Annotated in this window: 41 protein-coding genes (1 of these 41 only partly in view); 29 read left to right on the top strand and 12 right to left on the bottom strand. The window is 64.4% G+C overall.

Annotation, left to right across the window (positions count from 1 at the left end; genetic code table 11):
* The 11 genes from AAF358_18880 to AAF358_18830 form a co-directional block, all read left to right on the top strand.
* On the top strand, positions 1 to 2196 hold a 2196-nt coding region (locus tag AAF358_18880), incomplete at its 5' end, for an error-prone DNA polymerase (GenBank protein MEM7707624.1).
* A 59-nt stretch (positions 2197 to 2255) separates the two neighbouring features.
* Positions 2256 to 3185: an alpha/beta hydrolase gene (locus AAF358_18875; protein ID MEM7707623.1), complete on the top strand. Its 930-nt coding sequence runs from the start codon at positions 2256 to 2258 to the stop codon at positions 3183 to 3185.
* A gap of 61 nt (positions 3186 to 3246) precedes the next feature.
* On the top strand, positions 3247 to 4938 hold the full coding sequence (locus tag AAF358_18870; protein ID MEM7707622.1) for a Na+/H+ antiporter NhaC family protein: 1692 nt from the start codon (positions 3247 to 3249) through the stop codon (positions 4936 to 4938).
* Positions 4935 to 8357, top strand: coding sequence for a transcription-repair coupling factor (gene mfd, locus AAF358_18865; GenBank protein MEM7707621.1), 3423 nt, complete (start codon positions 4935 to 4937; stop codon positions 8355 to 8357). Before AAF358_18870 ends, mfd begins: the two co-directional genes overlap by 4 nt.
* Positions 8354 to 9385, top strand: coding sequence for a CsiV family protein (locus AAF358_18860; protein ID MEM7707620.1), 1032 nt, complete (start codon positions 8354 to 8356; stop codon positions 9383 to 9385). Before mfd ends, AAF358_18860 begins: the two co-directional genes overlap by 4 nt.
* Positions 9382 to 10905: an aldehyde dehydrogenase family protein gene (locus tag AAF358_18855; GenBank protein ID MEM7707619.1), complete on the top strand. Its 1524-nt coding sequence runs from the start codon at positions 9382 to 9384 to the stop codon at positions 10903 to 10905. The genes AAF358_18860 and AAF358_18855 overlap by 4 nt, the downstream gene beginning before the upstream one ends.
* A gap of 51 nt (positions 10906 to 10956) precedes the next feature.
* A complete protein-coding gene (locus AAF358_18850) occupies positions 10957 to 11976 on the top strand; it encodes a quinone-dependent dihydroorotate dehydrogenase (GenBank protein ID MEM7707618.1) in 1020 nt (339 codons plus the stop codon).
* Positions 11948 to 12991, top strand: coding sequence for a UDP-N-acetylmuramate dehydrogenase (murB, locus tag AAF358_18845; GenBank protein ID MEM7707617.1), 1044 nt, complete (start codon positions 11948 to 11950; stop codon positions 12989 to 12991). The genes AAF358_18850 and murB overlap by 29 nt, the downstream gene beginning before the upstream one ends.
* Positions 12992 to 13103: 112 nt before the next feature.
* Positions 13104 to 15470 (top strand): TolC family protein, encoded by a 2367-nt coding sequence (locus AAF358_18840; GenBank protein MEM7707616.1) that lies wholly within the window; start codon positions 13104 to 13106, stop codon positions 15468 to 15470.
* Entirely contained in the window at positions 15467 to 16555 is a 1089-nt protein-coding gene (locus AAF358_18835; GenBank protein MEM7707615.1) for an efflux RND transporter periplasmic adaptor subunit, read from the top strand. Before AAF358_18840 ends, AAF358_18835 begins: the two co-directional genes overlap by 4 nt.
* Before the next feature lie 5 nt (positions 16556 to 16560).
* Entirely contained in the window at positions 16561 to 19653 is a 3093-nt protein-coding gene (locus AAF358_18830; protein MEM7707614.1) for an efflux RND transporter permease subunit, read from the top strand.
* A 13-nt stretch (positions 19654 to 19666) separates the two neighbouring features.
* Here AAF358_18830 and dnaB read toward each other — a convergent pair whose 3' ends face one another.
* From dnaB to AAF358_18800, 6 genes are all read right to left on the bottom strand, one after another.
* Positions 19667 to 21025: a replicative DNA helicase gene (gene dnaB / locus AAF358_18825; GenBank protein ID MEM7707613.1), complete on the bottom strand. Its 1359-nt coding sequence runs from the start codon at positions 21023 to 21025 to the stop codon at positions 19667 to 19669.
* A 104-nt stretch (positions 21026 to 21129) separates the two neighbouring features.
* Positions 21130 to 21582 carry a 50S ribosomal protein L9 gene (rplI, locus tag AAF358_18820; GenBank protein ID MEM7707612.1) on the bottom strand — a complete coding sequence of 151 codons (453 nt, stop codon included), beginning with the start codon at positions 21580 to 21582 and terminating at the stop codon, positions 21130 to 21132.
* Positions 21583 to 21631: 49 nt separating this feature from the next.
* Positions 21632 to 22546, bottom strand: coding sequence for a hypothetical protein (locus tag AAF358_18815; GenBank protein ID MEM7707611.1), 915 nt, complete (start codon positions 22544 to 22546; stop codon positions 21632 to 21634).
* 86 nt (positions 22547 to 22632) lie between these two features.
* The gene (gene rpsR, locus AAF358_18810; GenBank protein ID MEM7707610.1) at positions 22633 to 22857 is read right to left on the bottom strand and encodes a 30S ribosomal protein S18; all 225 of its coding nucleotides are present in this window, start codon (positions 22855 to 22857) and stop codon (positions 22633 to 22635) included.
* Between the two features lie 2 nt (positions 22858 to 22859).
* Complete coding sequence (rpsF, locus tag AAF358_18805) at positions 22860 to 23378, bottom strand: 30S ribosomal protein S6 (GenBank protein MEM7707609.1); 519 nt, start codon at positions 23376 to 23378, stop codon at positions 22860 to 22862.
* A gap of 170 nt (positions 23379 to 23548) precedes the next feature.
* Positions 23549 to 23920 (bottom strand): iron-sulfur cluster assembly accessory protein, encoded by a 372-nt coding sequence (locus AAF358_18800; protein ID MEM7707608.1) that lies wholly within the window; start codon positions 23918 to 23920, stop codon positions 23549 to 23551.
* 125 nt (positions 23921 to 24045) lie between these two features.
* On the opposite strand from AAF358_18800, the gene asnS reads away from it, so the two are divergent.
* The gene (gene asnS, locus AAF358_18795) at positions 24046 to 25449 is read left to right on the top strand and encodes an asparagine--tRNA ligase (GenBank protein MEM7707607.1); all 1404 of its coding nucleotides are present in this window, start codon (positions 24046 to 24048) and stop codon (positions 25447 to 25449) included.
* Between the two features lie 15 nt (positions 25450 to 25464).
* Here asnS and AAF358_18790 read toward each other — a convergent pair whose 3' ends face one another.
* Positions 25465 to 27465: a sulfotransferase gene (locus AAF358_18790; protein ID MEM7707606.1), complete on the bottom strand. Its 2001-nt coding sequence runs from the start codon at positions 27463 to 27465 to the stop codon at positions 25465 to 25467.
* Positions 27466 to 27614: 149 nt separating this feature from the next.
* On the opposite strand from AAF358_18790, the gene AAF358_18785 reads away from it, so the two are divergent.
* A complete protein-coding gene (locus AAF358_18785; GenBank protein ID MEM7707605.1) occupies positions 27615 to 28991 on the top strand; it encodes an NAD(P)/FAD-dependent oxidoreductase in 1377 nt (458 codons plus the stop codon).
* Positions 28992 to 29000: 9 nt separating this feature from the next.
* Here the strand turns inward: AAF358_18785 and AAF358_18780 are convergent, their stop codons facing one another.
* The 4 genes from AAF358_18780 to gor form a co-directional block, all read right to left on the bottom strand.
* Complete coding sequence (locus AAF358_18780) at positions 29001 to 30887, bottom strand: SUMF1/EgtB/PvdO family nonheme iron enzyme (protein ID MEM7707604.1); 1887 nt, start codon at positions 30885 to 30887, stop codon at positions 29001 to 29003.
* A gap of 197 nt (positions 30888 to 31084) precedes the next feature.
* Positions 31085 to 33028, bottom strand: a complete 1944-nt coding sequence (locus tag AAF358_18775) for a formylglycine-generating enzyme family protein (GenBank protein ID MEM7707603.1) — start codon at positions 33026 to 33028, stop codon at positions 31085 to 31087.
* 174 nt (positions 33029 to 33202) lie between these two features.
* Positions 33203 to 37336, bottom strand: coding sequence for a S8 family serine peptidase (locus tag AAF358_18770; protein MEM7707602.1), 4134 nt, complete (start codon positions 37334 to 37336; stop codon positions 33203 to 33205).
* A gap of 68 nt (positions 37337 to 37404) precedes the next feature.
* On the bottom strand, positions 37405 to 38757 hold the full coding sequence (gene gor / locus AAF358_18765) for a glutathione-disulfide reductase (protein ID MEM7707601.1): 1353 nt from the start codon (positions 38755 to 38757) through the stop codon (positions 37405 to 37407).
* A 113-nt stretch (positions 38758 to 38870) separates the two neighbouring features.
* Here gor and ccmA point away from each other — a divergent pair, with 113 nt between their 5' ends.
* From ccmA to AAF358_18685, 16 genes are all read left to right on the top strand, one after another.
* Positions 38871 to 39497: a heme ABC exporter ATP-binding protein CcmA gene (gene ccmA / locus AAF358_18760; GenBank protein ID MEM7707600.1), complete on the top strand. Its 627-nt coding sequence runs from the start codon at positions 38871 to 38873 to the stop codon at positions 39495 to 39497.
* On the top strand, positions 39494 to 40168 hold the full coding sequence (gene ccmB / locus AAF358_18755; protein ID MEM7707599.1) for a heme exporter protein CcmB: 675 nt from the start codon (positions 39494 to 39496) through the stop codon (positions 40166 to 40168). The genes ccmA and ccmB overlap by 4 nt, the downstream gene beginning before the upstream one ends.
* The gene (locus AAF358_18750; protein MEM7707598.1) at positions 40165 to 40929 is read left to right on the top strand and encodes a heme ABC transporter permease; all 765 of its coding nucleotides are present in this window, start codon (positions 40165 to 40167) and stop codon (positions 40927 to 40929) included. Before ccmB ends, AAF358_18750 begins: the two co-directional genes overlap by 4 nt.
* 10 nt (positions 40930 to 40939) lie before the next feature.
* On the top strand, positions 40940 to 41116 hold the full coding sequence (gene ccmD / locus AAF358_18745) for a heme exporter protein CcmD (GenBank protein ID MEM7707597.1): 177 nt from the start codon (positions 40940 to 40942) through the stop codon (positions 41114 to 41116).
* The gene (ccmE, locus tag AAF358_18740; protein MEM7707596.1) at positions 41113 to 41577 is read left to right on the top strand and encodes a cytochrome c maturation protein CcmE; all 465 of its coding nucleotides are present in this window, start codon (positions 41113 to 41115) and stop codon (positions 41575 to 41577) included. The genes ccmD and ccmE overlap by 4 nt, the downstream gene beginning before the upstream one ends.
* Entirely contained in the window at positions 41567 to 43579 is a 2013-nt protein-coding gene (locus AAF358_18735) for a heme lyase CcmF/NrfE family subunit (protein MEM7707595.1), read from the top strand. The genes ccmE and AAF358_18735 overlap by 11 nt, the downstream gene beginning before the upstream one ends.
* Positions 43576 to 44106: a DsbE family thiol:disulfide interchange protein gene (locus tag AAF358_18730; GenBank protein MEM7707594.1), complete on the top strand. Its 531-nt coding sequence runs from the start codon at positions 43576 to 43578 to the stop codon at positions 44104 to 44106. The genes AAF358_18735 and AAF358_18730 overlap by 4 nt, the downstream gene beginning before the upstream one ends.
* Positions 44107 to 44108: 2 nt before the next feature.
* Complete coding sequence (locus tag AAF358_18725; protein ID MEM7707593.1) at positions 44109 to 44609, top strand: cytochrome c-type biogenesis protein; 501 nt, start codon at positions 44109 to 44111, stop codon at positions 44607 to 44609.
* The gene (gene ccmI, locus AAF358_18720) at positions 44606 to 45865 is read left to right on the top strand and encodes a c-type cytochrome biogenesis protein CcmI (GenBank protein ID MEM7707592.1); all 1260 of its coding nucleotides are present in this window, start codon (positions 44606 to 44608) and stop codon (positions 45863 to 45865) included. Before AAF358_18725 ends, ccmI begins: the two co-directional genes overlap by 4 nt.
* A gap of 79 nt (positions 45866 to 45944) precedes the next feature.
* Positions 45945 to 47093, top strand: a complete 1149-nt coding sequence (locus AAF358_18715; GenBank protein MEM7707591.1) for an NAD(P)/FAD-dependent oxidoreductase — start codon at positions 45945 to 45947, stop codon at positions 47091 to 47093.
* Positions 47090 to 48994, top strand: a complete 1905-nt coding sequence (locus AAF358_18710; GenBank protein ID MEM7707590.1) for an ATP-binding cassette domain-containing protein — start codon at positions 47090 to 47092, stop codon at positions 48992 to 48994. The genes AAF358_18715 and AAF358_18710 overlap by 4 nt, the downstream gene beginning before the upstream one ends.
* A 91-nt stretch (positions 48995 to 49085) precedes the next feature.
* A complete protein-coding gene (locus AAF358_18705; GenBank protein ID MEM7707589.1) occupies positions 49086 to 49634 on the top strand; it encodes a DUF427 domain-containing protein in 549 nt (182 codons plus the stop codon).
* A gap of 78 nt (positions 49635 to 49712) precedes the next feature.
* On the top strand, positions 49713 to 50000 hold the full coding sequence (locus AAF358_18700; protein MEM7707588.1) for a hypothetical protein: 288 nt from the start codon (positions 49713 to 49715) through the stop codon (positions 49998 to 50000).
* A complete protein-coding gene (gene mtnA / locus AAF358_18695; protein ID MEM7707587.1) occupies positions 49997 to 51118 on the top strand; it encodes an S-methyl-5-thioribose-1-phosphate isomerase in 1122 nt (373 codons plus the stop codon). The genes AAF358_18700 and mtnA overlap by 4 nt, the downstream gene beginning before the upstream one ends.
* Positions 51115 to 51606 (top strand): hypothetical protein, encoded by a 492-nt coding sequence (locus AAF358_18690; protein MEM7707586.1) that lies wholly within the window; start codon positions 51115 to 51117, stop codon positions 51604 to 51606. Before mtnA ends, AAF358_18690 begins: the two co-directional genes overlap by 4 nt.
* The gene (locus tag AAF358_18685; GenBank protein MEM7707585.1) at positions 51603 to 52535 is read left to right on the top strand and encodes a hydroxymethylglutaryl-CoA lyase; all 933 of its coding nucleotides are present in this window, start codon (positions 51603 to 51605) and stop codon (positions 52533 to 52535) included. The genes AAF358_18690 and AAF358_18685 overlap by 4 nt, the downstream gene beginning before the upstream one ends.
* A 19-nt stretch (positions 52536 to 52554) precedes the next feature.
* Here the strand turns inward: AAF358_18685 and AAF358_18680 are convergent, their stop codons facing one another.
* Positions 52555 to 53924, bottom strand: the 3' portion of a protein-coding gene (locus tag AAF358_18680; protein ID MEM7707584.1) for an EAL domain-containing protein. Its footprint extends 1210 nt past the window's final position; the window shows 1370 of its 2580 coding nt (coding positions 1211-2580); its start codon lies off the right edge, out of view; its stop codon occupies positions 52555 to 52557.

The following is a 53924-nucleotide window of genomic DNA, read 5'->3' as shown; positions in this document are numbered from 1 at the left end:
GCGCTGATCGCTGAGCTCCAATACGAAGCATTCTTTCTGACCGTGGAGGACGTGGTGGCGTTTGCGCGCCGCCAGCAGATCCTCTGTCAGGGCCGCGGCTCCGCAGCTAACTCCGCGGTCTGCTACTGCCTGGGCATCACCGAAGTGGACCCGGCCCGCATGAGCATGCTGTTCGAGCGCTTTATCTCCAAGGAGCGCAACGAGCCGCCCGACATCGACGTGGACTTTGAGCACCAGCGCCGCGAGGAGGTGTTGCAGTACGTCTATCGGAAGTACGGCCGGCGCCGGGCCGCGCTGGCCGCCACGGTGATCAGCTATCGGCCGCGCAGCGCGATCCGCGACGTGGGCAAAGCGTTGGGCTTCGACCTGGAGCAGGTGGACCGGCTGGCGCGCAGCATCACCGCCTGGGACAGCCTGGAGGCGCTCACGGAGCGGCTGTCCGAATCGGGTTTTGACGCCCGCACGCCGGCCATTCAGCGGCTGCTGGTACTGACGGGGGAAATCCTGGGCTTTCCTCGCCACCTATCGCAGCACGTGGGCGGTTTTGTCATCTCCCAGCAGCCGCTGGCGGAGCTGGTGCCGGTGGAGAACGCCGCCATGGCGGACCGCACCATCATCCAGTGGGACAAAGACGACCTGGAGGCGCTGGGGCTGCTGAAGGTGGATTGCCTGGCGCTGGGCATGCTCAGCGCCATCCGCCGCTGCCTGGATCTCATCAGCCGCTGGCGCGGCCGCCGGCTGCGTATCGAGGACATCCCGGCCGAGGATCCGGAGGTCTACCGAATGATCCAGAAGGCGGACACGATCGGCGTCTTCCAGATTGAATCCCGGGCCCAGATGAGCATGCTGCCGCGGCTCAAGCCGGCCTGTTACTACGACCTGGTGATCGAGGTTGCGATCGTCCGGCCTGGCCCGATCCAGGGCAAGATGGTGCATCCGTACCTGCGCCGCCGTCAGGGCAAGGAGCTGGTCACCTACCCCTCCGAGGCATTGAAGGAGGTATTCGAGCGGACGCTGGGCGTGCCGATTTTTCAGGAGCAGGTGATGCAGCTGGCTATCGTGGCGGCCGGCTTCAGCGCTGGCGAAGCCGATCAGCTGCGCCGCTCCATGGCGGCCTGGAAACGCCACGGGGGGCTGGAGCACTTCGAGCGGCGCATCATTGAAGGCATGCGTGAGCGCGGCTACGACGAGGAGTTTGCCCAGCGCGTGTTCGAGCAGATCAAAGGGTTTGGCTCTTACGGTTTTCCCGAGTCGCACGCGGCCAGCTTCGCGCTGCTGGTGTACGTATCGTGCTGGCTGAAGTGTTTTGAGCCGGCCGCCTTCTGCTGCGCTCTGCTCAACAGCCAGCCGATGGGCTTTTACTCTCCCTCCCAGCTGGTCCAGGACGTGCGCCGGCACAACGTGACCGTCCTGCCGGCGGACGTCTCCTTCAGCGACTGGGACAGCACGCTGGAGCCCGAGCCCGGTCAGCGCCGCTCGCCCGAAGGAAGCCCGGCGCTGCGCCTGGGGCTGCGCCAGTGCAAAGGTTTTCCCGAGGTCGCCGCCCTGCGGCTCCTCGAGGCGCGCCGACAGCGCTCCTTCAGCAGCGTTCAGGATCTGGTGCTGAGAGCCGGGCTCGACCGCAAGCAGCAGCGCTGCCTGGCCGAAGCGGGTGCCCTGACCTCCCTGTCGGGTAACCGCCATCAGGCCGCCTGGGACGTGGCCGGCGTGGAGCATTTCCCCAAGCTGCTGGAAAGCAGCAGTATTGATGAGGCGCCGGTCAGCCTGCGAGAGCCCAGCGAGGCGGAAAATCTGCTGGCCGACTATGCCACCCAGGGTTTCACGCTGGGCCGTCATCCGCTGGCGCTGCTGCGGCCGATGCTGGAGCAGGAGCGGGCCTTGACCGTTGAACGCGTGCAGGCCAAGCCTCACGGCAGCCGCGTGCGCTGCGCCGGCCTGGTGACCCTGCGCCAGCGGCCGGGTACCGCCAGCGGGGTGACCTTCCTGACCCTGGAGGACGACACCGGCATGCTCAACGTGATCGTCTGGAAAGACCTGGCGGTCACCCAGCGCCGGGTGCTGCTGGCGAGCACGCTGATGGCGGTGGACGGCGTGCTGGAGTGTCAGGAAGGCGTCTGGCACCTGATCGCTGAGCGGCTGCACTGCTTTGATCACCTGCTGGGCGACCTCAAAATCCGCGCCCGCAACTTCTGCTGACGCTGCGCCGAACCGCCTGTCGTCGCCCCTACCGCGCGGCAAGGAGTAAAATGGCCCACATGACAACACCCGACCTCGCCGATGGTGTCGCCCAGGACAGTACTCGGAGCCAGCCGCACGCTCCGGACTCCTCCCTGGCCCGCTGGTATCTGACCACCGAATGGTTCAGCTACCGCGGCCACCGCGTCGTGGCGCAGCACCATCGCGCGGCTCACGGCGAGGCGACGTTGGTGATTCACGGTTTTCCCACCGCATCCTGGGACTGGCACGCGATCTGGCCAACGCTGCAAACCCTCGGACCGCTGGTGGCGCCAGATATGATCGGATTTGGCTATTCCGCCAAGCCGCGAGACTACCGCTACAGCATCCGCGACCAGGCTCAGCTCTGTCTGTCCCTGTGTCGCGAGCTCGGGATCAACCGCGTCCATCTGCTGGCTCACGACTACGGCGACAGCGTGGCGCAAGAGCTGCTGAGCCTCGCTCCGCCGGAGCTGGAGATTCTGTCGGCCTATCTGCTGAACGGCGGCATCATCCCAGACCAGCACCGGCCGCGACCGGTCCAACGCCTGCTGATCGGCCCGCTGGGCCCACTGGTGGCGCGGCTGATGAGCCGAAAACGCTTCTACCGCTCTTTCGCTGAAGTGTTTGGACCCGACACCCAGCCGAGCGAGGCGGAGCTGGCTGCCTGCTGGCAGCTGATCGAACAGCACGGCGGTCGGCGCGTGATGGCCGCCATCAGCCAGTACATCCGGGAGCGCGCAGAGCACGGGGAGCGATGGATCAACGCGGTGCGAGACGCTTCCTGCCCGGTCGGGGCCCTGATCGGCGAGCTCGACCCGGTTTCCGGCGCCCACTTGGCCGATGCCCTGGAGCAGGAGTGCCCGAACGTGCAGCTGACCCGGGATCCGACCATCGGGCACTATCCGCAGCTTGAAGCGCCGGAGTCCGTGAGCCGCTGCTACCTGCGCTTCCGGACAGGCGACGGATGAGCCACAAATCGGTATCCTTGCGCACCGCAGCGCAATGCCGAAAAAACCCGCCAGGAACCCTATGTCTCAAACCCGCAATCGCCTAGCCATCTCGCCTTACCTGCGGCTCCTGACCCCGATCACGATCATGGTCGCGGCCGTCCTGCTACCGGAGCTGGCGCTGGCGCAGGGGACCGACGCTGACGAGACGACCCACAAGGGCGTGTTTTCGATTCTGCCGCCGCTGCTGGCGATTGGGATTGCGCTGATTTTCCGGCAGGTGATCCTCGCGCTATTCATCGGCCTGTGGGTCGGCGCCTGGGCGGTTTACGACCTCAGCCTCGCGGGCTTTGGCCAGGGCATGCTCGACGTGAGCCAGGTCTACGTGGTGCAGGCGCTCGCCGACGAAGGCCATGCCTCGGTCATTGTCTTTTCGCTGCTGATCGGCGGAATGGTCGGGGTGATCGCCAACAACGGCGGCATGCAGGGGGTGGTCGCCCGCCTGACCCGCTGGGCCCGGGACGCACGCCGGGCCAGCTTGGCCACCGCGGGCCTAGGGCTCGCCATTTTTTTTGACGACTATGCCAATACGCTGGTCGTGGGCAACGCGATGCGTCCGGTGACCGATCGCATGGGCGTCTCCCGGGCGAAGCTCGCCTACATCGTCGACTCCACCGCGGCACCGGTGTCCTGCGTTGCGCTGATCACCACGTGGATCGGCTACCAGGTGGGTTTGATCGGCGATGCGGCGGAGAAAATTGGTATTGAAACAGATGCTTATCTGATCTTTCTCTACAGTTTGCAGTACAGCTTCTATCCTTTGCTGGCGATTGCTTTTGTGTTCATCATTGTCATCTCTCGGCGAGACTACGGCCCGATGGTCAGCAGCGAGGCGGCGGCTGAACCGGTGCAAGAGGTCGCTCCGACGGATGCTTCGGACGGCCAGTCCGGCCCGCCCGAACGGGCGATCAACGCCATCGCGCCGATCGCCGTGCTCATACTGGGTGTCATGTGGGGACTCTGGGAAACCGGCGGCGGCGGCGAAGGCAAGACGCTTCAGCAGGTGATCGGAGACGGTGATTCCTACGCAGCCCTGGTCTGGGCGTCCACGGCCAGCTGCATTGTCGCCGTCGCGCTCACCGTACTGCAGGGCATCATGACCCTGGAGCAGACCATGGAGGCTTGGCTCAAAGGTGTCGGCAGCATGATCACCGCGATCACCATCCTGGTGATGGCCTGGGCGATGTCCGGCGTCACGGACGCGCTCGGCACCGGCCAATTCCTGGTTGAGCAGCTCGGCGACGCCATCAACCCGGCGGTCCTGCCGACGCTTGTCTTCATGCTGGCGGCGCTGACGGCTTTTGGTACCGGCACCAGCTTCGGCACCATGGGGATTCTCATTCCCCTCATTGTGCCGCTGGCCTGGGCGGTCTCCGGCGGAGCACCGCTCGAAGGCACCGGCGCGGCCGTGTTCTACGCCTCGATTGCCAGCGTCCTGGGCGGCGCCGTCTGGGGTGACCACGTGTCGCCGATCTCCGACACCACCATCCTGTCGTCGATGGCGTCCGGGTGCGACCACGTCGAGCACGTCAATACCCAGCTGCCCTACGCCATGACCGTGGCCACCGTCGCCATTGCCGGGGGCCTGTTGCCGATTGGCTTCGGCTTCCCTTGGTGGGCCAGCTTTGCGATTTGCCTGGCGTTATTGATAGCGGCGCCGCGGGTCCTCGGTCGTGGCGCAAAAGAGGCTGCAGCGGTCGGGTCAACCGCGTGAAGCTGCTGAACCCGCCCATCCCCGGTACCCCAGGTCGGCTGGCCGACTGGGGCTTTCTCCCGGGCAGCTCTCTGGCACTCGCCGTAGCGCACCAGGTGGCCGACCGCGGGCAGTTTGTGCTGGTGATCACCGAAGACTCGCGCAGCGCGCAGATCCTGACCGACGAAATCCAGGCCTTCGGGCAGCCCGTGCTGCCGTTTCCGGACTGGGAAACCCTGCCCTACGACCAGTTTGCACCCCATCCGGACATTACCTCGGACCGGATCTCTACGCTCTACCAGCTCAAAACCACCCAGCGCGGCGCGCTGGTGATGCCCGCCCAGGTGCTGGCACAGCGTATTGCGCCGCCCAGCTTTATTCACGGCCAGGGGCTGGTGCTGAAGATCGGCGACCGCTTCGATCCGGAGCAGGAGCGCGCGCGGCTGGGCGCCGCCGGCTATCGCTGCGTCCCGCAGGTGAACGAGCGGGGTGAGTTCGCCGTGCGCGGCTCGCTGCTGGATCTGTTTCCGATGGGTGCTGAACATCCGCTTCGCATCGAGCTGTTCGACGACGAGGTCGAGACTATCCGCAGCTTCGACCCGGAGACGCAGCTAAGCCTGGAAAAGATGGAGCACATCGCGCTGCTGCCCGCGCGCGAGTACCCGTTTGACAAGGCTGGCGCGGACACCTTCCGCGCCGCTTTCCGCAATCGTTTCGACGTCAACCTACAGCATTGCGAAATCTACAAAGACGCCAAGGCCGGGGTGCCGGGCAACGGCATCGAATATTACCTGCCGCTGTTCTTCGAGCAGACGGCGACGATCTTTGACTACCTGCCCGAGCGCACGCTGCTGCTGCAGGTCGATCGCCTCGGCGACGCGCTCTCCGAAGCATGGCTGCAGCTTAACGCGCGCTATGAGGACCGGCGCCACGACGTGCGCCGCCCGATCCTCAACCCGACCGAGCTTCTGCTCACGCCCGAGGAGACCCAGGCCGTGCTGGGCCGCTTCGTCAGCGCCAGCTACAGCGCCAACCCGGAGGTGAAGCCCCTGCTCCATGTCAGCCCGGCGCCAATAACGGATCTCGAGGCTGACGGTGGTGAAGCGCGCCTGGCCGAGCAGCTTAAGGTCGCCGACGGCGCGCTCATTGCGGTGGCCAGCAGCGAGGGACGACGACAGATCCTGACGGAACACCTGCTGGGTCACGGGCAGCATCCAGGCACCCTCGCCCAGCTCACGGACTGGCCCAGCGTCGAGACCGGGCTGCACACCGCCGTTGGTCTCCTCAACACCGGCTTTGTGATGGAGGACGGCCCGACCTTCCTCACCGAAACCGAGCTGCTGGGCCGGCGCAACACGGTGCTTCGCCGCGAGCGGCGTACCGGGCGCAGCGCCGAGACCATCATCAGCGATCTGAACGACCTGAGCCCGGGCTCCCCGGTGGTGCACGAGGACTACGGCGTGGGCCGCTATCAGGGCCTCAACCGCATGTCGGCCGGCGGCGTTGAGGCCGAGTTCCTGGCGCTGGAGTACGCCGGTGGCGACAAGATCTACGTGCCGGTTTCCGCCCTGCACCTGATCAGCCGCTACACGGGCGCTGATCCGGAGCACGCGCCACTGCACAAGCTCAACGGCGATCAGTGGGCCAAAGCGAAGCGCAAGGCCGCCCGGAAGGTGCGCGACGTGGCGGCGGAGCTGCTCGAGCTGTACGCGCGGCGCGAAGCCCGGCGCGGCCGCGCCATGCCGATTGACCACGCGATGTATGCCCGCTTCTGCGCCGGCTTTGCGTTTCAGGAAACCAACGATCAGGCCACAGCCATCGAGGCGGTTTTGGCGGACCTGGCCAGCGACCAGCCGATGGACCGGGTGGTCTGCGGCGACGTCGGCTTTGGCAAAACCGAGGTTGCGCTTCGTGCCGCGTTTGTGGCGGTGCAGGCCGGCAGCCAGGTGGTGGTATTGGTGCCGACAACGCTGCTGGCCGAGCAGCACCGGCGCAGCTTCGCTGAGCGCTTTGCGAGCTGGCCGGTCCGGGTTGAGGCGCTATCCCGATTCCAGTCAAAGGGTGAGTCAACCGGGGTGCTAAGGGATCTGGCCGACGGCAAGGTCGATATTGTCATCGGCACCCACCGCCTGCTGCAGAAGGACGTCATGGTCAAAAACCTCGGTCTGCTGATCGTCGACGAGGAACAGCGCTTCGGGGTGCGCCAGAAAGAACGCATCAAGCAGATGCGCGCGGAGGTGGATCTGCTGACCCTGACCGCCACCCCGATTCCCCGGACACTCAACATGGCGCTCTCCGGGATGCGGGATCTGTCGATCATCGCCACCGCGCCAGCGCATCGTATAGCGGTGAAAACGTTTGTCGCCCAGTGGGACAACGGCACCATCAAAGACGCGGTGTCGCGCGAGCTCAATCGCGGCGGCCAGGTGTATTTTCTGCACAACGAGGTCAAGACGATCGAGCGCATGGCGCGGGAGCTCGAGGAGCTTTTTCCCCACGCCCGAACCGGGGTGGCTCACGGGCAGATGGCGGAGCGTGAGCTGGAGGTGATCATGCGCGACTTCTACCAGCAGCGCATCAACCTGCTCGTGTGCTCCACCATCATCGAAAACGGCATCGACGTGCCTTCCGCCAACACCATCATCATCAATCGGGCCGATCGGCTGGGACTGTCCCAGCTGCATCAGCTTCGCGGTCGGGTTGGCCGGTCACACCACCGCGCCTATGCCTACATGATCACGCCGCCGCCCAAAGCAATGACCGCCGATGCGATCAAACGCCTGGAGGCGCTGGAGTCGCTCGAAGAGCTGGGTATCGGCTTTACGCTGGCCACACACGATCTGGAGATCCGCGGCGCCGGTGAGCTGCTGGGTGACGACCAGAGCGGTCAGATTGCGCAGGTGGGCTTCCAGCTCTATATGGAACTGCTGGAGCGAGCAGTCCGAGCGATGCGCGCCGGCCAGCTGCCCGAAGAGGATCTGCCGGAGGCCCACGGCTGTGAGGTGGACCTGTCGATTCCGGCGCTCATCCCAGATGCCTACCTGCCGGACGTGCACATGCGGCTGGTTCTCTACAAGCGAATCGCTAGCGCTCCGGACGGTGAGGCGCTGGACGCGATTGCGGTGGAGATGATCGACCGATTTGGCCTGCTGCCGGAGCCGACGCAGCATCTGTTTACGGTCGCGCGGCTGCGGCAAAGCGCTGAGGCGCTTGGAATCCGACGCCTGCAGATGCACGACGGTGGCGGCACCATCGAGTTTCTGGAAAGCGCGTCGGTCGAGCCGCTGACGGTGATCAAAATGGTGCAGAGTGAACCCAGTCGCTACACCTTCGACGGTCAACATCGGCTGAAGATCAGCATGGATCTCGACACCACGGAGGAGCGGGTTGCGGCGGCGCAGCAGCTGCTCGCGCGCCTCAACCAGCGGCAGGCGGCATGAGCGGGCGCCGCACTCATATCGGCACGCTGGCAGCGATGCTGCTGCTGATGCTTGCCCCGGCGCTAGGCCAGCCGCGAGCCGGCGACTCCGAAGATCCGCGCTACTACGTCGAGATCCTGGTGTTCCAGCGCGATACCGCCAGCGAACCCCTCTATCGGTTCCCCGATGAGCCGGCCCTCGACCAGGCGTTGACACTTTGGCCGCTGGTCGAAACCAGCCTGTTCCTCAACTCCGAAACCGGCCTGCTGGAGAGAACCGTGGTGACGCCGCAGACGGGCTATGCCACTGGCCGCTGGCAGGCACAACCGCCGACAGCGGGACCCCGCCAGCGCCCGGATCCGTTCACCCGCAGCACGTTGGAGCCGCTCACCGACGAAGGCGCCGACACGCTTCCGACCAATGATCCCCTGGACCCGCCGGGCCAGGAACCGATAAGCGATGAGGCCGGCAGCGGGGGTATCGGCCTTGAGCTCCTGCCCCCGCCAGCGCCGGCGGCCCTGGCACGCAGCGCGCCGCTGCTGCCCGTCACCGATCTGTTTGTTGCTGTGCCCGCTGAATCGCTGATCATGGTGCGGGAATGGCGTGCGCTGGCGGCGGAACCCGGACTCACGCCGTTGACGCTGCGAGGCTGGCATCAGCCGGCAGCCACCTTTGGCGATCCGCAGCCGGTCAGGTTGTTCGGCGGCACGCTGCTGGACCGACAGGAGCTGGACAGCGCGGGCATGCTGCTGGGCGCGCAGGCTCGGGAGCCGGTGTTTGGGGTAGACGGCACGGTGGCGCTGGAACGGGGGCGTTTTCTGCATCTGCGCATCGACCTGGCGCTGCATCGGAAGGACCGACGCGGTGCGCCCCACTACGACGACATCAAGACGCTGCGGCAGCCCGGCAATTACACCACCCATCGAATCACGCAGCGACGCCAGGTGACGCTCGACGCGGTCAATTATTTCGACCACCAGTTTTTTGGTGTCGTAGCGCTGGTTAAACAATGGCCGCCGGAAGGCGCCGAGCCACAGGAAAACCCATGACAAACACTAATCTGCTCACCCGTCTGCAGCTTGCCGCCGACACGGTCAACGAAGGCTGTTATCACGGCCGTTGGGCGCCGGCGACCGGCGACGCTATCGAATCCTTCAGCCCGGCATCCGGGGAGTTGATCGCGCGGGTGGCGAGCACCTCGGACGCCGACTACGACGCAACCATGAGCGCAGCAACCGAGCTGGCCAAAGCCTGGGCCAAGGTGCCCGCGCCGGAGCGCGGTCAGGCGGTGCGCCTGGCCACGGAGGCGCTGCGTCTGAACAAGGACGCGCTGGGTTCCCTGGTCAGCCTCGAGATGGGAAAGATCAAGGCCGAAGGTGACGGCGAGGTGCAGGAGATGATCGACATCGGCGAGTTTGCCGTCGGTCAGTCGCGCATGCTGTACGGCAAAACGATGCATTCGGAGCGGCCCTCCCACCGCATGTACGAGCAGTGGCATCCGTTGGGTGTGTTGGGGATCATCTCAGCGTTCAATTTTCCGGTGGCCGTCTGGGCCTGGAATGCGTTTATCGCTGCGGTTTGCGGCAACGTCAGCGTTTGGAAACCGTCACCCAAAACGCCGCTCTGCTCGGTGGCAACGATGAAGATCTGCAATCAAGCGCTCGAAGACGGCGGCTATCCGCCGATTTTTATGCTGTTCAACGATGCCGGCAATAAGCTGGCCCAGCGCTTTGTCGACGACCCACGCGTCAATCTGATGAGCTTCACGGGCTCGAGCGCCGTGGGGATCAAGGTGGGCGCCCGGGTCGCCGATCGCACGGGCAAGTCTCTCCTGGAGCTGGGTGGCAACAACGCCATGATCGTCGACCCGACGGCCGACCTGAAGCTGGCGGTGCCGGCAATTGTCTTTGGTGCTGTCGGGACCGCCGGGCAGCGTTGCACCACAACCCGCCGGGTGATCGCCCACGAGTCCATCATCGATGAGCTCGGCGCCACGCTGGCTGATGCTTACGGCCAGGTGAGAATCGGTGACCCCCTGGACCCCGATACGCTGATGGGTCCGCTGATCGACACCGAATCGGTGGACCGCTTCACCCGCGCCGTGGCGACCATCCGCGAGCAGGGCGGCCAGCTGCTGGCGGGGGGCGACGTCATCGAGGGCGCCGGCAACTTCGTCCAGCCGACGCTCGTTCGCGCCACCAGCGACATGCCCATGGTCAGCCAGGAGACCTTTGCACCAATCGCCTATCTGCTGCCCTACGCCACGCTGGATGATGCCATCGCCATCCAGAACAGCGTGCCACAGGGACTGTCGTCGGCGATTTTCACGACCGACCTGCGCGCCGCCGAGCAGTTCCTCTCAGCGGCCGGCAGCGACTGCGGGATTGCCAACGTGAATATCGGTACGTCGGGCGCGGAGATTGGCGGCGCGTTCGGCGGGGAAAAGGAAACCGGCGGCGGCCGAGAATCGGGCTCCGACGCTTGGAAAGCCTACATGCGGCGCCAGACCAACACGATCAACTACGGCCATGAGCTGCCGTTGGCGCAGGGCATCAAATTTGATCTGTAGGGCCTTTCGCACCTCGTATCGCCTCGCCTTGGCGGCGCGGCACCCAAGCTGATGTTCGGGCTGGCACGATCGTGGCTGTTTCGCCGCGACCCCGAGCGGGCTCACGATCTGACGATGGAAGCGCTCAGCAAGGCCGGGCGATTTGCCCGCGTGCTGGCGCACCGCCCACCTCCCTGCCCGGTGCAGGTGATGGGTCTGAAGCTGCCAAACCCGATTGGCCTGGCGGCTGGCCTGGACAAAGACGGCGAAGCCATCGACGGCCTGGCGGCGCTGGGTTTTGGGTTCCTGGAGCTGGGCACGGTGACACCCCGGCCGCAGCCGGGCAACCCGCAGCCGCGCATGTTTCGCGTGACCGAGCAGCAGGCGCTGGTCAATCGGATGGGCTTCAACAACGCTGGGGTTGATCACCTGGTCAGCCGGATTCAGCAGGCACGGTTCCGCGGCGTGATCGGTGTCAACATCGGGAAAAATAAAGACACACCCAACGAGCGGGCCGTAGACGACTACGTCTTTTGTTTACGCCAGGCTTTTTCGGTGGCGAGTTACATCACCATCAATGTGTCGTCGCCGAACACCGCCGGGCTGCGCGACCTGCAGGCGGGTGATGCGATGTACGCCCTACTGTCGGACCTCAAGTCGGAGGCTGAAGTGCTGGCAAAGCAGCACCAACGCCGGGTTCCCCTGGCGGTAAAGGTGGCGCCCGATCAGAGCCCCGAGTCGCTCGAAGCCCTGGTTTCGGCCATCAACCGAGCGGCGCCTGACGGCGTGATTGCCACTAACACGACCATAGACAAAAGCTCGCTCGGTGATCATGCGGTGGCTGACGAGGCCGGGGGCTTAAGCGGCGCGCCGCTCCTTGAGCGATCCAATGAGATACTCGGGGCACTGCGCGCCCAGCTGGACGACGCCATCGACCTCATCGGCGTCGGGGGCATCACCCGAGGTGATGACGCCGCTGCCAAGGTGCGCCTGGGTGCGCGCGCGGTTCAAATCTACTCCGGTTTGATCTACCGCGGGCCGGAACTGCTGGGCGAGGCCGGGCATGCTGCTGCCGATCACCTACAACGCTAGCCTCAAAGACCTCAACACCTTTGGCGTCCCGTCCGAAGCGTGGGCGCTTGTCAGCGTCGAACGCTGGCTGCAGGTGGCACACGCCGTCGCGCTGGCCGATGACGCCAATCGGCCGCTGCTGGTGCTCGGTGAAGGCAGCAACCTGCTGCTGCGAGGCGACTACCCCGGCCTGGTGCTGCGGATCCACAACCAGGGCTGTCAGATCGTCGACGAGCGCGACGGCCAGGTCAAAATCCGCGTTGCTGCCGGGGAGCGCTGGCATGCGGTAGTGATGTGGGCCGCCAGCCAGGGCCTGTGGGGCATTGAGAACCTCGCCCTGATTCCGGGCATGACCGGCGCCGCCCCAATGCAAAATATCGGTGCTTATGGCGCTGAGCTGGCTCAGGTACTCACGCAGCTCAATTGTTATGACCGCGTTGAGCAGCGCTGGCGCACGCTAGTCGGAGAAGCGTGTCACTTCGGCTACCGGACCAGCCGGTTTCGGGAAGCGGACGCGGAGCGCTTCGTGATTACCGAATGTGTCCTGACATTGACTCGCGACGGCAGCCCAAACCTCACCTATCCCGGTGTTGAGGCTGAGCTCGAAACCTGTCGCAAACGAAGCGGTACCGCAGACGGAACACCGATCACCCCGCTGGAAGTGGCACGGGCGGTCAGCTCACTGCGACGCAAAAAGCTCCCGAGCCCCGAGGTGGTAGGCAACGCAGGAAGCTTTTTCAAAAATCCGGTTGTCGCTGAAGATCACTATGAGGCGCTTCGAACTAACCATCCTGGTCTGCCGGCCTATCCCGCGGAAGCGGGGCATAAGAAACTGAGCGCAGCCTGGATGATCGAGGCGTGCGGCTGGCGCGGGGAGCGCCGCGGAGATGCGGGCGTCTCTGAGCGACACAGCCTCGTGTTGGTCAATCACGGCGACGCCACCGGGCAGGAAATCTGGCAGCTCGCGCAGGACGTCGCACGCTCGGTCCACGAGACGTTTGGTGTCAACCTGGAACCCGAACCGCAGCTCCTCTGACCAAGAGCCCGCCCGGCAAGACCGCCCTTCGGCACGCGGGTGCTGACGACACCGTCAAAAGACGTACAATCAGCGGCGTGATCCGACAGCAAACCGTCATTAGGGGACCGGATTGACCAGATCAGTCTTGGGCCGACCTCGAATCCTGCTTCTGCTGGTGCTGCTGCTTCAGCCACTGTCCGGTTTAGCATCCACGCCGGTTGGCGTCGCGCTGCTCACCGACGGTCCCGCGCTGCAGCTCGAAGAGGTCGAGGGGATCTTCCGGACGGAGCTCCTGGACCTGGCACAGGACGAGTTTGCGGTTACTTTCCTGGACATGCCGGCCGACTGGTCGGCGGCCGGCATCGACGCGGCGCTCGACCGGGCCTACCAGAATCCGGAGGTCGACCTCGTCCTCGTCGTCGGCTTCGCCGCCAATCAGTACCTGGTCAACCGAACCCGGTTCGACAAACCCACTTTTCTGCCGCTGGTGTTCAACCCGAACCTCGAGGAGAGCGCGCTCTACGATTCCGGCTCCGGTCGCACGAATCTGAATTTTCTGTCTGACCGGGTGACTTTTCGTGAAGACCTGGAGGCGTTTCAACGAGTCTCGCCGTTCAGCAATGCCGCGCTGCTGGCGGACTCGGTGATTATCAACTCGAGCCGACGGGCGGCCGAGGCCGTCCGAAACCTGGTCCAGACCAGCAATCTGTCTTTTGTCGGCCACGACGGCAGCGATCACCGTCTGGTTGATCGTCTGCCGCCGGACACTGACGCCGTCCTGCTGGGCGGACTGCCCCGGATGCCCGATCCGGAGTTCGATCAGATGCTCGCTGACATGCTGAGCCGCGGCCTGCCGATCTTCAGCCTGGTTTCCGACACCGCGCTGGACCGCGGTGCGCTCGCCGCCAACACCGACCAGACCGACTATCGCCGCCTCGCGCGGCGCAACGCCTTGAACATGCAGGCGGTGCTGCTCGGCGAGCAGGCGAAGGATCAGCGGGTGTACTACGAACGCAAGCGCCGCCTGACGATCAATATGGACAGCGCGCGCGCCATCGGACTGTCGCCTCGCTTCGACGTGCTCAGTGAGGCTGTGCTCGTCAACGAAGAGCCCGCAGCTGTCGGGCCGGAGCTCACGCTGCTGTCGGTAGCCAGGCTTTCCCTCAGCGAAAACCTGGACCTGGCGGTCTCTGAGCTCGATGTCCGCATCGGTGAACAGAGTGTGCTCTTTGCTCGATCCAATCTGCTGCCGCAGATCAACCTAAGCGGGAGCTATACCGCCCGACGTGACGACGAACTCGCCAGAACGGCCGCCTTTCCGGAGCGATCAACCGCCGGCATTGCCAGCCTCAATCAGCTGATCTACTCCGAAGCGGCTCGTTCGGGTTATGACCAGGAGAAGTTCTTTCAGGAGGCGCGTGTTGCCGGCTACGGCACGGACCGCCTGGATCGGCTGCTGGACGGAACCACCGCTTTTCTTCAGGCGCTGCGGGCCGTCAATCAGCTCGAAATTCAGCAGGACAATCTGAACCTCACGCAGACCAACCTGGAGCTGGCCCGGGATCGGGTTCGGGCGGGTTCAGCCAGCAACGCCGACATCTACCGCTGGGAGGCGCGCCTGGCCGGCGCACGCTCGGATGTACTAGCCGCCCTGGCGATCCGAAACCAGGCTTATGATTCCCTGAATCAGATCCTCAACCAGCCGATGGGGACCCAGCCCCGGCTCGCTCAGCCGGCGCCGGATGACCCGTTCACGATGACCGGGCAGGAATTCGACAAGCTGATCAGCAACCCGAGACGCTTTCAGTGGTTTGTGGAATACAGCCTCGAAAGGGGCTTGGAAAGCGCGCCCGAGCTGGCCAACATCGATGCTCAGCTTGGCGCCATTGAGCGCGACGAGCTGGCCCGGCGCCGCGCCTTCTGGCTGCCGGACGTCAGCCTTCAGGCACAGTACACCGATAGCATCAACGCATCGGGCCGCGGCGCGGGAACGCCGCTGGACGAACTCGATGACTGGAGCGTATCCGTCAACGCGAGCTGGCCGTTGCTTGACTCGGGGGCCCGGCGTTCGCAGCTGTCACGCGCGCGGCTCCAGCGCGAGCAGCTGATCACTCAGCGAGCGGCGATCGCCCAGCGGGTAGAGCAACGCGTTCGCGCGGCCATGTACGAAGCGCAGGCCAGTTACGTCAACATCGAGCTCTCCGAGAGCGCGGCCGTGGCCTCGCGCCAGAATCTGGAGCTTGTGTCGGACGCCTATCGGCAGGGTGCGGTGTCGATCATCGATCTGCTGGATGCCCAGAACCAAAGCCTGCAGGCGGACCTGGCGGCCAACAATGCCGTTCAGGACTTTCTGATCGACATCATGAACTACGAGCGCGCAGTGGGCAGTTTCGACTTTCTGCTGCCACAGATCGAACAGCAGACGATCGGTCGGGAACTGTCGACCTACATCGAGGAACGAGAGGCGCAGCGCGCCGGCAAGGGGGTACAACGGTGAGGATCAGGATAATCACAGTGGCGCTGGTGGTGCTGACGCTGGCCGCCTGTCAGGAGTCTGACGCGCCGCCAGCGGCGGAAGCGCTGCGGCCGGTTCGGGTGATGGTCGTGGACGATGGTGGAGATAATCGGACCCGTTCCTTCACCGGAATCACTCAATCCACTCAAGAGTCCCGGATGAGCTTCCGGGTGAGCGGCACGGTCATTGAACTGCCGGTGCAGGTGGGTGATCAGCTGGGGACCGGCGACCTGCTCGCCCGTATCAACCCGTCGACCTACGACCTCACGGTCCAGCAGTCGGAGGCTGGACTGGCTCAAGCATTGGCCAACCAGCGAAATGCTGACGCCAACTACAGCCGGGTCAAGGAACTCTACGAGAACACCAACGCTTCGCTAAACGATCTGGACATCGCACGCGCCGGCGCCGAGTCGGCAAGGGCCCAGGTCCGGTCGGCGCGCAAGTCGCTCGAGATCGCCCAGCTCAACCTCTCTTACACCGAGCTAGAGGTGGCTTCCGACTGCACCGTGGCAACGGTTGAGGTGGAGCTCAACGAGAACGTCAACTCCGGCACCACCGTCGCTACCGTCAACTGCGGCTCCGGCATCGAGGTGAGCAGCAGCGTGCCGGAAAGCCTCATCGCGGGCCTCAAGCTTGGGATGATGGCCAGGGTCGAGTTTGACGCGGTGCCAGGGCAGACCTTTGAGGCGACCATCACGGAGCTTGGCCTGGCAGCGGCGAGCAGCTCCGCGACCTTCCCCGTGGTTGTCGGGGTTAACGGCACGGAAGGCGCCGTGCGGCCCGGCATGGCGGCTGAAGTCACCTACGAATTCAGCAGCGGCCAGTCGCCCGATACCCACCTGATTCCGGCTGCCGCCTTGATCAACGACGAACGCGGCAGCTTTGTCTATCTCGCGCGGCCGACCTCCAACGGCGAGGCGACCATCGAACGGCGGCCGGTGACGGCCGGCGAGCTGACGGCCGGTGGTGTGGAGATCCTCGCAGGTCTGGACTCCGGCGACCGGGTGGTCACCGCCGGCGTATCGGTGATCCGCGAGGATCAACGGGTCCTGCTCCCAGGAGCCTGACGCTTTTGAGCCTCACCTCAGCGGCGATCGAACAAAACCGCGTTACGGCGGTTATCGTCTCCCTGTCGATTCTGGCGGGGTTGATGGCCTACGCCGCGCTGCCCAAAGCCCAGGATCCTGGCTTCATCATCCGCACCGCGGTTGTCACCACGCAGCTGCCTGGCGCCAGCCCGGAGCGGGTCGAGCAGCTGGTAACCGACAAGATCGAAAAGAAAGCCCAGGAAATGCCGGAGGTCGACAACATCACGTCGGAATCCCGGACCGGCGTGTCGATCGTGAAGGTCAACTTCAAAGAAAGCTACAAGCAGATGCGGCCGATCTTCGACGATCTGCGCCGCAAGATCGAGGACGTGTCGCAGGACCTCCCCGACGGCGTCACCGGGCCTTTCGTCAACGACGAATATGGTGACGTGTTTGGCAGCGTTTATGCACTGGCCGGCGAAGGCTTCAGCAACGCGGAGCTGAAGGATGTCGCCGACGCGATCCGCGATCGGCTGCTGAAAGAACCGGACATCGCCAAGGTCAGCATCCACGGCGCCCAGGAAGAGGTGGTTTTTGTCGAGTTTGCGAACGCGCGACTCACCGAGCTCGGCCTGACACCACAGAGCTTGTCGAACGTCCTGGCCAGCCTGAATATCCTGTCCTCAGGCGGTAACCTGGTCAGCGGTCGCGAACGAATCGTGCTGGAACCCACCGGCAATCTCGAATCGCTGGAAGAGCTAAAGCGGACCGTCATCGAGCTGCCGGGAAACTCCGTGGTGTACCTCGGCGACATTGTCGAGATCTCGCGAGGCTATCGCGATCCACCCGAGAGCCTCACCTTCGTCAACGGCCGGCCCGCGCTAGCGCTGGGGATTTCCCTGCGCGACGGCGGCGACATCCTCAAGCTCGGGCAGCGGCTCGACGAGCTGATGCCACAAATCCAGGTCAGCTTTCCCTGGGGCATTCAGCTGGAAAAGATCTGGTTTCAGGCCGACCTCGTCACCAAGAGCGTCAACGATTTCACCAGCAACCTGCTGCAGGCTATCGGGATTGTTGTGCTGGTGATGATCGGCTTCCTGGGCCTGCGAACCGGTCTGGTTGTGGCTGCCCTAATCCCGAGCACGATGATCATCACGTTTTTTGTGATGCAGCTTGCGGGCATCACCGTCAATCAGATTTCCCTGGCAGCCCTGATTATTGCGCTGGGCCTGCTGGTGGATAACGCCATTGTGATGGTGGAGTCGGTGCTGGTAAAACGCGAGCGCGGCATGGGGGCGATCGATGCCGCCGTGGAAGCGGGCTCGGAGCTGAAGGCCCCCCTGCTGGTGTCGTCGCTTACAACCGGCGCGGCCTTTATGCCCATTGGCCTCGCCGAATCGGCTGTCGGTGAATACACGGCAGATATCTTCTACGTTGTCACCATCGCTCTGCTGATCTCGTGGCTGCTGGCGATGACCATCATCCCGCTGCTGACAACCGCCGTGCTGAAGGTTAAACCCCTGGCGGCCGACGACGGTGAGGACGACTACGGCGGCAGGTGGTACAACCTTTATCGGTCGATCCTGAGCCTGGCACTTGGCAACCGCCTGCTCTTTCTCGGCGCGGTCGCCGGCAGCTTCGTCGGCGCCATTATGCTGCTCGGCTTCGTGCCCTCCCAGTTCATTGCGCCGTCGGAAGACCCGGTGTTTACCGGCAAGCTGGAAATGCCGCTGGGCACCTCCGTGGAAACCAGCGAGACCGTCGTGCGCGACCTGAATCGGTTTGTTGAGACGACCTACTATCAGCCGGCCAGCGGAGAACCGCTGCTCCAGAGCTGGATGGTTTTTGTCGGCGAAGGCGGTCCGAGATTCACGCTGGGGCTTGATCCGCCGACGAAAAATCCCGCCAACTCGTTCCTCATCGGCAATACCGTGGATGGCCAGGACGTTGAGGAGGTCATCCCGGCGGTCCAGGATTACCTCTTCGCGCGGCATCCGGATATGGGTAATCAGCTGGCGCGGCTCGAGAACGGCCCGCCCGTGGGTTACCCGATTCAAATTCGCCTTTCGGGTCCGGAGTTCAACAGCCTCTATGAACTGGCCAGCACCATCACCGACAAGCTCTATAGCTACGCCGGTGTCCTTGCGGTCAAAAACACCTGGGGACTGCAAACGAAAAAGTTGATCGTGGCGATCGATCAGGACCGCGCGCTTCGCGCCGGCGTAACCAGCAGCGACGTCGCGTACTCGTTGCGCGCCGGCCTCACTGGCATCGAACTCACCCAGTACCGCGAAGGAGACCAGGAGATTCCGGTGACCCTTCGCTCGGTGGCATCCGACCGGCAGGACATCAGCAAGCTGGACGGGCTCAGCATCTACTCACAGACCCGCGGCACTCCGGTGCCCCTAAAGCAGGTCGCGGATATCCGCCTGTCTTTTGAACCCGGCATCATCGAGCGACGGGACCGTGACCGCACCCTGACCCTCAAAACGCAGCTCAAGGAGGGCGTAACGGCAACGGAGGTCAACGCGGATCTGATTCCCTGGCTGGCCGCGCTCGAACTCCCTCAGGGCTACGGATACGAAATCGGCGGGGAGTCCGAGACCTCGGGTGACGCCAACGCCTCGATCGTCGCCAAGCTGCCGCTGGCGCTGATGGTGATCATCCTGCTGCTGGTGTATCAGTTCAATTCGGTGCGTCGACCGATCATCATCCTGCTGACGATTCCGCTCGGCATGATTGGCGTGACGTTGGGCCTGCTTGTCGCCAACTCGAGCATGGGGTTTTTCACGCTGCTGGGCATCATTGCCCTGTCCGGCATCATCATTAACAACGCAATTGTTCTGATCGACCGCATCAAGACGGAGATCGAGGCGCTGGGCAAAGCGCCGCAGGAAGCGGTGGTGGCGGCCTGCGTGCAGCGTTTTCGACCCATCATGCTCACCACCGCCACGACCGTCCTGGGGATGATGCCCCTGTGGTGGGGCGGGACCGCGATGTTTAAACCGATGGCCATCACGCTGATTTTCGGACTGCTGTTTGCCACCCTGCTGACCCTGCTGGTGGTGCCGGTGCTGTACTCGCTACTGTTCGGCGTTCGATACGATAGCGCTGAGGCGGCACGAGCCGCGGGCTGAGAATCCGCCGGAGTTAAACCACTCGGAGGCGGTCAGCGGCAAAGTTTTCGAAGCGGGTGTACTGGCCCAGAAAGGTTAACGGTACGGTGCCCGTGGAGCCGTTGCGCTGTTTGCCCAGGATTATCTCGGCCTTGCCCTTATCCGGGCTGTCCTCGTTGTAGACCTCGTCACGGTAGATGAACGCGATGACGTCGGCGTCCTGCTCAATCGAGCCAGACTCGCGAAGGTCCGCCATCACGGGTCGCTTGTTTGGCCGCTGCTCGAGGGCACGATTGAGCTGCGAAAGTGCAATCACCGGGACGTTCAGCTCCTTGGCAAGCGCCTTCAGGGAGCGGGAGATCTCTGCAATTTCGGTAGCACGGTTTTCGCTGTTCCCCGGCACCTGCATCAGCTGCAGGTAGTCGATCACAATCAGGCCCAGATCGTGTTCACGCTTCAGCCGGCGTGCCCGGGCGCGCAGCTCGGTGGGTGAAAGCGCCGGCGTTTCGTCGATAAACAGATTGGTATTGACCAGCATGTTCATAGCAGACGTCAGTCGCGGCCAGTCGTCGTCGTGCAGATTGCCGGTACGCAGCCGCTGCTGGTTGATCCGTCCAAGGCTCGACAGGAGCCGCATGACGAGCTGGTGCGAGGACATCTCCATGGAGAAAACAGCGACCGTCTCGCCACCGGAAATTGCTGCGTGCTCGGCGATATTCAGGGCGAAGCTGGTCTTGCCCATCGCCGGCCGGCCGGCCACGATAATCAGGTCTGATCGCTGTAGCCCGGCGGTCTTTTCGTCCAGATCATGAAAGCCCGTGGCGACACCCGTAATATTGCCGTCCATCTCGGTGAGATACTCGATCTGGCGGAAGGCTTCTTTGACGCCCTCGCGGACGTGCTCAAATCCCGCCTGCTGGCGAGCGCCTTTGTCGCGAATATCGAAGACTTTCTTTTCGGCAGACTCCAAAAGGTCAGCGCTGCTGCGCCCTTCGGGATGGAACGCATCGCCGGCGATCTCATGGCTGACGTCGATCAGCTGCCGCAAAATCGACTTTTCGCGAACAATCTTGGCGTAAGCCTGGATGTTGGCCGCACTCGGCGTGTTGTTCGCCAGCGATATCAGGTAAGCCGGTCCGCCGGCATGATCCGACTGTTCGTTAGACTCGAACCACTCGCCTAACGTGATAGCGTCACATGGCTGGTCGTTCTGATGGAGATGGCTCATCGCGCGGAAGATCACGCGGTGGTCGCGCCGGTAAAAATCGTCCTCGGTAACCAGGTCTGCGACCTGATCCCAGGCTTCCGTGCTGATCATGAGCCCGCCGAGCACCGCCTGTTCCGCCTCGACGGAGTGCGGCGGGACTCGGATGGACTCGGCGCTAACGGCCAAGGTCCACCTCGGCGCGAACAAGATTATGAGCGCGCAGCCAGCTGCCGCTCACCCCGGGTGCTGGACCCGGTCGCCTGGCGGGTGGCTTGCTCAGCAGCACCCGATCAGGTTTCGTCGCCGGCGACTACCAGATTGATCTGCGCATCAACGCCTGCGTAGAAATGCAGGTCGATGGTGTACTCACCTGCCTGACGAATCAGGCCTTCCGGCAGCAGCACTTCGCTCTTGTCAACGGCAAACCCGCCGGCGGTCAGTGCGTCCGCGATCTCTCGCGTTCCAACCGACCCATACAGCTTGCCTTCCGCACTGGAGTTAGCGTGAATCGTGATCGTTTGGTCAGCCACCGCATCGCGTCGAGCCGAAGCGGCGTTTTCGCGCTCCGCGGCACGGGCTTCAAGCTCCGCCCGGCGGGCTTCGAAGTGCTCGCGATTAGCTTTGGTCGCGGGAACCGCCTTGCCCTGGGGAACCAGAAAGTTGCGGCCATAGCCGGCCTTCACCTTGACCACGTCACCCAGGCCACCGAGATTCTGAATGTTTTCCAGCAGAATCAATTCCATTGTCTTGCCTCACGTTCGTTGGCGTTGCTGCACAACGCCGGGTTACTCGCTATTCGCCGCCGGCCTCCGAGGAGCCTCGCCGTCGAAAATCCAAATACTCATTCAACATGGCCGCCAGCGGAAACAACAAAAACAACATGTTGTTCCCACCCCAGGTCAGCACACACAGCACGTATGCTGCCCAAAGCCACGCGGTGCCCAGGCCCGCCCGTGCGACCAGCCAGTGGATCAGCGCAAACGCCGGCACCAGCCACACGTACAGCAGGACCGCCGCGATACTCAGCGGCAGGTCCAGGCCAAGGGCGGCGGCCAGCATAAACGCGGCGGCCGAACCCAGCGCCAGAGGCCTGCCCAGGGTTAACGCCTGGAACTCCTGGCGAAATCCATCCGGATTCACCAGGCGAGCCTGCCAGCTGCGCCCCCAAAAGAGGCTCAGCGTGAGCAGCAGAAACAGGCTGCCAAAAAACTGGCCCGTCACACCGCGCCACTGGAGCGCCTCAGCCATGGCGCCGAGCTGGGCCGCCATATCGCTCTGGCCTGACTCGGCGGCGGCCTGCACCACCTCGTCAAATAACGCCCGCCAGAACTGTTCCGGGCTGTCTACGGCAAGCCAGAACAGCAGCAGGGCCAGCAGGGCCAGCGCCGCCATGGTCCAGACGCTCAACGTCAAGCTCCGACCGGTGTCCAGAGTCCAGGCACTCATCAGTGCCGCCCCCAGAAACGCCGCCGGCAGCAGCATCCCGTTACCGGGTGGGTAGCCCGCTGCAGCGGTCATCACCGCCAGCAGGATCAGGCCGGCTGCGGACACCAGCAGTCCCTCCGTGATGCCCTTCCTCAAGGCGACAAAAGCCGCCACGGCCCCCGCCAGCACCAGCCCTAGCGGCAGCAGCGCCGCAACAACAAGCCCCAGCGCAAGCGCCAGGACCGCCGAGACCCGGCTGCGGTCGATCAGAGGGGCCAGCAAGCTAGCTCCTCGCCGTCGCTACCCGGAGACCAGCGGACTCCGTGCGGACCAGGGTTCGCCACGGACGCCGCTTGGGTCGCTCGCCCTTAGTGGTTATCGGTGTAGGGCAGCAGCGCTAGGTAGCGCGCCCGCTTTACGGCAGTAGCCAGCTGTCGCTGGTAACGGGCTTTGGTTCCGGTGATCCGACTGGGGACAATCTTTCCGGACTCGCCGACGTACTGCTTGAGGGTGGCCAGGTCCTTGTAATCGATTTCCTTAACGCCATCGGCGGTGAAGCGGCAGAACTTTCTGCGACGGAAAAAACGCGCCATGATCAGGCCTCCTGCTCGGTATTGGTTTCTGAATCTGCGCTGTCCTCAGGCTCAGCGGCGGGCGCTTCTTCGCTGCCGGCATCCGCTTCTTCGGCAGCGCTCTCAGCGGCTTTTTTCTCCGCGTCAGCCGCAGCCTGAGCACGAGCCGCCGCGCTGGCAGCCTGGCGCTCGGCCTCCGCCTTTTCCCGCTGGTCTTTCTCTTCCTTGGCTTTCAGCATCAGCGAAGATTCGGAGATCGGTTCGTTGCGTCGGATGACCATGTTCCGCAGCACGGCGTCGTTAAAGCGGAAGGCCGACTCGATTTCCGCGAGGACCTCAGCGCTACACTCGACGTTCATCATGACGTAGTGCGCCTTGGCGAGTTTTTGAATGGGGTAAGCAAGCTGGCGACGGCCCCAGTCTTCCAGTCGGTGGATGACGCCTTCGCCGCCTTCGATGATGCCGCGATAGCGTTCGACCATGGCCGGCACCTGTTCGCTCTGGTCCGGGTGGACCAGAAACACGATTTCGTAATGTCTCATTGTGTGTCCTTTCGGTTTACGCCCCCTGAGCCGCCCTTCGCGGGCTCTCGAGTGGAGCAAGGAATCAGACTCGTCAGCAAAGCTGACCAGCCAAGCCGCGCGATTCTACGCCTTTTGGCAGGCGCTGCGCAAGTCAACATGATGGGCGCGACGGGTCGTCGCGACGAGGGTTAGGCCTGCTCTTCGGCCAGGGTAAAGCTCTCACCACAGCCACAAGCCTCGCCGGCCTGTGGATTGTCAAAGACAAACACCCGATTGAGGCCCTGCGTGACAAAATCGATCCGGGTGCCGGCGAGCAGCGGCATCAGCTCCCGCCGAACCACCAGGGTCACGTCGTCCTGCTGAAACGCCTGGTCGAGCTCCGCGTCGACGCCGTCGGCCAGCGTCACCTCATGGGCGTAGCCTGAGCAGCCGGTGCGCGTCAGGTCCAGGCGCAGCGCTGGTTGTCCCTCGCGGGCCAGGTAGCGTCGCACGTGAGCCAGCGCCTCAGCGGTCATGCTGATGGCGGCGGCGTTGTCGGTGGCAGCGTTAGTTGCGTTCATACGAGTAATATGCGTGCTTCTGCCCTTCGGTTCAAGATCGACCCGGACGGCGCAACCGCGGGACGCTGGTCCCGCCTGTCCTCGCTGGTATGATCTGCCGTTTTCCCGAGCTTGGAAGCTGGCCCGTGACCGACAATCTTTCCGTAAAACAGCTGCTGGACGGCGCCCAGGCGACCGGCAGCGAAGTGACCGTCCAGGCGTGGGTGCGAACCCGGCGCGACTCCAAGGCGGGTTTTTCATTTCTTCAGCTTTCCGACGGTTCCTGCTTCAGCGGCATCCAGGCTGTCGTCGATGCCGACATGGATAACTATGCCAGCGAGGTTCAGAAGCTGACCGCCGGCTGTTCGGTGGCGGTTCGGGGCACGCTGGTGGAATCCAAAGGCCGAGGACAGTCGCTCGAGATCCAGGCGGCCGAGGTGCGGGTGCTGGGCTGGGTCGAAGACCCCGACACCTATCCGATCTCACCCAAGCAGCACAGCTTTGAGTATCTTCGTGAGGTGGCCCACCTACGGCCGCGAACCAACACCTTTGGCGCCATGACGCGGGTGCGCCATACGGTCGCGCAGGCCATCCATCGCTATTTCCATGAGCAGGGCTATTTCTGGGTTAACACCCCGATCATCACCGCCAGCGACGCTGAGGGAGCCGGAGAACTTTTTCGGGTCAGCACCCTGGATCTCGCTAACCTGCCGAGAAAGGACGACGGCACCGTGGCGTTTGAGGAAGATTTTTTTGGCCGCGAGACCTTCCTGACGGTCTCGGGCCAGCTCAACGTTGAGGCATATTGTCTGGCGCTGAGCAAGGTTTACACCTTCGGCCCAACCTTCCGCGCGGAAAACTCAAATACTTCGCGGCACCTGGCCGAGTTCTGGATGATCGAACCCGAGCTTGCCTTTGCCGACCTCGGCGACCTGGCCGACCTCGCCGAGACGTTCCTGAAGTACGTTTTTGCCGCCGTGCTGGACGAATGCGCGGACGACATGGCGTTTTTTCAGAAGCACATCGAGAGCAACGCGATCAAACGCCTGGAGCAGATCCTGACCGGCGACTTTGCTCGCATGGATTACAGCGAAGCCATCGAGCTGCTGACCAAGGTGCAAAAGCGCTTTGAGTACCCGGTTAAGTGGGGTCTCGACCTGCAGACTGAACACGAGCGATTTCTCAGCGAGCAATATGCCCGCCGGCCCGTGGTTGTCATGAACTACCCGACGGAGATCAAGGCCTTCTACATGCGCATGAACGACGACCAGAAGACCGTTGCCGCGATGGACGTGCTGGCCCCGGGCATCGGCGAAATCATCGGCGGTTCCCAGCGCGAAGAGCGGCTGGACGTGCTCGAACAGCGTATGGCGGCCCACGACATGGATCTGAACCAGTACAGCTGGTTCCTCGACCTCCGCCGCTACGGCACGGTGCCACACGCCGGCTTTGGCCTCGGATTTGAACGCCTCGTCAGCTATATCACGGGCATGCAGAACATCCGGGACGTGATCCCCTACCCCCGCGTCCCCGGCAACGCCGATTTTTAGCGGATTTCGAGGACGTCACGGCGTCTCGTAGCCGAAAAATTCGCAATAGGGGCGCAGCTCGTCCATCACGGGTTCAAGCTCGGCCCGGTAGTTGCGCCAGCGGTAGCTCGAGCTGGCGTAAAGCGGCTGACTCACCTGGTGATAGCTGGGCGTGTTGATGAGGCCGCGGCCGCGAGCCTGGCCCACGTTGTCCAGCACGGCTTCGTCCCAGGGCAGCTTCAGGAACGCAAGCAGCGAGCGCATCCGCTCCTCGGGCGCGACGACCAGCTCCTCGTACCGACTCTCAATAACGTTGAGCGGCAGCAGCGCTCGGTATTGCTGCCACAGGTCCATCACTCGCCGGTATACCTCGCTGACCCCTTGTAGCGTGGCGTAGCGCAACATGAAGGGTGACAGCGTGAAATCCTGCATTAAGCAGCTCAGCACCACGTCGAGCGGGTGCCGCAGCGCAAAGATGACGGGGGCCGTCGGAAACATCCGCTGAATCAGCCCCAGATGGACCGTGTGCAGCGGCGATTTGTCGAGCAGCACCCGGCCGTCAACCGGGGTGAAGCCTGCCAGCCGCTGGACTTCGGACCAGTAGCGCTCGCGCCAGGCGGCCACGGTGTCAGCGGTGGCCGTCTCCAGCAGCTCCGGGTAGCCCCGGATTTCACCCACCACCGCGTTGAGCGCCGGCTGCTCCTCCATCACCTGTACCTGAGGATGGGCCCCCAGCATCGTGTCCAGCAAGGTGGTGCCCGACCGCTGGAAGCTGAGCAGAAAGACCGGCTCGGCATAGGAACCCGACTCAGGCTCCGGCCAGCGATCGACAAAAGCTGAGGTGAAAGACTCGAGCAGCCGACCCATGGCCGGGAACAGCTGGTCGGTCTCCGGGTTGCCACGGCGCCATTCTTCCGCGGCCATGGCGTTGCCTTGCTCGTAGTGCTCAAACGCCGCTGAGAATCGGCCGAGCCGATCCAGGATCTGTCCTCGCAGAAAATGCCCATCCCGCGCGACCTGGGTCGGGGCTGTCGGCGAGAGCGTCTCGAGCGCGGCCAGCGCTTCCGGGTAGCGCTTCTGGCGTTGCCATAACCTGGCCTGGGTGAGCGCCAGACCGCTGTGATCCGGGAAGCGCTCCTGCGCCGCTGCCAGCGTCTCCGAGCAGGCGTCAAGGCGATTGGCCAGCTCCAGCAGGGCCGCCAGATTGGCCCAGGCCACCACCAGCGCAGGATCAAGATCCAGCGCACACCGCAGCGCCTCTTCGCTCTCCTCCAGCCGGCCCAGGGCGGTCAGCTGGGAACCCAGACTGTTCCACGCTTCAGCCGACTCTGGCGCCAGCTCCGTGGCGCGGGTCGCCGCTGCCAGCGCCTCGTCAAAACGGTTGAGGCCCGCCAGGGCCTGTCCCTGCAGGCGCCACGCCGTGGCGTTGCCGCGATCGAGCTGCGTCGCCTGGGTCAGTGCCGGCAGCGCCGCCGCGGCGTGACCCAACTCTAGCTGCACCGAACCGAAGGCGGTCAGGGCCTGTTCATAGGCCGGCTGACGCCGCAGCGCTTCACCGTAGGCGTCCCGAGCGGCCTCAAGACGCGCTTCGGCAAGCTCGAGATTCCCAAGATTAAACCAGGCACGCGCGTGGTCTGGCGCCCGCTTCAGCAGCGCCTGATAGCTGCTCCGCGCTTCGTCCATGCGGCCCAGGGCCAGCAGGGCGCTGCCGCGGTTATTGAGCGCCGCCAGATGGGTGGGATCGATCGCCAGGACCTGCTCGAACCGCTTTAGCGCTTCGGCCGGTAGATCCTGACTCAGGAGAGCGCTGGCATGGTTGTAGCGCACCTCGATATCCCGGGGGCGCTCGCTTACCAGCTCGTCCAGCAGCCGGCTGCCAGACGCAACCTCGCCGGCAGTGATGAGCGCTACCCCGAGGAGATGCTCACAGTCGGGGTGCCCGGGGTGCGCCGCCAGCAGCTTTTGGCACGTCTCCACCGCCTGTGCCGCCTGACCGTCGTTCAGCGCCCGCGCTGCCTGCTGAAGCGCTTTGTTCATCTCGGGAGTCATGTCGTCGACGGTGGCGGTGATCTCACCTTAAATCGGGTCGCCACAGTACTGTTGCTGACATGCCGTTCGCAAGCCCCTGACAGCACCGCGCGTCGCCGGCCAATGCCATCGGCACGCGGCGTGATACATTCCGCGCCATGACGCGGACAGACTCCATCGGCGATACGCGGTCGGTCACTATCGTCGGCGCCGGTTTGGCCGGCAGCCTGCTGGCAATCTACCTGGCGCGCCGCGGCTTTGCCGTCGAGCTATTCGAGCGTGATCCTGATCCGAGGACACTCGCTGACGGCAACGAAGGCCGATCCATCAACCTGGCGCTGGCCAATCGTGGCATCGCGGCGCTCCGGGGAGTCGGCCTGCAGCACCGGGTCGGCGCTATCGCGCTGCCGATGGCCGGTCGGATGGTCCATCTGCCCGGTCAGGAGCCGACGCTGCTGCCGTATGGGCAAAGCAGCGCAGAGGTGATCTATTCGGTCCATCGCTCGGAGCTGAACCAAACCCTGCTGGATGCCGCCGAACGCACTCGGCGGGTGCGCTGTCACTTTCGCCAGCGCCTGGACAACCTCGACCTGACCGGAGGCGTCGGACATTTTGTCGACGAAAGCTCCGGCCGGGAGTACCAGCTGCCGCTCGGCCCCACGATCGGTGCTGACGGCGTGGGCTCGCGCGTCCGGCGGGCCATCGAAAGCGTCACCGGCGGCGCCAGCCGCAGCGACCTGCTCGATCATGGCTACCGGGAATTTCAGATTGCTCCCGACGACAACGGCCGGCACGCGATGAGCCCTGGGGCGTTACACATCTGGCCCCGAGGCGAGCTGATGCTCATCGCGCTTCCCAACACCGACGGCAGCTTCACCGCCACGCTGTTTATGGCGCGGGAGGGCGCCACCTCATTCGCCAGCTTCAAGGAGCCCGTCGCCATGGCTCGATTTCTCGAAGACGCGTTTCCGGACGTCGCCGCCCGGCTTGAAGCGCCAAACGCCAAGCAGCCCACGGTTGGGGTCCTGGGCTCACTCTACTGCAACCCCTGGCACCATGAGGGCAACGCCCTGGTGGTCGGAGACGCCGCCCACGCCATCGTGCCGTTCCACGGGCAGGGGATGAACTGCGCGTTTGAGGACGTCGCCGAACTCGATCGATGTATCACCGATTCGACGCATTGGTCCCAGGCCTTTCGACGCTTCCAGGTGCGCCGGCAGGACAACGCACGCGCGATTGCCGAGATGGCGCTGGAAAACTATCACGAGATGCGCAGCGCGGTGGCCGATCCGGGCTACCGCCTGCGGCGGGCACTCGAACAGGCGCTGGAACGTCGTTTCCCAGAGCGCTTTGTGCCGCGCTATTCCCTGGTGATGTTCCGCCAGCTGGATTACAGCCGTGCGCAGGAGCGCGGTCGGATCAATCTGAGCATTTTGCACGCCCTGACCGAGGACATCAGCTCGCTGGAAGATGTGGACTGGGCGCGCGCCGAAACGCTGGTTGAGCGATCACTTGAGCCGCTCAGCCCAGCCTAGGTGAAGGTCTTACAGGTCGCGGGCAACCCGGAAGCCAACGAGCGGGCTGGCTCGCTGGGCTGACGCGGAAGCTCTGCTGGCTGAGCGGGCCATGGTCGGCGCCACGGCCCAGCCGCCGCCGCGCAGCGATCGATTGCTGCAGGGTCTGACCTGCCACGCGCGACCGTCGCCGGGGGTGTTTTCCAGCGAATCCTCAAAGCAATCGGCGGTCCACTCGAGCACATTGCCGCCGAGGTCATGAACGTTCCAGGGATTCGGCTGGAAGCTGGCCGCCGGGGCGGGCCCCCAGAATCCGTCACCGTAGCGGCTGAAGGCGTTGGGCCAGCTCCAGTCGCGAAACTGATCACGGGCGCCGGTCAAATTCTCCAATGCATCCGGTGGTGAACCCTCACCCCAATAGTAGGGGTCAGTGGTACCGGCTCGCTGGGCGTACTCAAACTCCGCCTCTGACGGCAGTCGATAGCTTTGCCCGGTCTGTTCGCTAAGCCAGCGGGCGTAGGCGCTCGCATCGTCCCACGACACGTGGATCGCCGGCAGATCCCCATCCGCCGGATCGCCGGAGTAATCGTCGCGAAAGGTCACGCTGGCCTCGCTGAAGCCACCGCTGTCCCCGTCATAGACCTGGCTAGCACCGCCTCGCTCCGGGGCAGTCTGATAGCCGGTCGCCGCCACAAAAGCCGCAAACTGCGCCACCGTAATCTCCGTCCGGGCCAACGCAAATGGAAGGTTAAACGTGATCTCCCGGGTTGGCCCCTCCCGCTCGTTTCGGCCCTCCTCGCCGGCGGGTGAACCCATAAAGAATCGACCCGACGGGATCACGACCATACTCGGACCGCTGATTCCGGTACCCAGGTTGTCCGCGAAGATGCTGCCCGGCTCGTAGCTCAGAATCAGACGGCGCCGCTCGACACGAGCCTGCAGCGGCTGGAGATCCCCAGGGTAGCCGGTGCTGGCCAGTGCGACGAGGCCCTGCTCCACCTGCGCCAGCTCGTCGCTTGCCAGCAGGCGTTCAAGCTCCGCCAGGTCAGAGCGCCAGCCATCAGCCTGTCGAGCCGTGACCTGCTCACGGAGCGCCGCCAGCTGCGCCGGATCGATGACCTGACTCTCGGTTGCCGCCGCCGCGGAGTCGGTCAGGTCGAGCAGCTCAAACGCGGTTTGATAATCGTCGCTCTGGGCGGCGGCGAGCACCTGCTCAGATACCGAGGCCAGCAGCGACTCAGCTCCGGCAAGGGCCGCGGCGTTCTGCGGGTCCAGCAGCAGCATCTGGTCCAGCACCCCAAGTGCGCTGCTTTCCAGCGGCATCAGCAGCACGCCGGCGGTCTGCGCCGCCTCCAGACTGGCGGACAGGGCCTCGAGCCGACCGGTGCGATCGAGCCGATCTCGAAGCTCAGCCAGCGCGGGAGAACGGGGACGAAACTCCGAAACCGTGGTGGCGGTCGCCTGCGCCGCCCGCCGATTGCCGGCAGCGAGCTGCTGACTGGCGCTGTCGATCAGGCGCTGCGCCACCGTATCCAGGCCGGCTTCCGCCTCGGCATTGCCAGGATCCACAGCCAAAGCCTGGCGAAAATAGTTGAGGGCACTCGCGTCGAAGGGCGTGAGAAGGTTTCCGGCGTCCAGGGCGTTGCGGCCGAGCGAGAGCTTACGCCGGAGCTCGTCGCTGCGATCAGCCGGAGATTGCGTGCCGGGTGTCCACTCCTGGCCAGGATCGACCGCAAGTGAATCGCCCAGGCGCGCCGGGCGCCGTTCCGGCGCTGGGCCTGGAGCGGCCGAACCTTCGGAGCTGGCGCTATCGCCGGTCTGAGCCCAAACCGGTCCTGCACCGCTGATCAAAACGATCAGCAGAGCCGCCAGCCGTCCTGCGTAGGGCTCCAGCCTGATATGTCGTTTTGTTGTCATTGCATGCGCCTGAGCGCAACACCTTCCCACGTCGAGTTTGTCAAATGGCGGCCTGGGGCGCAAACCGGATGCCGAACTGGGCGTTTTCGGCAACCCGGGTGTATCGCCGGTCGGTGCAAAAAAGCGCCCGCCACAGCACGGGACACCCGTCGGTTCTCGAGATGCCTAAGGACCCGCCAGCAGGTACCTGCGGAACGTTACAGCTCGCGCAGGACTCGAAACCCAACCAGACAGGAGGCGGCGATCGGCCGTGCGGCGGCCCGGAACGCGGAGCGAGCCGCCAGGGGCTGGCTGGCCCACGACGCGCCTCGCAGGACCCGCAGCTCACACGAATCGGTATCGAAGGCTGAGCCGTCCTTGGGCAGTCGGGACAGATCCGCCTGGTAACAGTCCTCGACCCATTCGGAAACGTTGCCGCCCATGTCGAAGAGCTCAAAGGGATTGGCGTCGAAACTGGCGACCGGCGCTGGCCCCCAATGATTGTCACCGTAGCGTCGAAACGCTGTGGGCCAGCGCAGGCCGTCGAGCTGATCGCGCGCGCCGGTCAGGTTTTCCTGGCGTCGCTTCGGGGCACCTTCCCCCCACCAATAGGTGCTCGTGGAGCCAGCCCGGAGCGCATATTCAAATTCGGCCTCCGAAGGCAGGCGATAGCGTTCACCCGTCGAGGCGCTCAGCCACGCCACGTAGGCTCTGGCGTCATTGTGTGAGACGTGGACCACAGGAAGCGTAGATTTCGCGGGTCGACCACGATAGTCCATCTCCCAGGTCACCCGCTTGCGCTCTACTACGCCGCCAGCGGCCGGATCGAAGACCGTGGAGCCACCGCTCTTTTCAGCGTCTGTGCGGTAGTCAGTCGCCCTCACAAATTCGCGAAACTCCGCCACCGTCACCTCCGTCGGCGCCAGGGCGTAAGGGAGGATAAAGCGCACCGGCTGACGCGGTCCCTCGCGCTCAGAACGGCCTTCCTCGTTCTCGGGTGACCCCATCAGAAAGCGGCCGCGGGGCACCACCACCGCCTCGCGAAGCAGCGCTTGGCCGTCGGCGCTGCCTTGATCTTCCACCGTTGAGCCGGGCGCGTACGCCAGTACCAGCTGACCGCCCTTAATTTGGTTCTCCAGCGCCGTCACCGGCTCGGAGAAGCCCAGCGTTCGAAGCTGGGAAAGCTGCTGCGACGCCAGTTCGTACTCCCCGTCATCTGCGAGCTTCTGGATCTGCCGGCGACGATCGTTGAACATCACGCGCTCCGCGCCGTCGGTGGCCACCCGCTGGGCAACCACCTTTTCTTCGGGATCGGAGCGCACCGAGAGCGCGCGTTCGAGCAGCTCCCGGGCCGCGGCAAACTTCTGGCTTCGCGTCAGCTCAGCGGCCCTCGCCAGCATCAGCCGTTCCAGGCCAGCGAGCCCAGCTAGCGCAGCCGGATGGTCCGCTTCGAGAGCCAGCGCCGCGTCGTATGCCACTTTGGCGCCGCCCTCACCCAGCAGCCGACCGGCCTCCGTGGCGTCAGCGGCCGCATTCAGCAGCTCACCGATCTGGCTATCCTTCAGCAGGAGTTGAGAAACTCGCTCAACCGCCGGATGCAGCGGGTCGATGGCGCGAAGTTCTGACAGACGTTCCGCCGCACCCTCACGGTCGCCGTCGGCGTAGGCTTTGGTGGTGCGTGCCGCCAGTGCCGTTGTCGCGTCAGCGATTCCGCTGATGGCCGTGGCGTTGCCGGGGTCGAGCTCCAGGATGGCCCGAAACCGATCCAGGGCTCCGGTCTCCGGCGTCATGATGTCGCCGCCGGCTAGCGCTCGGCGAGCCTCGCGGATCTGGCCCTCCAGCACCGAAGATCGAGTGTTTCGGCTGCCAGAACTCAGCTGAGGCGTCCACTCCTGGGAATTATCGACGTTGAGCGAATCGCCGAGCCGCCGAGGGCGAGGATCCACGGTGGGCACCACCGCGGGCAGACTGCCCTCGGCGATTCTCGCCTCCGCAGCTTCCGCCTGGGCACGGCCCGTTGCCGGCATCGATAGCAGCGCCGCCGCCAGCACCAGCGAAATAGCCACGCCGCGTACTTGCGGGTCTGTCGCTGGCACCACGCCAGCGTCGGCAGCGGTCGACGGACCGTCCGTGAAAGTCGAAGTGAGCAACACCCTGCTCATGATCATGCTACCCCCGTGCATAGTCTCATGAGCGCAAACTAATCTGACCTGCAAGGTCAGTTTGTGACGTAGGCACGCCCCGCGGCGCTTTTCTTCAGAAGAGATCTAGAAAAACGCTATAAACTTCTGTTAGCGAAGCGTTTAATTGTTTGAAACAAATCTTAAATTAATGTTTCAGTTGCATTCCGGCAGTGGTGTCAGGTTGCTGAGCGTGCCCGCCTGCTGCCAAACCCCGGCCAACGGCGGGGCAAATTCCAGCTCGGTGTTGACGCTTCCGCTTGCGCTGGAGTTATAGATCAAGCGGTTTTCGCCGACGGGCTGCGAGCTGACCGGCACCGCGGCACAGCTGGGGCAAAAGCCGCTGAACTGCGCCAGCGATAGCGCCCCATCCTGCGCTGAGCCCTGTCCCAGCACCCAGCGAGGCAGGCCCGTGGGTCCGTAGAGATAGTTCACGTGTACCTGGTCTCCCGCAGCGCTCAGGATGGAGTACCCAAAACCCGGGAGCTCGGGGACATACCACAGGCCGGTACGAGCCACGGTCGCGCCGTTCGAGGCACAGCTTAGATCACTGATGATGACCTGATAGGGTTCACTGCCGCTGCGCCCGTGAAGCTGGAAATTAAAGATCGCGTTGCGTGCCGATTCGAACGTGAGGGAAACGGCGCCAACGACAGTCGGCCGCGCGGCCGCGCCATCCCAGCTGAATTGATTGAGGTCAGCCTCCCAGAAATCGTCACCCGGCGTATAGGGACCTTGCGCCAGGTACCAAGTGGGCGTGCCGTCTTCGAGGTAGGTGTACCACTCGAGGATCAGCTGGTTATCCACCTGATTCAGATTGAAACCGGCACCGTCGCGAGCCGGGTTGAACCACAGACCCGGTAGCGGGCCGTTGGCAGCGTCACCGCCGGCGCCCTCGAGCTGCTGGGGCGGCTGCCGCTCCATCGCCATGCTGACGGTCATGCGCTGATGGCTTCCACTTTGGTTGATGGGCACGAGGTAATACCGCCCGGCCGTGACGGGTGCCACCGTTCGACCGCCGCCGCTGCCGCTCGCCACCACCTGGGCGGCGCTGTCAGCCGGAACCACCGACGGCGGATCAAATGCCCTCGCCTGGCTTCGCAGTTCCCACTGAATATCACCCGGCGCTTCAAGATCGAGCGTCAGCTCGGTGGCGCTGGCCGGCACGTCGATAAACAGGCGGGCGTGCCCCTGGTGAGGTGCCAGCGTTAGCTCCGTCGATTGATCCGGTTGCAGCAGCAGAGGCTCCCGGGTCAGCAGATCAGGACTGCCCGACGAGCCGCCGCTGCCGTCGCTAAGCCGGCTCAGCGCCACGGGTATCACGCCCAGCGGGGGCAGATTGTCTGCGGCGCGGGGCAGCAAAGCGCCCACCCACAGTTCACCGGGTACCATCTGACCTTGGTCCCACGTCAGGCGCACCGGAAACGACTGCTGGAACTCGACGTTGCCCGGGCCGGTGGCGACCAGCGAGCGGTCGGACGACGGCGTCGGCGCGGCCACGGTCAGCGAAACTGCATCGATCGCGCCGGTTTCGCTGGCCCGCCAGTTCTGCAGCAAAATCCAATAGCGGCCGGGCTCGTCGATCATCGTCAGGCAGACTTCGACGGCGGTTGGTGAGGTGCTGCGACAGATCTCCTCTTCCGCATCAGGTCGCGCGTTGCCGTTGAGGTCCCGACCCACAAACAGGTCCAGATCGGTGGCGGGGTTGTCCGCACCGGTCTGCGCGTACAGCAGCGTGCCCGCTTCGTTCACCGTTCGAGTCACAAAGAAGGCCCCCTGCACGACGTTGTCGTAGGGGTCGCTGTTGGTATTGTCAGCCGCAAGGGATCGATTCAAGACGTTGGCCCGGTCCAGCGCAAGCGTGTCGAAGCGGGCCTGAGGCAACGCGATCAGCCCCGCCAGGTCGACCTGCTCCGAGCCGCGATTGGATGGCGTGCTGATTCGAAACACCTCCGGCAGATCGCCCGCGGCGGCCGTCAGCTGGAAGACGATACGCTGCGCCGCCACGTCCGCTTCCGACGAGCTCAGGACCACCAGCCCCGTAACCGATTCGCCGATGCTCCCGGCCCCGGACACGTCGAGCTCGATGTTGAGGCTCTGGCTTTCGCCAGCGGCCAGGCTGAAGCTGGCGGGTGTGACCTGCCCGGTTACGCCATCGTCGCTGACCACTCTCGCCGACCACTGCCCGCCGTCGAGCGCCTGCACGGTACGGACAAAGCTGCAGCTGCCGACACAGCGGCTGCTGGCCAGCATCGGCAGGTTCAGACTGCCGGGGTCACCGCCCAGGCCGGGGTCGGCGAGATCAAAATCTCGTCGCGTGATGTCGAACGTCAGGCCGGCTCGCAGGGCCTCCTCCGGATTGACCCGGCCGGCGCCGACGTCAAACGCGTCAGCCAAAGACGTGCCGTTGCTGTCGATCATGCCGTTGTTAATCGCACTGCTGACGAGCAGCGAGTGCAGCTGGCTCGGCGTCAGGTCAGGCCGCACGCCGAGCAAAAGCGCGGCGCTGCCGGCCACGTGGGGCGACGCCATGGAGGTACCACTCTTGAACGAAGAGGTATTTCCCGTCAGGCCGGCAGCCAGAATATTGGATCCGGGGGCCGCCACCTCGGGCTTGATAACGCCGGGGACAAACGCGTCAGGCCCGCGCGAGCTGCTGGCGGAAACGCGGTCGCCGAGCGCGTCGTCAACCACCACACCCTGGCCTGCAATCCGGGCGCGCAGCTCCTCACCGCCAGCGTTGAGCCAGGCGCGAAGCTCATCACCGTCGCGCCGACCCAGATGGGTCGCCGGCAGACAGTGGTCATCGGATACCGTCGACTCACCCTGCGCCGCCGTGTTGGCCAGGACGTAGCCGCCGGCCCCGGCCGCACGGACGTTGAAGCCTTTTTCAATGCGTCCATAAGTGCCCCGATCGCAGACCACAATTTCACCGTTGAATGTCCCGGGCGCAAACGGATTGGTGCGGCCCGTGTGAGCGTCACAGGACGACTGAAGCTCTGCCTCACCTGAGCCACACAGCGCGTTGCCAAAGTCGCCGGCGTAAACGATGGGAACCGGCCCAAACGGTCCGGTGAAGCCAACGCCGGCAAGATCCGGCGGCGGAGCGGCGTTGCCGCCGGTCATGCTGTCGAGGACGTTCTGGAAACGACGGTTATGCGTCGAGTTAGCGACCGCTAGCATCCACGGCGCGTTGGCCGGCGACGTGATGGTCCCCGGCTCGCTGCCGCTGTTGCCGGCGGAAGTGACTATCAGCGTGCCCGCAGCGCGGGCCGCCAGCATCGCTCGGGTGTCCGAGTCCCCCCAGGGGTTGGACGAGCTGCCGCCGATCGAATAATTCACGACGGGCACCTGATCCACCACAATCTGCTCAAGCGCGGCCAGTATGGCGTCGAGCACACAAAAGTTCTCGTCCTCCGGCGTCGCCGGATCGTCGGCCAGACAGACCTTATAGGTAATCAGGTTGGCGTGCGGGGCCACGCCCGAAACGTCCAGCTGGATGGAAGCGGTGTTGCCCACAACGTTGGACGTGCGCACGTTGCCGACCGCGGTGCTCGCGACGTGGGTGCCGTGGCCGTCGGTATCCTGACCCAGGCGGGCGCCTTCCTGCGTGAAGTCATACACCCCGATGAGCTTGTCGTTGCAGCGCACCTGCGCGTTGCCGCAAAGCCCAAATTGCCGCCCTCGAGGATTGTCGTGGTCGTACCCGTCACCGCCAACGTCCGCAAAAGCCGGGTGGTCCCAGTTGACGCCGGAGTCGATCACGCCGACCACCACGCCCTCGCCCATCGTGCCGGAGGCACCCCAGGCTTCCGGTGCGCCGATCCAAACCGGTCCGGAGTCGGTGCTGGGTCGTTGGATCTTCGCCGGATAGACACGCTTGACGCCGTCGACCACCGCCAGCTCAGCGGCTTCGTCGGCCGAAAGGTCCAGCGAAACGCCGTTGGTCAGCAGGTCGTAGCGGTAGCGGGGACGCAGCTCGCGCGCGAGGCGGAGCTCACCGTCCGCCATCGCCTTGGTCGACTCCCGCTCCAGGTATGCCCGGTATTCTTTGACGTTCCCGGCCTCGGGCTCGAGCGGTCCGCTTTTGGCGCGGGTTGGCGCCATCAGCCAGGTGCCGTCCGCCGCGCGGCGTCCGTCAAACAGCGCCACGGGCGGGTCGCTGAATTCGACGATATAACGGCCCGGCATCACCTCCGGTTCGACCGGGTCGCGCGCTGCCGCGCTGGCGGCTGCAAGCGATGTGACCACCGCCAGCAGGCCGTTGAGCAAACCAATTTTCCGAGTCATCCTTTCTCCGTTACGTTTGCCGCACCGACGGTTTTAGTATGGCAGCTGGCCGGCGTTTTGCCCGGCGCTCAGTCGCGCGGCGTTCGCATGGTGACCAGTTCCTCCGCCGCCGTCGGATGAATACCGATGGTGGCGTCGAACTGGGCTTTGGTGGCACCCATCTTGATCGCCACCGAAAAGCCCTGCAGCATTTCCGCTGCGTCAAGGCCCACGATATGTAGGCCTACCACCTGTTGACTATCGGCAGCGACAATCAGTTTCATCATGGTTCGCTCATCGCGCCCCGACAGCGTGTGCTTCATCGGTCGAAAGCTCGACTGGTAGACCTCGATGTCACCATATTCAGACCGGGCTTCGTCCTCGGTGAGTCCCACCGAACCGACAGGCGGCTGGCTGAAGACGGCAGACGGTATGTAGTGGTGGTCGACCGGGGTCGGCAGATTGCCGAACTGGGTTTGCGCGAAGGCCTGCCCCTCCATGAGCGCAACGGGCGTCAGATTGACCCGGTTGGTGACGTCGCCGACCGCAAAGATATTTTCCACGGAGGTTTGCGAGTAGTCGTCGACGACTACCGCCCCGTCAGAATCGGTCTCCACGCCAACCCGTTCCAGCCCCAGGTGACTGATCTTCGGCGCCCGTCCCGTGGCGAGCAGCAGCGCGTCAGCCTCGATGGTCGTGCCGTCATCCAGCGTGATGCGAAGCGCGCCGTCGAGCTTCTCTGCCCGGCTGATGGTCCGGTCGAGCGCCACGTTGATGCCTTTCTTCTGGATCTCCGCGGTCAGCGTGTCGCGGACATCTGAGTCAAAGCCGCGCAGCAGGCTTGGGCCCCGATATACCTGCGTGACCTGGCTGCCCATGCCCTGAAAGATGCCGGCAAACTCCACGGCGATGTAGCCGCCGCCATAAATAACGATCCGCTTGGGTTGAGTCGGAAGGTGAAAGACCTCGTTGGAGGTGATGCCCAGCTCAACGCCCGGGAACGCGGGCGCTGAGGGCCAGCCCCCAACGGCCAGCAAAATTTTGTCGGCAGTGACCTGTTTGTCGCCGAGCCGGACGGTATGGGCGTCGACCAGCTCGCCGCGGGTTTCGATTAAGTCGACACCGGCGTTGCTCAGCAACGATTTGTACACGCCGTTGAGGCGATCGATCTCTCGGTCTTTGTTGGCGATCAAGGTCGGCCAGTCGAAGCGATTTTCGCCGACGGTCCATCCGAAGCCCCGGGCATCCTCAAAGTCTTCATGAAAATGCGCCGCGTAGACCATCAGCTTCTTGGGAACGCAGCCGCGGATCACGCAGGTTCCGCCGACACGGCTTTCCTCACAAACGCCGACCCGGGCACCGAAGCCCGCGGAGATCCGGCTTGCGCGTACGCCCCCAGAGCCGGCGCCAATGACAAACAAATCGTAGTCGTACTGGGCCATTTACCCGTTCCTTTCACCAAAGTCGCGGCGCATTATCTACCAATCTCGTGAAGATGATGAAACCGGTCGGCCAGCCTGCTAGCATTGCGGCCCCGGCGGGGGCTCGTAAAACATTGCTGCAGGTTCAATCCCTTTTCTTTCAGCGCAATCAGCTGACCATCTTGCGGGACGTCCAGCTCACCGTGGACGCGGGAGAGGTTGTACTGATCCGCGGCGAAAACGGCTCCGGCAAGTCGACTCTGATTCGCCTGCTCTCCGGGCTGGTCCCCGCCCAGGAACCTTTTGAGGTGACGCTGGACGACGAACGCTTCGATCCTAAGGACCCGCGCTGCCAGATTCAGTTTCAATACCTGGGCCATAACCTAGGGCTCAAGGACAATCTCACCTGCGCGGAAAACCTGAATTTCTACGCCGACTTCCTGGGCCGGCGGGATGACGTCACCGTCCAGGGTGCGCTCAATGCCTGCGGCCTTGACGGCTACCAGTACAGCGAAGCCGGTCGAATGTCGGCAGGCCAGCGCAAACGCCTGGCGCTGGCGAGACTGCTGCTGTGCCCGGCCCGCATTTGGTTTCTCGATGAGCCCTACAGCAACCTCGATGCCGAGGGAATCACGCTGGTGGACCGCCTGCTCCAACGCCATATCAGCGAAGACGGGCGGGCGCTCATGACGAGTCACGGCACCTTCGTGCCCCAGGTCAGCAATCATCGGGAGCTCGAGATCGACGGGTGGACCCCATGAGCCTGCCCCGTGCCGTGCTCGCGCTGCTGGCGCGCGATCTGCGCCTGGCGCTGCGGCGCCGGTCAGAGATGCTGGCGCCGGTGCTGTTTCTACTGATGGTCGCAACGCTGTTTCCGCTGGGACTAGGCCCGGACCGGGATCTGCTGGTGACCATCGCTCCCGGGGTGATCTGGGTGATCTCCCTCCTGGCGTGTTTGCTGTCGCTCAATCTGCTGTTTTATGCCGATCTGGAAGACGGCACGCTGGATCAGCTGATCATCTCGCGCTGGCCCCTGCCGGTGCTGGCGCTGGCCAAGGTGGGTGCCCACTGGCTGGTGAGCGGCCTGCCGGTGGTGCTGGTGGCGCCCGTGGTGGCCGTCGCCTATGGTTTAAGGGCGGAGACGATCAGCATCATGGCCTTGTCATTGCTGCTCGGAACCCCAATTTTGAGCAGCATTGGCGCAATCGGCGTTTCGTTAAGTGTGGGCCTGCGCCGCGGCGGTATGTTCCTGTCGCTGCTGGTGCTGCCGCTGTATGTACCTGTGATAATCTTTGCTACCGCAGCCGTTACGGCATCGCTGGAGGGCTTTTCTCCCGCGGCCAGTCTCTACCTGTTGGCTGCCATGCTGGTGCTGGCGGTGACTACGGCCCCGTTTGCGATTGCTGCGGGCCTCAGGATCAGTGTTTCATGAATAGACTTACCCTCTGGTTTCATAAGCTGGGCTCTCCCGAGTACTTCTACCGCTTCAGCGGGCGGCTGATCCCCTGGCTGGCGGTGGCGTGCGCCATCGTTCTCGGCTGGGGTCTCTACCGCGGACTCTTCGTGGCGCCGCCCGACTATCAGCAGGGTGAAAGCTATCGAATCATCTTCATTCACGTACCCAGCGCCTGGATGAGTTTGTTTATCTACGTCGCCATGTGCGTGTCCGGCGTCGTCGGGATTGTCTGGCGAATCAAAGTGGCCGAAATTGTCGCGATGGCCAGCGCGCCCATTGGCGCTGCGTTCACCGCCATCACGCTCGCGACGGGCGCGCTCTGGGGTCGGCCGATGTGGGGCAGCTACTGGGTGTGGGATGCCCGGCTGACGTCGGAGCTGGTGCTGCTGTTTATCTACATCGGCGTCATTGGCCTGTACCAGGCGATCGAGGATCGTCGCAGCGCAGCACGAGCCGCGTCGATCCTGGCGCTGGTCGGCCTGGTGAATATTCCGATCATCCACTTCTCGGTAGAATGGTGGGCCACTCTCCACCAGGGCTCGACCGTCAATCTCATGGGCGAAAACGCCATCCATCCGAGCATGCTGTGGCCGCTGCTGGCCATGGCGCTGGCGACCAAGCTGTTTTATGCCTTCAACGTCCTGCAGCGGGCTCGCGTGATGCTGCTGGAGCAGGAGAGCAGCAAGCGCTGGGCCCAGCGGGCCATCGGGGTCGAAATGCCGGGCAGCACCGCCTGAGGCGCCGTCGATGGATTGGCAGGCATTTTTTGCCATGGGCGGTTATGGCACCTTCGTCTGGGGGTCCTACGCGGTATTCACGGTGATCCTGCTATGGATAGTGGCGGCCCCGATGGTGAAGAAAAGGATATTGATGAGAGAGCTGAAGCAACGTCAGGCGTTGGCCCGACGCAGGAGCAAATCATGACCCCGACACGGAAGCGGCGGCTCTATGCCGTGCTGGCGATCGCCGTCGGCGTATCCGGCGCTGTCGCGCTGGCGCTGACCGCACTGAACGACAACATGCTGTTTTTCTTTTCTCCCGCGGAGGTGCACGCCGGCGAGGTCCCGAGCGGCAGCAACTTCCGCCTGGGCGGCATGGTGCTGGACGGATCGGTCAGCCGCACTCCGGGCGACCTGAAGGTCCGCTTTGTCCTCACCGATTACAACCAAAGCGTGCCGGTTGAGTTCGAAGGCATCCTGCCCGACCTGTTTCGTGAGGGCCAGGGCATCATCGCTCAGGGTGCGCTGTCCACCAGCCCGTCCGGCGAACAGGTGTTCGTCGCCAGCGAAGTGCTGGCCAAACATGATGAGACCTACATGCCGCCCGAGGTCGCTGACGCGCTGAAGAAGGCTGAGGAAGCGAAGGAGGCCGACGGTGATTCCTGAGCTCGGACAGTTTGCGCTGATTCTGGCCCTGGCCATGGCGGTGATCCAGGGCACTCTGCCGATCTTCGGCGCCCAGCTGGGCAAAACCACCTGGATGAACGTCGCTCGGCCCGCCGCGTTCGGCCAGGCAACGTTTGTCACCATCGCACTGGCGATTCTCACCTACGCATTCGTGACTCAGGATTTTTCTGTGGTTTACGTGGCGCAAAACTCTAACCTGCTGCTGCCAATCCCGTATCGCGTATCGGCGGTGTGGGGCGCCCACGAAGGATCCCTCCTGCTTTGGGTATGGATCCTGGCCGTGTGGACCGTGGCGGTGGCGCTGTTCAGCCGCTCCCAGCCAGAGGGTTTTATCGCTCGCGTCATCGGCGTGATGGGCTGGATCAGCGTTGGCTTTCTGCTGTTTACGCTGCTCACCTCTAATCCATTCCTCCGGCACGTGCCCGCGCTGCCGGACGGCAACGATCTCAATCCGCTGCTCCAGGACCCGGGCCTCATTATTCACCCGCCGATGCTGTACGTCGGCTACGTGGGCTTCTCGGTGGCCTTTGCGTTTGCGATCGCTGCGCTGCTAGAGGGCCGCGTCGACAGCCGCTGGGTTCGCTGGTCCCGACCCTGGACCAACGTTGCCTGGGCGTTTCTGACCATCGGCATTGCGCTCGGCAGCTGGTGGGCTTACTACGAGCTCGGCTGGGGCGGCTGGTGGTTCTGGGATCCGGTGGAAAACGCGTCGTTTATGCCTTGGCTGGCCGGCACCGCCCTGATCCACTCTCAGGCCGTGACCGACAAACGAGGCGCTTTCAAAAGCTGGACCATCCTGCTGGCGATTTCCGCCTTCAGCCTGAGTCTGCTGGGGACCTTTCTTGTGCGCTCGGGCGTGCTCACGTCGGTTCACGCGTTCGCGAGTGATCCGGAGCGGGGGATGTTTATCCTCGGTTTTCTGTTCGTGCTGTGCGGCGGCGCGCTGCTGCTTTACGCCATCCGGGCGCCGGGGATTGCCACCGGCGGCCAATTCTCCCCGGTATCGCGCGAGACGGCGCTGCTCACCAACAATCTTTTCATGGCGGGTTCCGCTGCCATGGTGCTGGTGGGCACGCTCTATCCGCTGATCGCGGAAGCTGCCGGCTGGGGCAAGATCAGCGTTGGGCCACCGTATTTCGGCCTGATGTTTTTTATTCTGATGGCGCCGATCATTCTGCTGATGCCTTACGGGCCTTTCACCCGCTGGCGCAGCGACAACGCGGGTCGGCTGGTACGCGATAGCCTGCCCCTCCTGGCGGTGTCGATCGTTGCCGGCGCGGCGCCCTGGATTGTCTGGCAGAACTTCAGCCTGCGCGGCGTCCTTGGACTTGCCGGGGGCATCTGGGTGATGGCGATGACCATCAAGTATCTGCTTCACGTCAATCGCAGCGCGAAGTCTCGCTGGCTCGGCATGCCGCGGATGTCTCGGGCGGCGCTCGGGATGCTGCTGGCGCACCTCGGCGTCGGCGTTTTCTTAGTCGGTGTGACCATGGTAGAGACACGGGGCATCGAAAAGGACGTGGCGATGAAGCCTGGCGAGTCGTTTGAGGCGAACGGCTTCGACTTTCAGTTTCTTGGGGTCAACCGCGTTGACGGGCCCAACTATCAGGCCGACCAGGGCGTTTTCAGCGTCAGCCGCGGTGGTGAGGTCATCGCCGAGCTCCGGCCGGAGAAGCGCGGCTATTCCCGCGGCGGTCAGATTATGACCGAAGCGGCCATCGACCCCGGGCTGACGCGCGATCTCTATGTCTCGCTCGGCGAACCGCTGGACGAGGCCGGCAGCTGGGCCGTCCGGGTCTACTTCAAGCCGTTTATCCGGTGGATCTGGCTGGGTGCCCTAATGATGATGGCGGGCGGAATGCTGGCCGCATCCGATCAGCGCTATTTCCGCGAAGCCGCGGCGGCGCGCAAAGCGCGGGCGGCCGCGCAGGATGAGGCTGAATCCGTCCGGCCGGGTGACGAGGCGCCGGCAACGGCATGAAGCTTACCCTGCTCCTGCCTCTGCTGGCCTTTCTGGCCCTCGGCGTGCTCCTCAAGAGCGGCATCGGCAAAGACCCAACGCTGGTCCCCTCGCCGCTGATCGCCAAGCCTGCGCCGGCCTTCGACCTGCCGCTGCTGGCCGATCCGGAGCAGCGGCTGACCCGCGATGACCTGCTGGGGACCCGCTATCTGCTGAATGTCTGGGGCAGCTGGTGCCCCGCCTGCCAGGTTGAGCATCCCTACATCACCGAGGTGGCGGAGCGCGGCGAGCTGCCCGTCTACGGCCTGAACTGGAAGGACGAGGCGGGAGAGGCCAAACGGTGGCTGCAGTACTTCGGCAACCCCTATCGGGCCAACCTCTATGATCCCAGTGGTCGCACCGGTATCGATTTTGGCGTCTACGGCGCGCCCGAGACTTTTCTGATCGGTGCGGACGGCACGGTGCTGGCCAAACACGTCGGCCCGCTCGACGCCGAGATTTTCGCCGAGACTTTTGCACCACTGCTGACCGGCGAACCGGAGTCTTGACGGTGCCGAAAAGCCCTCTGTCTGCGTCGCTGCGCGCGGCGTTCCTGTCCCTCAGCCTGCTGCTCAGCGGCCCGCTGCTGGCGATCGACCCGCAAGACTTTGAGTCTCCCGCGCAGGAGGAGCGCTACTGGGCGCTGATCGAGGAGCTGCGCTGCCTGGTCTGTCAGAACCAGAATCTGGCCGACTCTGACGCGACGCTGGCAAAAGACCTGCGGGATCAGGTGCTCGAAATGATGGTGGCCGGCCAGAGCAACGACCAAATCAAGTCGTTTCTTGCCGAACGCTACGGCGATTTTGTGCTGTATCGACCGCCGGTTAAACCCGCCACCTGGGGACTATGGTTTGGGCCCCTGGTGCTGGTTTTGATCGGGGGTATGGCGCTGGTTTTTAACCTGCGGCGGCGGCGCGCTCTGCCGGCACAGGTGCTCGCCGATCCGGATCAGGAAGAGCTCGATCGAGAGCTGGCGAAGCTTGAAGCGGAGCGTGAGGGCAAAAACCGATGACCGCGTTTTGGATCAGCGCATGCGTGATGCTGGCCGCAGCCCTGGCGTTTGTGGTTCCCGGGCTCCTGCGCGGCGGTGCACCAGACGTGTCCGAAGCGGCGGTCGACGCCAGGCGGCGGCTCAAGTCGCTGGAGGAAGCCTTCCGCGACGGACACCTCGAGGAGTCGGACTACGCAGAGCGCAAACAGGCCATCGCGGGCAGTTTGCTGGAGGCGGTCGAACCCCAGCAGCAAACGCCCAGATCGGTGGCGGCCGGCGTGCTGCTACTGGTTGCGGCACCGGTTTTTGCCGTGGTGATGTATCTACAAATCGGCGATCCCCGGGCCATCGAGCTGGGCGTGCCGGTAGCCGGAAGCTCAGGTGCGGGCGGTCAGGGTGGCGAACAGCCCGGAGCGCCGGAGCTCGCCAGTGCGGTCACCCAGCTCGCCGCCAGGCTGGCCCAGAATCCGGAAGACGTCGACGGCTGGTTTCTCATGGGTCGCTCTTATCGCGCCATGGATCGCTACGCCGAGGCCGCGGACGCGTTCCGTCGGGCGCTGGAGCTGGTGCCCGATCAGCCGGTGATCCTGATTGAACTGGCCGAGGCGCTGGCGTTCCAGAGCGGTGAACCCACCCTGCCGCAGGAGGCTCGCGACGCGCTAGCCAAAGCCATGGCGCAGGACCCGACGCTGCAGAAAGGCCTGTGGCTTCAGGGGCTGGATGCCTTCAACCTGGGCAACTACGAACGCGCGCTGGAACGCTGGCAGGCGCTTGCCGCGCAGCTGGAACCAGGCAGCGACGGCGCCCAACAGATCGCCGAACAGATCGCCCAGGTGGAGCAGGCGCTGGGCCGTGAGCCTTCCAGCCCAGCGGCGGTCGCGGCTACACCGAGTCCCAACGCTGCAGCAACATCTCCGACTCAATCGGACGGCGCGGCTCAGCTGACCGTGGAAATTTCGCTCGCCCCGGAGCTGGCCTCCCGCGTAACCCCCAACGACGTGCTGTTTGTGTTCGCCAGGGCACACAACGGCCCGCCGATGCCGCTCGCGATCCAGCGGCTGACGGCCGCGGACCTGCCGACTTCGGTCAAGCTCGACTCGAGTATGGCGATGATGCCGGCGATGAACCTGGCGGCGTTCCCCGAGGTTGTCGTCGGCGCGAGAATCTCGAAGACCGGCAACGCGACGGCGCAGCCCGGCGATTTGGAAGCGCTGTCGGAGCCGGTCGCCAACAACCAAACCCAGCCCGTACGACTCGAGATTGCCACGGTGCTCTAAGACGATGCAGGCGGGTTTACCCGCGTGGCGCTCGATCCTTTGCTCGGCGCGCGACACCCGCCCCTAGTGTCCACCTCTTATGGCGCATCCACCCGAACAGCAGCACACGGTGATTGTCGGCGCGGGACCCGCGGGGCTGGCGGTGGGGGCCAGTTTGCGCCGACTCGGTCTGCCGTTTCTGCTAATCGAGGCGTCACACGGCGTGGGTCAGCGCTGGCACGAACACTACGAGCGGCTGCACCTGCATACGCCCGCCAGCGACTCGTGCCTGCCGTTTCTCAGCTTTCCGCGGGGGACACCGCGCTATCCCAGCCGCCAACAGGTTGTGGCCTACCTCGAAACCTACGCACGACACTTCGAGCTTGAACCGCGTTTTGGCTGCTCGCTCAAAAACCTGGAACCGGTTCCGCAGGGCTGGCTGCTGGAGACGGGCGAGGGCTCGATTCAGGCCCGGCAGGTTGTGATCTGTACCGGCTACAATCGCTGCCCTCAGACGCCGGCGTTGCTGCCCACGTCGTCAAAGCCGTCAACGTTCGATGAGGGACCTAAGGTGATGCATGCGGTGAATTACCGAAACCCAGACAGCGTACCTGGCCCGGCCAATCTGGTGGTCGGTATCGGCAATACGGGCGCGGAAATTGCGTTGGACCTCGCCGAAGCTGGGAGACAGGTGGAAATCTCGGTACGAGGGCCCCTGAACGTGGTACCGCGCGAGCTTTACGGCTTGCCGCTGAACACTATCTCCCGTCTCAGCCGCCTGATTCCCGATCGGGTCGCCGAAAAAATGAATCGCCGCACCCTGGACCGGCTGTATGGTGATCTCCCCCGCTACGGCCTGAACCCCCTCCCCTACAGCGCCCACTGCCAGATCGACCAGCATCAGCGCGTGCCGCTGATCGACGTCGGCACGATCGACGCGATCCGCAGCGGCGCCATTAAGGTCCGGCCAGGGATCGAGTCGGTCAGCGGCAGCGAGGTTCACTTCGTCGACGGCAGCCGCCGCCGCTATGACGGGCTGGTGCTGGCTACCGGCTATCGGCCGAGGCTCCATGAGCTGATGCCCGCACTGGCCAATCAGCTCAATGGCGCCGGGGCGCCCCAGACCAGCGGTACCGAAGTTTTGCCCGGACTCTATTTCTGTGGATTCCGAGTCTCGACCCGCGGCATGTTGAATCAGATCAGCCGGGAAGCGCGCGCGGTCGCAGAGCAGCTAAGGGACGCGGCATGACGCTGGTCCGCTTCGATGAGGTCACCCTGGAGATCGGTGAGCTGAAGCTGCTGACCGGCGTCAACTTCTCCATCGAAGCTGACGAGCGAGTCTGTCTCCTGGGCCGGAACGGCGCAGGCAAGTCGACGCTGCTCAAACTGATCACGGGGGAAATCGAGCCGGACGGGGGCGAGATCGTGCGTAAGGGTGGCCTGCGGGTCACCCAGCTCCGCCAGGATCTGGCGGAAGGAAGCCAGACGCGGGTCCGCGACTTCGTCCGGTCTGGGATGGCCGATCACGAGGCGCTGATCAAACAATACCAGCACCTGTCGGACCAACCGCAGGACAAACACACGCTGCGGGAGCTGGAGGCGATGCAGCGTCGTATCGAAGCCGGCGCCGGATGGAATATCGATCAGGCCGTCGACACAACGATCAGTCAGCTCGACCTGCCGGCGGAGCTGGAGATGTCGCAGCTGTCGGGCGGCTGGCGGCGGCGGGTCAGCCTGGGCCAGGCGCTGGTGTCGCGCCCGGACCTCCTGCTGCTGGACGAACCCACCAACCACCTGGATATCTCGACCATCGAATGGCTGGAAAACGAGATTCGAGCGTATCCCGGGGCCGTACTGTTCATCTCGCACGACCGGGCGTTTGTCAGTCGGCTTTCCAGCCGCATCGCCGAGCTCGATCGCGGCATCATCAACAGCTGGCCTGGCAACTATCGCGATTTTCTGGCGTCCCGCCGGAAAGCCTGGCAGGACGAGGACAAACACAACGCTGAGTTCGACAAGAAGTTGGCCCAGGAAGAAGCCTGGATCCGCCAGGGCATCAAGGCGCGGCGCACCCGCAACGAGGGCCGGGTTCGAGCCCTGGAGGCAATGCGCGAGGAGCGCGCTGGGCGGGTCAAGCGCCAGGGCAAGGCCAAGGTGCATATCAGCGAAGCAGAGCTTTCCGGCCGGAAGGTCATCACGGCCAAGAACGTCAACTTCCGCTACGGCGATCTCCATCTGGTGCGAGACTTTGACCTCAAGCTTCAGCGCGGCGATCGCATCGGTCTGATCGGAAATAACGGGGTCGGCAAAAGCACGCTCCTGAAGCTGATGCTGGGCGAGCTCACGCCGCAGACCGGGAGCGTTAAGCTGGGAACGAACCTCAAGCCCGGTTACTTCGACCAGCACCGCAGCGCGCTGGATCCTGAGAAAACCGTGGCCGAAACCGTCGGCGCCGGCCAGGAGTACATCAAGCTAAACGGCAAAGACCGCCACGTCGTTGGCTACATGGTGGATTTCCTGTTCAGCGCCAAGCGGGCGATGACGCCCGTCAAGGTCCTCTCCGGCGGTGAACGCAACCGGGTCCTGCTGGCCCAGATTTTTACCCGCGCCGCCAACCTGCTGGTGCTGGACGAGCCGACGAACGACCTGGACGTTGAGATGCTGGACGCGCTGGAGAGCCGGCTGCGCGCGTTTGAAGGGACCCTGATTGTGGTCAGCCACGACCGGGAGTTTCTCGACAACGTGGTGGATCGGGTGCTGGTCTTCGAGGCTGACGGCATGATCCGGGAGTACGTCGGGGGCTACAGCGACTGGCTGCGGCACCGCAAGCGGCTCGCCGAGGCGGACAGCCCGGGCGGCGGTCGGGAGCAGCAGCCGGACGCGCCGGAACAACCCAAAAAGGCACCACCCAGGCGCAAGCTGACCTACCGACTGCAGCGGGAGCTGGATGCCCTGCCCGATCAGATCGAAGCGCTGGAGCAGTCTTTGAGTGAGCTTCAGGAGCAGGTCGCGGAGCCGGCTTTCTACCAGCAGCCCGCGGAACAACAGAGCGAGGCCTGGGAACAGATCAAAGCGCTGGAGGTCGAACTGGCACACCTGACCGACCGCTGGGGTGAGCTCGAATCGATGGCCGACGCCGGCAACCCCTGAGACGTTTGTTCACTTGCCAAGGACGCAGGTGCAGGCTATTTCTTGAAGTTAAACCGCTGCGCGGCCGACTGTCGTTCAGACCGCCCAGCCAATGAGCAGCAATTGCATGTGGCACTATCGAGGACAACAGCGACCTGACTTTGCCGACGCGCCGGAGCCGGGCCAGGAGTCGGTCTGGGATTATCCCCGGCCGCCGGCCCTGCGGCCTGACGAGCGGCTGGTTGAGGTCTTTCACGGCGAACATCTGCTCGCCCGCAGCAGCGGCAGCGTCAGAATTTTGGAAACCGCCAGCCCGCCGACCTTTTACCTGCCGCCTGACGACGTCCACTGGGACCTCCTCGAGCACGTCGCCGGCAGTTCTTTTTGCGAGTGGAAGGGCGCTGCCCGCTACTACGCGCTGGCTGGAAGCTTCACCGCCGCCGGCGAGCCGCTCGCCGGTCATCCCGTCGGCTGGTGCTACCCGGATCCGACGCCGGCATTTACTACAATTGCGGGCTGGCCCTCGTTCTACCCAGGCCGAGTCAGCTGTCGCGTTGACGGCGAGGCGGTGCAGCCGCAGCCCGGCGGGTTCTACGGCGGCTGGCTGACCAACGAGATTGTCGGGCCGGTCAAAGGCACGCCGGGTACCGGGCACTGGTAGCCTTGGTCCTTGGAAACAACAACGCCGCTAAGGGTATCTCGCAGGCCCGGCTGACGGGCGATCACGTATGATGAATTGATGCTGGTACTCACACCGGACAAGCTGCTGATGATCGTCGCGGGCACCTGCGTTGCGCTGCCGCCGCTGCTCGGGCTCCTCGCCCGCAACCGCGGGCGGCCGGTGATGACGTGGATGCTCGTCGGGGCCCTGCCGCTGCTGAATATCGGGGGCCTGATCATCCTGCTATGGACACCGCTGCTGGCCGAGCAGGAGGCCCAGCGGCAGCGTGAGCTTGCCTGGCAGGCGTCCCTCAAGGCGGCTGAGGGGGAGCTCGACAGTCCGCCTGAGGAGTCGGCACCCCCATGAACTATCAGGGCCAGCGTCAGCCAACGATCGGTTACGACGCCGACCGGGATCAGGTCTGGATTATCGATCAGACGCGGCTGCCCGGGGAGTTTGTGCTTTGCGACCTGACCAACCTCGAAGCGGCGGTGCGCGCCATAGCCGATATGCAGGTTCGAGGCGCGCCGCTGATCGGCGCGACGGCGGCTTTTGGCCTGGCGCTGGAAATGCGGCGCGACCCTTCCGACGCGGCGCTTGCCGCGGCGGCTGACCTGCTGGTTGACGCGCGACCCACCGCCGTCAACCTGGCCTGGGCTGTGGCTCGCATGACGGAACACCTGACACCGCTGCCGCCGGCTCAGCGCGGGAAAGCGGCCCTGGCGCTCAGCCAGGAGATTTGCCGGGAAGACGAAGCGCTCTGTTCAGCCATCGGCGACCATGGGCTTCCGCTGATCCAGGCGATTGCCGAACGGCGGCCGGGCCCGGTCAACGTTCTGACTCATTGCAACGCCGGCGCGCTGGCGACGCTGGACTGGGGCACAGCCACCGCACCGATTTACAAAGCCTTCGACGCCGGGATTGACATCCACGTGTGGGTCGACGAAACGCGCCCCAGAAACCAGGGAGCGGCGCTGACCGCCTGGGAACTCGGCGCGCATGGCGTGCCGCACACGGTCATCGTGGACAACGCCGGCGGGCACCTGATGCAGCGCGGTCTGGTCGATCTTTGCCTGGTGGGCACCGATCGCACCGTTGCCAGCGGTGACGTGTGCAATAAGATCGGCACCTACCTCAAGGCTCTGGCGGCGCACGACAACCAAATTCCTTTCTATGTCTGCGCGCCGTCGCCGTCCATTGACTGGGACCTGAGCGACGGCCTCAGCGAAATTCCGATCGAGCAGCGAGACGGCAGCGAAATACGCTGGGTGGCGGGCGTCGACCGGCAAGGACAGGCCGGCGAGGTGGACGTCGTGGCGGCCGGCAGCGCGGTCCGCAACGACGCGTTCGACGTGACGCCAGCCCGGCTGGTGACCGGCCTGATCACCGAACGCGGGATCTGCAGCGCGTCGAGTGATGGGCTGGCAGCGCTCTTCCCCGACCTGGCGAGGAACGCCGCGGCGGCCGGCGGCGCCGCCCCATGAGCCGAATGAGCTGGGTCCTGCTGGGGGCCCTGGCCATGACCTCGATCCTGGCCTGGTTCTCATCCCAGCTGATCGCGACCGCGCCCAATCAGCAGCCGGTGCTGCCGATGGAACCCACGCCCGCCGGAGCGCTCGACAACGTGGTACGCAGCGCCGAGTGTGACGGCTTAAAAACGGCCCTGGAATCGGAGCTTCTCAGTGCCACCGACTGCAGCGTGGACGACGACTGCGAAGTGATTCGACTCGATTGCCCGTTTGACTGCGCCAGCGCCATCGCCAGCACCAGCTTTGTCAGCATCTACCGGCTGCAGGATGAGTTCACCGCCACCTGCGGCGTCTGCCAGTCGGCCTGCACCGAAGAACCGCCGGCCGCGGTCTGCCGGCGCGGCCGCTGCGTGCTGGACGTTGCGGCCGGCCTGCGCAAGAGCGACAGACCCGGGCTGCCGGAGCGGCCCCAGGCACCCCCCTCCCGAGAGCCGGAAGGATGATTCTGCCGACCTTCGAGCTGGTTGAGGTCAGCCCGCGTGACGGACTGCAGAACGAACCGGGCATCTTCTCAACGGACAACAAGCTGGAGCTGATCCGGCGCGCACTCGCGGCCGGCATCCGGCGGATTGAGGTAGCGAGTTTTGTCCATCCGAAGGTAGTGCCCCAGATGGCTGACGCGGAGGCGGTCTGCAGCCGTCTGCCGGACTCCGAAGCCTGCTACGTCGGTCTGGTCCTGAACGCCAAAGGTCTCGAGCGAGCCCTGGCCACCGGGCGCATCGACGAAGTCGGCGCAGTGGCAGTGGCCAGTGATGGCTTTGGCGTGCGCAACCAGCAGCAGACCGTGACGCAGAGCATCGAGGTGTGTCAGCGAGTAATCAGCGATGCCAGAGCTGCCGGCCTGCGCGCCCAGGTCACGATCTCCGTTGCCTTCGGCTGCCCGTTTGACGGTCCGGTAGACCCGCAGCGCGTCGTTGACATCGCTCGCGAACTCGCCGCCGCTGAACCGCTGGAACTCGCCCTGGCTGACACCATCGGCGTTGCCAACCCGGTGCAGGTACGGGCGCTGTTTGCGGAAGTGCGCAGCGTTTTACCGGATCAGATCCAGCTCCGCGGACACTTTCACAACACCCGCAATACCGGCTACGCCAACGCCGCGGCGGCCCTGCAGGAAGGCGTTCCGGTCCTGGACGCGAGCATCGGTGGCGTCGGCGGTTGCCCGTTTGCCCCTCGCGCCACCGGCAATATCGCCAGTGAGGATCTGCTGTTCATGACTGACGGGATGGGCTGCGACAGCGGTGTCGATCTGGACCAGGTCATCAATGCCGCAGGCTGGCTCGGCGCTGCGCTCAATCGGCCCGTCCCCGGCATGCTGAGCCGAGCCGGCAACTATCCGGAATCGGTGGAGGAACGGCTGGCGGACAGACTCTGACCGGCGCTCGCCGGTGGGATTACAACGCCTTGGTGATGGAGGTGACGTTGTCGCGCCGGATGGGCACGTGCAGTGCGGTCTGAGGTCGAGCGACAAAGTACCCCTGGAGCATGTCGATGCCGCTGCCCTTGAGGGCGCCCGCCTCGCGGGCTGACTCGACGCATTCTGCTACCGTGCGTTTACCCAGCGCGTGGGCGATTTTCGCGATCGCCGCCAGCACCGCGGCGTTGATCGGGTCTTGGCTCATCGACTTCATATAGCTGCCGTCCACCTTGAGGTAGTCGACGTCGAGACGCTTGAGGTGGGTGAAGGAGGCAAAGCCGGTGCCGAAGTCGTCCAGCCCGATCCGACAGCCCATGGCCTTCAGCTGCGCCACCACCTCAACCGTGCGAGACAGATTGGAAATCGCCCGCGACTCGGTCAATTCAAACGTGAGCAGGTTGGCGTCCAGCACATGCTCGGACAGGCGGGAAGCAATGTACGGGACACAGTCTTCGTCGAGCAAAAACTGCTCGGACAGATTGATTGATAGACGAACGAGCCTGCCTTGCTGCGAGAGCTGAGCGAGCTGGGCAAACGCGTTGTCGATCACCCACCGATCGATGTCGACCATCATGTTGAAGCGTTCAGCGGTGGGCAAAAAGGCCTCCGGCGAGATCATGTTGCCTTCGGAGTCGCGCAGCCGCAGCAGCACCTCATAGCTGGCGACCGACCCGGTCAGCGCCGGATTGTTCTCCTGCCACAGCCGCCCTTCTTCGCTGGGCAGCGCGTCGAAATCCACCGCGCTGGCGTCCAGCATCGGCTGGAACCGCAGCTCGAATTCATCTTCGGTCAGCGCCTTGCGCAGGCGCGCTGACCAGCCGAGCTCAAGGTCCATGGCCGCCTTCTGGTCAGCGTCAGCTGAGAAGACATGCACCTGGTTGCGCCCGCCGTTTTTGGCCACGTGGCAAGCGATATCCGCGTTGGCCATCACCTCCGACAGCGAGGGCGTCGAGGCGTCCATCAGCGCTACGCCGACGGTTGCGCTGATCGAATACTGTTTGCCGGCGTAGTGAAAAGGCATCTCCGCCAGCGACCGCCGGAAGTTGTCCGCCGCGGAGTAAATGCTGTCAGCACGGACGTTGCGCAGGATCACCGCGTACTCATCACCGCCCATACGCGCCAGCGAGTCGGTGGCCCGCAGCCGTTCGGTGAGCCGCTCGGCGACCTCAATCAGCAGCTGATCGCCGGCGGAATGGCCCGCGGTGTCGTTGATGTACTTGAAGCGGTCCAGATCGACAAACAACAGTGCGCTGACGCCGTCGACCCGGCGCAGGCGGTTCAGCTCCTGCTCAAGCTCATGTTCGAAATGCGACCGGTTGTGCAGCTTGGTCAAATCATCGTGGGTCG

It is taken from the genome of Pseudomonadota bacterium (assembly GCA_039033415.1).
Classification (GTDB): domain Bacteria; phylum Pseudomonadota; class Gammaproteobacteria; order Xanthomonadales; family SZUA-38; genus JANQOZ01.
This window is presented reverse-complemented; position numbering and strand designations above follow the sequence as displayed.

Coding starts and splice junctions, on each gene's coding strand:
- AAF358_18875 (MEM7707623.1), top strand. CDS start 2,256: ATGACAACACCCGACCTCGCCGATGGTGTCGCCCAGGACAGTACTCGG.
- AAF358_18870 (MEM7707622.1), top strand. CDS start 3,247: ATGTCTCAAACCCGCAATCGCCTAGCCATCTCGCCTTACCTGCGGCTC.
- AAF358_18860 (MEM7707620.1), top strand. CDS start 8,354: ATGAGCGGGCGCCGCACTCATATCGGCACGCTGGCAGCGATGCTGCTG.
- AAF358_18855 (MEM7707619.1), top strand. CDS start 9,382: ATGACAAACACTAATCTGCTCACCCGTCTGCAGCTTGCCGCCGACACG.
- AAF358_18850 (MEM7707618.1), top strand. CDS start 10,957: ATGTTCGGGCTGGCACGATCGTGGCTGTTTCGCCGCGACCCCGAGCGG.
- murB (MEM7707617.1), top strand. CDS start 11,948: ATGCTGCTGCCGATCACCTACAACGCTAGCCTCAAAGACCTCAACACC.
- rplI (MEM7707612.1), bottom strand. CDS start 21,582: ATGGAATTGATTCTGCTGGAAAACATTCAGAATCTCGGTGGCCTGGGT.
- rpsR (MEM7707610.1), bottom strand. CDS start 22,857: ATGGCGCGTTTTTTCCGTCGCAGAAAGTTCTGCCGCTTCACCGCCGAT.
- rpsF (MEM7707609.1), bottom strand. CDS start 23,378: ATGAGACATTACGAAATCGTGTTTCTGGTCCACCCGGACCAGAGCGAA.
- AAF358_18800 (MEM7707608.1), bottom strand. CDS start 23,920: ATGAACGCAACTAACGCTGCCACCGACAACGCCGCCGCCATCAGCATG.
- AAF358_18790 (MEM7707606.1), bottom strand. CDS start 27,465: ATGAACAAAGCGCTTCAGCAGGCAGCGCGGGCGCTGAACGACGGTCAG.
- AAF358_18785 (MEM7707605.1), top strand. CDS start 27,615: ATGACGCGGACAGACTCCATCGGCGATACGCGGTCGGTCACTATCGTC.
- AAF358_18780 (MEM7707604.1), bottom strand. CDS start 30,887: ATGACAACAAAACGACATATCAGGCTGGAGCCCTACGCAGGACGGCTG.
- AAF358_18775 (MEM7707603.1), bottom strand. CDS start 33,028: ATGAGCAGGGTGTTGCTCACTTCGACTTTCACGGACGGTCCGTCGACC.
- AAF358_18770 (MEM7707602.1), bottom strand. CDS start 37,336: ATGACTCGGAAAATTGGTTTGCTCAACGGCCTGCTGGCGGTGGTCACA.
- gor (MEM7707601.1), bottom strand. CDS start 38,757: ATGGCCCAGTACGACTACGATTTGTTTGTCATTGGCGCCGGCTCTGGG.
- ccmB (MEM7707599.1), top strand. CDS start 39,494: ATGAGCCTGCCCCGTGCCGTGCTCGCGCTGCTGGCGCGCGATCTGCGC.
- AAF358_18750 (MEM7707598.1), top strand. CDS start 40,165: ATGAATAGACTTACCCTCTGGTTTCATAAGCTGGGCTCTCCCGAGTAC.
- ccmD (MEM7707597.1), top strand. CDS start 40,940: ATGGATTGGCAGGCATTTTTTGCCATGGGCGGTTATGGCACCTTCGTC.
- ccmE (MEM7707596.1), top strand. CDS start 41,113: ATGACCCCGACACGGAAGCGGCGGCTCTATGCCGTGCTGGCGATCGCC.
- AAF358_18730 (MEM7707594.1), top strand. CDS start 43,576: ATGAAGCTTACCCTGCTCCTGCCTCTGCTGGCCTTTCTGGCCCTCGGC.
- ccmI (MEM7707592.1), top strand. CDS start 44,606: ATGACCGCGTTTTGGATCAGCGCATGCGTGATGCTGGCCGCAGCCCTG.
- AAF358_18715 (MEM7707591.1), top strand. CDS start 45,945: ATGGCGCATCCACCCGAACAGCAGCACACGGTGATTGTCGGCGCGGGA.
- AAF358_18710 (MEM7707590.1), top strand. CDS start 47,090: ATGACGCTGGTCCGCTTCGATGAGGTCACCCTGGAGATCGGTGAGCTG.
- AAF358_18705 (MEM7707589.1), top strand. CDS start 49,086: ATGAGCAGCAATTGCATGTGGCACTATCGAGGACAACAGCGACCTGAC.
- AAF358_18700 (MEM7707588.1), top strand. CDS start 49,713: ATGCTGGTACTCACACCGGACAAGCTGCTGATGATCGTCGCGGGCACC.
- mtnA (MEM7707587.1), top strand. CDS start 49,997: ATGAACTATCAGGGCCAGCGTCAGCCAACGATCGGTTACGACGCCGAC.
- AAF358_18690 (MEM7707586.1), top strand. CDS start 51,115: ATGAGCCGAATGAGCTGGGTCCTGCTGGGGGCCCTGGCCATGACCTCG.
- AAF358_18685 (MEM7707585.1), top strand. CDS start 51,603: ATGATTCTGCCGACCTTCGAGCTGGTTGAGGTCAGCCCGCGTGACGGA.